Genomic DNA, 54,896 nt, shown 5'->3' on the forward strand with positions numbered 1-54,896 from the left:
ATCAGGAGCAGCACGGCCACGAAGAGCAGTGAGCCGCCGACGGTGGTGAGCACCTTGCTCGGCCGGCCGGAGGCCGCGCTGAGCACGCCGGCCAGCAGGATCCAGGCGACCGCGTCGTCGGTGGCACCGGACGCGAGCGACAGGGAGCCGAACCGGGTGCCGGCCAGGCCGCGTTCGGTGATGATGCGGGCCAGCATCGGGAACGCCGTGATGGCCAGGGCGACGCCGACGAACGCGGCGGTCACCCACACCGAGACGCCGGGGACGAAGATGTCCACCCGTCCGTGCGCCGCGAGCGCGAGGCCGACGCCGAGCGCCAGCGGGACGGTGACCCCGGCGGCCGACACGGCCACGGCGGTGCCGGCGAGTCCGCGGCTCGCGTGGGCCCGGAACTCGTGTCCGGCGTGGAACATCAGGGCGACGAGGCCGATCTGTCCGGCCACGTACAGCACCGGCTTCAGCTCGGCCGGGAAGAGGGCGGCGGACGCGGCGGGCGCGACGAGCCCGAACAGCGAGGGGCCGAGCAGCACTCCGGCGATCATCTCGCCGACGACCGGCGGCTGTCCGAACCGGCCGCAGACTGCGACGACCGCCCGGCAGGTCAGCAGGATGACGACGACGGCCGCGAAGAAGGCGGGCGCGAGTTCGACAGGTGTCATGGGTCGCTCCTTCTCAGCGGCCGTCTCAACGGCTGCCGACGACGGACGGGGACGGGCCGCCGGACGATTCGGCGAAGTAGCGGCGGCACAGGCCCTGGCGGCGGGCGTCCCACACCATGTAGGTGCCGAGCACCAGTTGGGTGAGGCTGCGCGGCACGTTCGCCCAGTGGTCGGCCAGGCGCATCGCCGCGAGCCGCAGCCGGGGCCTGCGCGGGTCCGTGCGCGGGACGAGCAGGCAGGGGCCGCGGTTGGGCAGCGAGCGGGTGTGCTCGACGGCGGACTCCAGGCGGAACCGCCGTAACACCTCCTCGGCCGCGACCCGCATGGTGAGCACGGCGAAACCGCGGGCCGGGCAGGGCCGGTTGGCGGTGACGCCGAACGGGATGGACGCGGTGGGGCGGGTGTCCTTCGACAACCAGCGGTCGGGGTCGAAGCGTTCGGCCTCGGTGGTGCCCGAGCGCTGGTACTCGGGGTAGTTGAACAGGAGCACGGAGCCCGAGGGGATGGCGGGCCGGCCCGCGCGCGGGATCTCCGCCGTGGTGATGCGGTGGGCCACGCCGAAGAGGGGGAAGTGCTGGAGGGTCTCGTCGACGACGTGGTCGAGGTAGTCGCCGTCCGTGGAGGTCAGCCGCTCCTGTACGTCCTGGTGTGTGGCGAGGGCGAGCAGCAGATGGGCCATGGCCTCCGACATCTGCACGACGGCCGTGTTGAAGAAGGTGCCCTGGAGGTAGTACGCCCGCTCCGGCTCGGTCAGCAGGGCGGGCAGGGGTACCGGCGGCGGGTCGTGGGCGAGGCGCTCGCGGAGGTACGCGGTGAGGCGGGTCCGGCGGTCCATGTGGCGCAGGCGGGTGCACTTGAGGGCGGAGACCACGTCGTCGGCGTTGCCGACGATCAGGTCGCGCACGGGGCGCGGACACGGCTCGCGGAAGACGACCTCGTGGTAGACCTCGGCCCACACCGGCATCATCAGGTCGCGCAGCCGCACGCGGTGGACGCGCTCGTCGCCGCCCAGTTCGTCCAGGACGCGCCCGGTGCAGCGGCCGACCAGCTCGGTCCACTCGGCGCGGGACGGGCCGGCGAGGATGTGCCGGGTGGTGCGGGCCACGTCGTCGTAGCGGGGGCCGGGCTCCAGATGCTCCTGGTGGACCTCGGGGCCGGGCGAGAGCCAGTACCAGAACAGGTCGGAAAGGGCGGCGCCCCGGCTGCGACCGTTCGCGGCCGGGTGGCCGTACACCTGCCTGAACTCCTCGGCGGGGACTTCCCGGCCGGGCGCGCTGATGCCCTCCTCGCCGTTGACGCGGGCGAAGATGCGCACGCGCAGCGCGACCACGGACTTCGGCAGCCAGTACGGCAGGCTCGCCACCAGCGCGACGGCGGCCGCGGCCAGCAGCCATCCGGGCGCGCTCATGAGACCGCTCCGCCGAACAGCGGCCCGGACCAGGCCGGACGGACCAGATCCGGGGTGAGTTCGTCGAGCCCGGCCGCCCCGCACAGGGCGAGCGCGTCCTCGATCTCCTCGCGCAGCAGCTCCAGCAGCCGCCGTACGCCCTTCTCGCCGTCGGCGGCCAGCGCCCACATCACCGGGCGGCCGATGCCGACCGCCCGCGCGCCGAGCGCGAGCGCCTTGACCGCGTCGGTGCCGCGGCGCACGCCGCCGTCCAGCAGCACCGGGATCCGGCCGGCCACCGCCGCGACGATCGCGGGCAGCGCCTCCAACGTGGCGGGAACGGTGTCGAGTTGACGGCCTCCGTGGTTCGACAGCAGCAGCCCGGACACGCCGTGCCGGACCGCGAGCCGGGCGTCCTCGGGGTGCAGGACGCCCTTGAGGAGGATCGGCAGTTCGGTGACGGAGCGCAGCCAGGTGATGTGCTCCCAGGAGAACTCCGGGGACATGGCGATCTGGCGGACGTGTCCGAACTCGCCGTCGCGCAGGTCGACGAGGTTCTCGCAGCGCAGGCCGGCGGGGAGGTCGTGGAAGCCGTTGCGCCGGTTGCGTTCGCTCGCGCCGAGGACCGGGGAGTCGACGGTGACGACCAGGGCGGTGCAGCCGGCGTCGGTGGCGCGGCGGACGAGAGCCTCGGTGATCTCCGGGTCGGGCTGGAGGTAGAGCTGGAACCACAGCGGTACGGTCTCGCCGGGCCCGGCGGCGGCGCGGGCCGCGTCGGCGATCTCACCGACGGCCACGGTCGACGCCATGCTCGCGATCATGACGGCTCCGGCGGCGGCCGCGGCCCGGGCGGTGGCCAACTCCCCTTCCGGGTCGACGAGTTTGTGGAAGGCGGTCGGCGAGAGCAGCACCGGCAGCCGGGCGTGGCCGCCGAGGAGGGTGACGTCCAGGCCGGGCACGGCACGGCCGCGCAGGACGCGGGGCAGCAGCCGCAGCCGGGCGAAGGCCTCCTCGTTGGCCCGTACGGTGATCTCGTCGCGGGCGCCGCCGGCGATGAAGTCGGCGTGCACGGGGTCGAGCTTCTCCCGTGCCGCCGCCTCGAAGTCCTTCACGCAGAACATCACGGCCGCCTCACCGCCCCGTGCCGGCGGGTTCCGATGCCGGCTCCCGGTTCAGCTCGCGGGCGAGGAAGGCGGCGAGCGGGGCGTGGTGGACGTCCGGGTGGTCCCACTCGTTCTCCAGGTTCTCGGCCAGGTGGTGGGTGGCGAGAAGCCCGCCGTCGCGGAAGTGGCGTATCACCGGGTGGAGATACGACGCGTCGAAGGCGTCGTCGACGGAGTTCTGCGCGGTGCGGCGCACGGTGATGTCGAAGGGGTCGACCTTGTCGTGGTCCGGGCCGTACTCCAGGGTGACGGTGAAGTAGTCGCGCTCGCGGGTGAGTTCGGACCCATGGGTGTAGTCGACGGGGACTTCCTCGTGGTAGCGGGCCGTCCCGTCGGGCTGCGTGACGATCAGGTCGCCGAGCACGCCGAACTGCTGCCACAGCGCCGAGCTCCGGTTGACGCGCTCCACCACGGCGTCCGCGAGCCGGGCCGGTTCGGCCGTGAGCGGGCGGTGGGGCCAGGGGCGGTCGTGGTGGCGTTCGTCGAGGATGCGGCTCAACGCCCGTACGGCGTAACGGAATCCGTGGATGAAGCCGCCGGTGGACTTCTTGAAGTCGCGTTGCTGCATCAGGGTGCCGGCGAAGTAGAGGCCGGGCACGTTGACGGACTCGTAGGCCGGGGTGAGCGCGGCGAAGCGGTCGTTGATGACGAGGTCGGGCCGGCAGTCCTCGTCGAAGGGCGAGGCGTCGAAGCGGAAGCCCGTGCACACGATCACCCGGTCGTAGACCAGCTCCTTCACCACCTCGTCGGCCCGGGAGAAGCCGAAGCGCACGCGATAGCGGGCGCCGTCCTTCTCGATGGACTGGACATGGCCGTCCAGCAGGGCGTTCTGGGACTTGAGCTGGTAGGTGTCGAGGAAGTTGTTGTTGACCGCGCGCAGATGGCCGACGAAGTGCGTGTTCCAGGCCAGTTTGATGCCGTGCGGTCCGGCCACGTGGATGACGGCGGCCGTCTCGACGAGGTTGTCGGCGGTCTCCAGTGCGGAGTTGCCCTTGCCGAGGATCAGGACCCGCAGGTCGGTGAACTCCTCGGGGTCGACGGAGACTTCGGGGTACTGCTCCGCCGTCTCGATGCCGGGGACATCGGGGATGTAGGGCCGGGTCACGCCGGTGGCCATGACCAGTCTGTGGGCGCGGTGCACGGTGCCGCGCTGGTCGGTGACGACGAACCCGTGCTCGTCGCGCGCGATGCGGACGGCCCGGGTGTCGTGGGCGATGTCCAGTTTGAACGCCTCGGCGAAGTCGGCGAGATAGCGCACGAGGTCGTCGGCGGCCGGGAAGTAGCGCTTGGTGTAGCGGGTGAAGAGCAGGTCGGGGTCGTCGGACAGCAGCGAGTTCCAGTCCATGCGGAGGTTGAGCTCGGGGTCCGAAGTGCCGTTGTGGACCTTGTTGATGGAGATGAGCTTGCGGTGGCGCGGGAACGTACGGAAGAAGGTGCCCGGCGTGCCGCCGCTCTCCAGGATGCGGTAGTCGTGTCCGGCCGCCTGGAGGAGCTGTCCGAGCTGGAGTCCGGCGGGACCGGCGCCTATGACGAGGTAGTCGAGCGATTCCTGGTGCACAGTGTCTGCCTTCCGTTGGAGGTGGGGGGTCCGGAAGCCGTTGTGCGGTGAGCCAGGGCAGCAGCCAAGTCCGCCGGGAGCCGAAGGGGAAGCCAACTGCCGTTCCTCGACAGGAAGTTGACAGCTTCGCTTGACCGGCCCCAGACCTGCCGGGTACGCACCTGTGTGCGGATGCGGCAGGATGAGCGGCTGCACATCCTGAGTTTTGGAGGTAACCGGTGAACCGAGCGCTCACCGCGGACGACCTGGTCATAGCCGGAATCGCGCTGGCCGCCGGCCTGCTCGCGGCCTTCCTGCTGCGGATTCTGATGCGCTGGCTGGGCAAGCACGCCGACCGTACCCGCTGGAGCGGTGACGACGTGATCGTGGACGCGTTGCGTACGGTGGTGCCGTGGGCGGCGTTCCTGGGCGGCGCGGCCTCCGCGGGCGCGGCGCTGCCGCTGACCAGGACGGTCCAGAACCACGTCAACCAGGCGCTGACCGTGGTGCTCATCTTCGTCGTCACGGTGACGGCGGCCCGGGTGATCGCCGGCCTGGTGCGGGCCGTCACCACCTCGCGCTCCGGGGTCGCCGGCTCGGCCACGATTTTCGTGAACATCACGCGGGTGCTGGTCCTGGCGATCGGCTTCCTGGTGGTGCTGCAGACGCTGGGCATCTCGATAGCCCCGATGCTCACCGCCCTGGGCGTCGGCGGCCTGGCCGTCGCGCTGGCCCTGCAGGACACCCTCGCGAACCTCTTCGCGGGCATCCACATCCTCGCGTCGAAGACCGTGCAGCCCGGCGACTACATCCGCCTCAGCAGCGGCGAGGAGGGTTACGTCGAGGACATCAACTGGCGCCAGACGACGGTCCGGGCGCTCTCCAACAACCTGGTCGTCATCCCCAACGGGCAGCTCGCCAAGACGAACATGACCAACTTCATGCGTCCCGAGCAGCAGTTGACGATCCTGGTGCAGGTCGGGGTCGCCTACGACAGCGACCTGGAGCAGGTCGAGCGGGTGACCATGGAGGTCATCGCGGAGGTGATGACGGAGGTCACCGGCGCTGTCCCGGACCACGAGCCGGCGATCCGCTTCCACACCTTCGGCGACTCCCGCATCGGCTTCACGGTCATCCTGGGCGTCGGCGAGTTCAGCGACCAGTTCCGCATCAAGCACGAGTTCATCAAGGCCCTGCACAAGCGCTACCGCGAGGAGGGCATCCGGATCCCGGCACCGGCGCGGACGGTGGCGCTGCAGCAGGGCTCGATCGCGATCCCGCAGCAGCGCACCGCGCACGAGGTGGGAGACGCGAGCGCCCCCCACCTCGACTGAGCTACAGGGTCGCGGAGTTGTCGTGGTACCCGCTCGTCCGCCGGTGCGGTGCGAGCGTGGCGCTCACCGGGGTGACCGTCCAGTCCGGGTGGCCGGGCATGCGGGGGGTCTTCGTGCCGTAGAGCCAGTCGCGCAGGAAACCGGACTGGTCCTGCCCCGACACGTCCGAGGCGACGGCGATGTAGTCCTCCGTCGTCGCCGAGGAGCCCCGGTGGCGGTCGAGGAAGGCGCGCTCGACGGCGTGGAAGGTGTCCTCGCCGACCAGCTCGCGGAAGGCGTACAGGACCAGTACGCCGCCCAGGTAGCGCTGGCTGTCGAAGAGGTTGGCCGCGTTCGGCGCGGCCACCGGGCCGGAGTCGTGGCGCCATTGGTCGCCGCGCGCGTAGGTGTCCTTCATGCGGGCTTCCATCGTGGTCAGGCCGAGGGAGTCGGCCCAGCCGCGCTCGTAGCGGTACAGCAGCCCGTAGAAGTCGGCGTGGCCCTCGTTGAGCCACAGGTCGGACCAGGTGGCGGGGCTGACCATGTTGCCGAACCAGGAATGGACCAGCTCGTGCATCATGTGCGAGCCGATCTTCTTCTCCTCCTGGAGCAGGAAGTTCGGCTTGTACAGGGTGAGGGTCTGCGTCTCCAGGCCGGTGAAGTCGAAGGCGTTCGGGTCGTCGGAGTTGCAGGGCAGCAGTCCGTACGTCTCGAACGGGAACGCCCCGAGCCGCTGCTCCAGCCAGTCGACGAGGCCGGGGGTCAGCGCGAGGGCGGGCTCCAGGGCGGTGGCCCGGGCGGCGGGGACGACGTCGCGCAGGGGCAGGCCGTGCGGGCCCTGGCGGTCCTTGACGACGTAGTCGCCGACGGTGATCTGCGCGAGCTCGGTGGCCATCGGCTCGCGGGAGCGGTACGAGTACGCCGTGCGGCCGTCGGCGAGGGTCTCGACGCCGGTGAGCAGGCCGTTCGCGACGCCGCGCAGGCCGGCCGGGACGGTGACGCGGAAGGTGAAGTCCGCCTTGTCCGACGGGTGGTCGTTGCACGGGAAGACGGTGTGCGCCGAGTTCGGCTGCGGGCAGATCGCGAAGCCGTCCGGGGTGACGACCCAGGCGGTGTGCGCGAGGGCGCGGCTCGGGTCGGCGCCGTACTCGACGCAGATCGTGACGCGCGCCTTCGCGGGCAGCGGGCGGGCCGGGGTGATGCGCAGCTTCTCGTCCGCCTGCTCGAAGGCGGCGGTGCGGCCGCCGACGCGGACGGTGCGTATGTCCAGGCCGAGGGCGTCCAGGGAGAGCCGGGTCAGGGCCTGGGTGGTGCGGATCTTCAGGGTCGCCTTCGCGTCGACCAGCCTCGTCGTCGCGTCGTAGGAGAGGTCGAGGTGGTAGGCGGCGACGCGGTAGCCATCGTTGCCGAGGCTCGGGAAAACGGGGTCGCCGAGGGTCTCGGGGCCGGGAGCCGCGGCGTCCTTCGGCGCGGCGTGCGCCGTACCCCCCACCGTCAGTGCCGCGGCCGTACCGATCAGGGCGGCCGCGGGGGCCGTCACTCTGCTGCGATATCTCATGGTCAGCTTTCGCTCGGACGGCCGGGTGGTCAGCTCCGGCCGTCGACGATCAGATGCACGATCTACATCCGAGACCACGAGATCCGATGTTTGGTTGCATCGCGGCGGCAGGCACGAAGCCCGCAACCACGTAAAAGCGGTGGGGACTTCGTCCTGCGGCCGGGCGGAGGCGGGGGTCAGACGTGCCGGACGACGTCGTAGAAGGTCTGCGAGGCCGGAGCCGGATGCGGTACGTCGTGCCAGCCGATCTCCGCGGCGCGCTGCTCGATGGCCGCCCGGGCCGCCGCGGCGGCGGCCTCGTCCTCGAAGAACGCGATGGAGAGTCCGTTGCCGGTGGCGGGGTCGATCAGGTGATACGCGCCATGGACGCCGGGAACGCCGGCCGAGGCCTCCAGGACCCAGTCCCGGTCGTCGGTCGGCATCGGTTCCCACACAGCCACTCGAGCGATCACGGCCGCCTCCTCATGTCCGTTTTGTAGACCGTACCCCTGTCGAGTCGGCCTCGGTCACGAGATATCTTGATGTCGAGCAATGTTGCAGACGTGGAGCGGAGCACCCGGTGACTGACTCGACCATCATCTATACGCACACTGACGAGGCCCCGGCCCTGGCGACGTATTCCTTCCTGCCGGTGGTCCAGGCGTACGCCTCGCAGGCGGGTGTCGCCGTGGCGACCCGTGACATCTCGCTGGCCGGGCGCATCATCGCCGTGTTCCCGGAGTACCTGACCGAGGACCAGCGCATCCCGGACGCGCTGAGCGAGCTCGGCGAGCTGGCGAAGACGCCCGCGGCCAACATCATCAAACTGCCGAACATCTCGGCGTCGATCCCGCAGCTCAAGGCCGCGATCGCCGAGCTGCAGGGCCAGGGCTACGCGCTGCCGAACTACCCGGACGACCCGAAGACCGACGAGGAGCGGGAGATCCAGGCCCGCTACGACAAGGTCAAGGGCTCCGCCGTGAACCCGGTCCTGCGCGAGGGCAACTCCGACCGCCGCGCCCCCGCCTCGGTCAAGAACTACGCCAAGACCCACCCGCACCGCATGGGCGCCTGGTCGGCCGAGTCCAAGACCAACGTCGCGACCATGGGTGAGAACGACTTCCGCTCCACCGAGAAGTCCGTGGTGATCTCCGAGGCCGGTTCGGTGCGGATCGAGCTGGTCGCCGAGGACGGCTCCACCACCGTGCTGCGCGAGTCCGTACCGGTCCTCGAGGGCGAGGTCGTCGACGCGTCCGTGCTGCACGTGGCCGCGCTGCGCGAGTTCCTCACCGCGCAGATCGCCGAGGCCAAGGCGCAGGGCGTGCTCTTCTCCGTGCACCTGAAGGCCACGATGATGAAGGTCTCCGACCCGATCATCTTCGGCCACGTGGTGCGCGCCTTCTTCCCGAAGACCTTCGAGCAGTACGGCGCCGTCCTCGCCGCCGCCGGCCTGTCCCCGAACAACGGTCTGGGCGGCATCCTGGGCGGCCTCGCCGCCCTGCCCGAGGGCGACGCGATCAAGGCGTCCATCGAGGCCGAGCTCGCCGAGGGCCCGGCCCTCGCGATGGTCGACTCCGACAAGGGCATCACCAACCTGCACGTGCCGTCCGACGTCATCGTCGACGCCTCGATGCCGGCCATGATCCGCACCTCCGGCCACATGTGGGGCCCGGACGGCCAGGAGGCCGACACCCTCGCGGTCCTGCCCGACTCGTCCTACTCGGGCGTCTACCAGGCCGTGATCGACGACTGCCGGGCCAACGGCGCCTACGACCCGTCCACCATGGGCTCGGTCCCGAACGTCGGCCTGATGGCGCAGAAGGCCGAGGAGTACGGCTCCCACGACAAGACCTTCGAGATCAAGGCGGCCGGCACGGTCCGTCTGGTCGACCAGGCCGGCAACGTCCTCATCGAGCAGCCGGTCGCCGAGGGCGACATCTTCCGCGCCTGCCAGACCAAGGACGCGCCGATCAAGGACTGGGTGAAGCTCGCCGTCACCCGCGCCCGCGCCACCGGCGACCCGGCCGTGTTCTGGCTGGACGAGACCCGCGCGCACGACGCCAACCTGATCGCCAAGGTCAACGCGTACCTGCCGGAGCACGACACCGAGGGCCTGGACATCCGCATCCTGGCTCCGGTCGAGGCCACCAAGCTGTCGGTGGAGCGCATCCGCCGCGGCGAGAACACCATCTCGGTGACCGGCAACGTGCTGCGTGACTACCTGACCGACCTCTTCCCGATCCTGGAGCTGGGCACCAGCGCCAAGATGCTGTCGGTCGTCCCGCTGATGGCGGGCGGCGGCCTGTTCGAGACGGGCGCCGGCGGCTCCGCGCCGAAGCACGTCCAGCAGCTGGTCAAGGAGAACTACCTGCGCTGGGACTCGCTCGGCGAGTTCTTCGCGCTGGTCCCGTCCCTGGAGCAGTACGCCACGGCCACGGACAACCCGAAGGCCAAGGTCCTCGCCGACACCCTCGACCGCGCCACGGCGACCTTCCTCAACGAGGACAAGTCCCCGACCCGTCGCGTCGGCGGCATCGACAACCGCGGCAGCCACTTCTACCTGTCCCTGTACTGGGCGCAGGAGCTCGCCGCGCAGACCGACGACGCCGACCTGGCGAAGGCCTTCGCCCCGCTGGCGGAGACCCTCTCGGCCAACGAGCAGAAGATCGTCGACGAGCTGCTCGCCGTCCAGGGCAAGCCGGCCGACATCGGCGGCTACTACCAGCCCGACCCGGCGAAGGCGGCCGCGGTGATGCGCCCGTCCGCCACGTGGAACGAGGCGCTGGCGTCCCTCAGCTGAACTCGGTGACCTGACGCCGGTGACCTGACGGTCCCCGAGTCGCCGCCCCGGCAGGGCATTCCGCCTGCCGGGGCGGCGGCGTTTCCGGCAGAGGGACTTCCTCCACGCAATTGCGTGAGCCAAATGTCTCGAACCAAGTCGGCACCGGTACAAGGCGGTTGGGCAGCGGGCACACTTGCATGAAGCAAGGCATCGGACTGTCGAGTGCGAGGGGTGAGGCGATGGCCACGGCCGGGGGCCCGACGGTACGGCGGCGCCAGCTCGGATCCGAACTGCGGCGCCTGCGGGAGCACGCCGGCATGCGGATCGAGGACGTGGCGACCCACCTGGAGTGCTCCATGTCCAAGATCAGCCGGGTGGAGACGGGCCAGGCCCCGATCAAGGCACGGGACGTACGGGACCTGCTCCAGTGGTACGGGGTCAGCGACCCGGTGCGCATCGAGACGGTCATGCAGATCCACAAGGACGCCCAGCAGCAGGGCTGGTGGACCCACTACGCGGAGGTGCTGCCCTCGGGCATGGCCACCTACGCGGGACTTGAGGCCGACGCCCGCGTCCTGCGCTCGTACGAGCCGACGTTCGTGCACGGCCTGCTGCAGACCGAGGAGTACGCCCGCGCCGTGATCGCGGCCGTACGGCCCAACGAACCGCAGGAAGTGGACCAGTTGGTGCGCTTCCGCAAGGAGCGGCAGGCGCTGCTGACCCGCGATCCGGACCCGCTGGAGCTGTGGGTGGTGATCGAGGAGAGCGCCCTGCGCCGGCCGGTCGGCGGCCGGGAGGTGATGGTGGCCCAGCTGGAGCACCTCATCGAGGCGACGCGCCTGCCGAACGTGACGATCCAGGTCATGCCGACGTCCAAGGGCGCGCATGCCGCGCTGGCGGGCACCTTCTCCCTGCTGGAGTTCGAACCCCGCACGCCCACCGTCGTCTACGTCAACTCCATCGCAGGCAACGTCTACCTGGAGAAGGAGCGCGACGTGCGCACCTTCATCCAGACCTTCGACCTGGTGCGGGCCGCCGCTCCGGACCCGCACGACACATCCGTGACCCTGGAGCGGATCGCAAGGGAGATGCACGCGTCATGAGCACGCACCACGTCCGCCAACCGTCGCAGGCCGAGCTGATATGCGCCGACTGGCGCAAGAGCAGCCGCAGTTCGGGCAATGGAGCATGCGTCGAGGTCGCCGTCGTCGGCGATGTCGTCGCCGTCCGGGACTCCAAGCACACCGACGGCGACGCCCTCGTGTTCTCGCCGCACGAATGGCGCAGGTTCCTCGACGCGGCGGGCGCGGGCCCCGTCCGCCGTCACTGAGCGGAGCAGCCCATGGACGCCCACGCCTCCGGCCCCTTCTACGCGACGGACACCTTCTGGGCCGCGGCCGGAGTGGTCGTCGCCGTCCTCGGGGGCTGGGGCGCGATCTGGGCGGCGTTCAGGGTCTCCCATCCCAGGCGGCGCCTGACCTACGCCGTGACCCATGCCCGGCTGGTGCGGCGGCGTATCGACGGCAGCCTGGAGATCCGGCGCAACGGCACCCTGCTGGCCGATCCGCACCTGGTCACGGTGGTGCTGACCAACCGGGGGCGGCGGGACATCGCCAGCAGCGCCTTCGACCGGGGCGAGCCGTTCCGGGTGAGCCTCGGTGTGCCGTACGCCGAGATCCTCGCCGGCGAGTGCCTGCCGAGCGCGGCGCTGGCCCCGCCGGCCCGGATCCACGGCACGGAGCTGAGGATCGGTCCCGGGCGGATCGGCAGCGGCACGACGATCACCTACCAGTTGCTGGTCGACAGGGAACCGTCGTACTCCTGCCGGCACTCCCTCCTGGACGTACGCGTGCAGTCCGCCCCCGCGCCGCCCCTTCAGTGGGGAAGGACCAGTTCCAGGTCGAGCCAGCGGGCCAGGTCCGCGATCTCCTGACCGACCTCGTGGCGCACGGCCGCTTCGAAGGGCACGTCCTCGTGGATCGCGTGCACCTCCAGCACCCCGGCCTTGCGGTCGGCGGTGGCGTCCAGCTTCCCGACCAGTCGGTCGCCGTGCAGGATCGGGAGCGCGAAGTAGCCCCAGCGGCGCTTGGCGGCGGGCTTGTACATCTCCAGCTGGTACTCGTACTCGAACAGCTGGGTGGTGCGTCTGCGGTCGTGGACGAGGCGGTCGAACGGGGACAGCAGGGCCGTACGACCCTCGAAGGGCCGCCCCAACTGGGCGGGATCCACGCGCCACTTGCCCCGCACGCCCTCGACGACGGCCTCCTCGCCCGCCTCGCCCACGTCGGCCGGTTCGACCTGGCACTCGGGTCCGCGGGCGCGGGCTATGCCGAGGGCGCGCAGGCGCCGTTCGTCGCGGATGCGCAGGGCCTCCTCGACCGGGACCGGCGGGGTGTCCGGATAGACCCGCTCGGCGAGGTCCCAGAGGCGGTCGCCGCCGCCACGGCCCGCGACGGCGACCTCGCCCCGCTGCACCATCAGCTCCAGGAGCTTGGTGACATTGCGGTTGTTCGTCCAGCCGCTCGACCTCCACGGCTCGGCGCAGGTGTCCGGCAGGGCGCGGGAGGGCAGCGGTCCCTCGGCGCCGAGGCGGGCGAGGACGTCCTTGCGGCAGGCGTCGTTGGCCGCCACCCAGGTGCGGTGGTACTCCCGCCACGAGGACGGCGTCCCCCGCTCCGGCCACTCGGCCATCTCGGCGCGGTACAGGGCGAGATCCTCGGCGGGCCGGATCATCGCCTGCAGCTCGAGCAGCGACCGCTTCTCCAGCGCGGCCGTCAACTCGTCCGGTTCGTACGTCGGTCCAAGTCTGCTCCAGGCCACCAGATCGGCGTTGGGGGCGACCGCCGCGGTCGGGTCGATCTGCAGCAGGGTCAGCCCGCGGACCACGGCGGGCAGCCCGTCCGGGCGCACGGCGTCCAGGAGCTGGGCACGGACGGCGATACGGCGGGCGTCGGTACGCGAGAGCTCGTGGACGGTCATGGTTCGAGACTAGGACCCGGGTCTGACAACGGCCCGTGCTCAGCCGTCATACTGTCGGCATGGGATTCGCCGTCTTCATGACCCTGCCGGGGCTGGTCATCCTGCTCACCGTCATCGCCTTCGCCGATCAGCTGCTGCTGCGGGCCGGACGGGCCGGGCTGCTGCCGTGGCGCGGCGGGCGGCAGGGGCAGGTGTCGGCGACCGGGTTCGAGCAGCTTCACGCGAGCTTCTCGCCGGGCAAGCAGAACGAGCTCAAGGAGCGGCAGTCGTCGCTGGTGATGCGGGACGACGAGGAGGACGGGGCACCGCCGCACCGGACGACCGTCGATCTGGACGGCGGTCTCGCGGTCGTACGGATATCCCGGGGCGACCGCTAGCCACCGGCTGGCAGGCTGTGGCCATGGAGTTCTTCTGTTACCACCGTGACCGGGTCGGGTCCCTCGCGCTGCGGGAAGAGCTGGCGGAAGCGCACTGGTCGTACATGGACCGGTTCGAGGCCGAGCTGATCGCACGTGGTCCGACCTTCGGTGGCGACGGTGAGACGCCCACCGGCAGTGTGCACGTCGTCGATCTCCCGGATCCCGCCGCCGCCCGCGCGTTCGCCTTCGACGAGCCCAACTACCAGGCCGGCGTGTACCGCGACGTGCTGCTGCGCCGGTGGCGCAATCTGCTGGGGCGCACCATGTGGGAGTTCCCGGGTGGCCGCAGCGGCGGCAACCGGTACCTGGTGCTCGGGTTCGGTTCAGGCGAGGCCGCCGATCTCGACGTACCGGCCGACGAGGACCTTGTCGCCTACGGTCCGCTGCTGTCGGACGACGGCGCCCGCTGGCTCGGCACCGCGGCGCTGGTCCGGGCGCCGGACCCGGACAAGGCGCGGGCCGTGCTGACCGCCGAGCGGTACGCCGACATCGAGGTGCACGAGTGGGAGTTCGGCGGGCGGCGATGACGGCACCCTCGTACGAGTTCCTGCCCGGCGCCGCCGACTCCCCCGTGATCCTGCACGTGCCGCACTCGGCGCGGGAGGTACCGGCCTCGGTGCGGGCCGGGATCGTGCTGGACGACGCCGCCCTGGCGCGGGAGTTGGACCACATCACCGACGCGCACACGGCCGAACTCGCCGAGGCCGCCGCCGAGTTGGCGGGACCGGCTCCCTGGCGGTTCGTGAACCGGCTGTCGCGGCTGGTCGTCGACCCGGAGCGCTTCCCCGACGAGCGGGAGGAGATGCTGTCCGTCGGGATGGGCGCCGTGTACACGCGGACGACCCACCGGGAGGTGCTGCGGCCCGGCGACGGCGACCCCCAGCCATTGATCGACCGCTACTTCCGGCCGTACGCGCAGGCCATGACGGAGGCGGTGGCGGACCGGCTGGCGGCGACCGGGCGGGCCGTCATCATCGACGTCCACTCCTATCCGAGCGCCGCGCTGCCCTACGAGCTGCACGGCGCGGGGCCGCGGCCGCCCGTCTGCCTGGGCACCGACCCCTTCCACACGCCGCCCGAACTGCTGGAGGCCGCACGAGAGGCCTTCGCCGGCTGCGGGGAGACGGGGCTGGACAGTCCGTTCAGCGGGACGTACGTACCCCTGGAGTTCTACGGCAAGGACGCGCGCGTGTCCGCTCTCATGGTGGAGATCCGGCGGGACACGTACATGACCGAGCCGAGTGGGCCCGCCGGGCCGGGGCTCGGGCGGCTCGCGGCGGCGCTGGCCGGGCTCGTCGACGCCGTGTCGGGCTGACCTCCGGCTGGAGCACTCCCGCGCGACAGGCGGGCGGGGGCCGGTGAGGGTGGGGGCATGACCGAGGATCCCACCCTGCTGACCGCCCAGGTCCCGCCGCCCGTGCGGGACTGGCCCGCGCTCGACCTGGCCGGCACCGAGTTCGACCCGGTGCTCGCGGACCTGATGCGCGAGGGCCCGCTGACCCGCGTCCGGCTGCCGCACGGCGAGGGCTGGGCCTGGCTGGCCACCCGCCACGCCGACGTGAAGGCGATCACCAACGACCCGCGGTTCGGCCGCGCCGAGGTCACCCGGCGCCAGGTGACCAGGCTGGCCCCGCACTTCAAGCCGCGGCCCGGTTCGCTGGCCTTCGCCGACCAGCCCGACCACAACCGGCTGCGCAAGCCGGTCGCGGGCGCCTTCACGGTGGGGGCGATGAAACGGCTGCGGCCCCGGGCGCAGGAGCTGCTCGACGAGCTGGTGGCGGGGGTGCTGCGGGACGGGCCGCCGGCCGACCTGGTCGAGCGGGTGCTGGAGCCCTTCCCGATCGCCGTGGTCAGCGAGGTGATGGGGGTGCCCGCCGAGGACCGGGAGCGGGTGCACGCCTGGACCCGGCAGATCATCTCCACCAGCGGTGGCGCCGAGGCCGCCGAGCAGGCCAAGCAGGGCATGTACGGGTGGATCACCGACACCGTCCGGGCTCGCGCGCACAGCACCGACGAGGACGTGTACTCGCTGCTCGGTGCCGCCGTCGCGCGCGGTGAGATCGGCGAGGAGGAGGCCGTCGGGCTCGCCGGGCCGCTGCAGATCGGCGGCGAGGCCGTCACCCACAACTGCGGCCAGATGCTGTTCCTGATGCTCACCCGGCCGGAGCTGATGGCCGACATGCGTTCGCGCGAGCCGTCGGCCCGGGGACCCGTGCTCGACGAGCTGCTGCGCTACATCCCGCACCGCACCTCGGTGGGCCTGGCCCGCATCGCCCTGGAGGACGTCGACCTGCACGGCCACCGCATCGCGGCGGGCGACCCGGTGTACGTCTCCTATCTGGCCGCCAACCGCGACCCGGACGTCTTCCCGGAACCGGACCGGATCGACACCGGCCGCGATCCCAACCCGCACCTGTCCTTCGGGAACGGCTCGCACTACTGCACGGGCGCCGTACTGGCCCGTATGCAGACCGAGTTGATCGTCGACACACTGCTGGAGCGGATGCCGGAGCTGCGGCTCGCGGTCCCCGCGGACCAGGTCGTGTGGCGGCGCCGGACGATGATCCGGGGGCCGCTGACCCTGCCCGTCACCTGGTGAGGGCGCGGGCAGGGGCGCGGGTCAGGCCGTCAGCCAGTCCGTGACGAGGACTCCCTCGCCGGTCCGCAGCCGCAGCGCGAAGGGACCGGCGGGGGGTTCGCCGTACGTGAACCGCCCCATGTCGTCGGTGGTCAGCGGGGCGCCCGCCTGCGGGCCGCGCAGCACCTCGATACGGGCCGACTGCGGGGGCAGCACCTGCCCCATCAGACCCTGCGCGGTCAGCTCCACGTCGACGGTGACGCCGCCCGCGTGGAACGTCAGCATCCGCGGTACGTCCACCGCTCCCCTCACGGGAATGGCGTCGACCACCGAGTCGAAGGTCAGCTCGGCGATACGGGCGTCCAGGTCGTGCAGGGCGAAGGCCTCCACGGCGATCTGCCGCAGTTCGGCCGGCACCGGGTCCAGGATGCCGGCGGCCTGGCGGAGTTCCTCCTCCAGCAGGTCGAAGCCGAGGTCGTCGGTGTCGTCCGGGTCCTCGATGTCGTCCGGATCCTCGCCGTTGATGTCACTCATGTCGTCCATGTCCCTCACGCCGCCCCCCGTGCTTCGAGTCGTGCCCGCAGGCGCCGCAGACAGCGCTGGCGCAGCGGTCCGATGCTGCCCACGGCGATACCGAGGGCCGCGGACACCTCCTGGTAACTGGGCGGCGGTGAGGCCATCAGGACGCGCAGCAGCAGTCTGCACCGCTCGCCCAGCTCCTCGAACTCCTGCCACAGGTGCCGGATGCGCTCGCGGTCGGCGGCCGCCTCCTCCAGGTCGAGGAACGACTGCTCGGGCGTACGGTCCTCGCTGATCCGGTCGAGGACCTGGGGATCGTCCGTGGGCGTGAGCCGCCTTAAGCTCTTGAGCACCTTCAGGCATTCGTGCCGCGCGGTGCTCGCGAGCCAGGACCCCGTCTTCTCCGGTTCGCGGATCCGCCCCAGATGCTGGGCGAAGCGGAACCACACGGTCTGGTACACCTCGTGCGCGTCGGCGTCGGAGAGCCGGTGCGCGCGCACGACGGACCACACCAGCGGGCTCAGCCCTTCCACGAGCGCCTTCCAGGCCGCCGCGTCGCCGTCGACGGCGGACTGGACCAACGCGCCGACATCTGCTCGGTCCACGGCCCCACCCCTCGTGTACGGCATGACATCGTACGCCGTGGAAGGGGCCGTTCCGCACCTCATGCCGGAGGAGCCAGCTGCGTGACCGGCGCCGGGCGCCAAGTCGGCGGGCGCAGCGCCGGTACGTGCGCCCCGCGCACCTCCGCGTACGCGCCGTTGGCGGCCAGGAGCTGGGTACGGGCGGCGCGCGCGTCGCCCATCTTGTTGGCGGTCATGTAGGCGGCGACCATGCCGGCGGCCACCGGGGTGGCGAACGAGGTGCCGCTCCAGTGCGCGTACCCCTCGAACATCACCTGGTCCGCCTTGACGGCGCTGGGCGTGCCGGCCGCGCTGAGCACGCCGGTGTGGCGCGGGTACTGGCAGGTGCAGGCGTAGGTGAAGCCGAAGCGGCACTCGTCGTAGGTGGTGTGCTGGTAGACGTACGGCACGGGCGCGTCGAAGCCGGTGAGGGCGCTGGTGAGGCGCTCGCCGGGGGCGTACACGTTGACCCATGCGCCGTGGTTGCTGAAGCAGGCGCCGTACTCGCCGTCGCCGCGCAGGGCGCCGACCGACAGCACGACGTCGGCGTAGTCGGGCAGGCTCGCGTAGGCGGCGGGCCAGAACGGGGTGGCGCTGGAGTTGTTGCCGGCGGCGGCGACCAGGAGGGTGCCCTGGGCGCGGAGTTCCTCCATGAAGGCGTCGAGGCCGATGAGGCCTTCGGTGCTGCCGTTGGCGGTTCCGGCGGACAGGCTGATGACGTCCGGCCAGCCGTGCTCGTCCACGGCGTCGAACAGGCGCTGTCCGAGCTCGGACTCCAGGATGGCGCCCGCGTCGTTCAGGGTGTTGCGGACGGTGACGTTCGTGTTGGGGGCGACGGCGGCCAGGAGGCCGGCGATGAACGTGCCGTGGCCGACGTACTGGAGCAGGTTGCCGTTCGCGTCGGTCTCGGTGCCGTGCAGGTCGCCCTGGACGTGGGCGAGGAGCGGGACGGCGGAGTAGTCGTGGGTGAGGCCGTTGTCGATGACCAGCACGCTCACCGCGGTGTCCGCGTCGTGACCGGCCGAGGCGGCGGCCGGGTTGGTGCCCCCGGTGAGCGGGGCGGGCACGGGCTCGTCCCCGGGACAGGAGTTGACCGGCGCGATCGAGACGACGTGGTTGCGGCTGATCAGCCGGCGCTGCTGACGTCCCTCATGCTCGCGCATGGCGCGCAGGGCGTGGGCGACGGCGCGGTCGGAGTGCCGGTCGCCGTGGCCGGGGTCGCCGACCTGGATGCGGGTGATGCCCGAGCGGTTGGTCTCCGGGCTCGCCCGGCGCACATGGTCGGCGGTCAGCCCGGTCGCCTCGGTGAAGTGGGTGCGCACGCTGTCCTCGACGAGCCGCGCCTCCTCACCGTCCCGGGCCAGGACCACGCCCTTCTCATAGATGAACTCCGCCGCGTCGTCGGGCCCCATCGCCAGGGGGACGTCGGGCATGGAGCGCTGGATCTGTTCGAACTGCTCGTGGAATCGCTGTGGTGCCATGGCGTGTCCTCCCACTGAGGCGACAGTCGTCAATCAGAGTCGCGGGCCCGTTGATTGATACAGCGACAAACCGGTGTGGGTCGTGACCAGGGCCACTACCATCCTTTGGGTGACAGCGGGAAGCGACTCGGTTCTCGAACTGCTGCCGATGGTGTTCGCCGCCCCGAACGAGGCTCTGGCGCGGGCCCAGGGCGTGCTTGCGTCCGATCCGTCGCCCTGGCATGCCTCCGTGGCGCACCAGGTGATCGGGATCTGGCAGCGGGACTGGGGCGACATCAAACTGGCGCTGCACCATCTGCGCCGGGCCCGGGACCTGGCGGCGCGCGCCCAGGACGCCGACCGCGAGGGGGACGTCCTGGCCACGCTCGGTGTGGCCCTCGTCCACTCCGGCCGCACCCGGCAGGGCTTGGAGGCGCTGGAGCGGGGTGTCGTCGTCAGCAGCGGGCACACACGCGCGCGTGTGCTGTACCGGCGGGCGTACGCCTCCTGGGTGCTGGGCCGGCACCGGGAGTCGCTGGAGGACGTACGGCGGGCGATTCCCGTGCTGCGGCAGGCCGAGGACGTCATCTGGACGGCGCGGGCGCTGACCCTGCGGGCCACCGTGCATCTCGCGCTCGGCGCGGTGGACCGGGCGGACGCCGACTTCGCGGCCGCCGAGGCGATGTGGGACACCACCGGTCAGGAGCACGAGAAGGCGGACATCGTGGAGAGCCGGGGCCTGGCCGCCTTCCAGCAGGGGGACGTTCCCGTCGCGTTGCGGCTCCTCGACGAGGCCGAGGAGCAGTACGCCAAGCTGGGCACGCCGTCCTTCATGCTCTACATCCGGCGCTGCGAGGTCCTGATGGCGGCCGGCCTCGCCGCGGAGGCGCTCGCCGAGGCGGACTCGGCCATCGGTGTGCTGGACGGGATCGGCGGGCAGTCCACGCGCAAGGCGGAGCTGCTGCTGGTCGCGGCCCGGGCGGCCCGGCTCGCGAACGACCCGCACACCGCGATCGCGCGGGCGGCACTGGCGGTGCGGCTGTTCGCGGGGCAGCGGCGGCCCTGGTGGGAGACGCACGCCCGGCTGGTGCTGATCGAGGCGCGGCTCGCCGCGGGGCGAGGTTCCGGGCGGTTGGTCGCGGACGCCGCCGCGGTCGCCGAGCGGCTCGCCTCCTTCGGCGCGCCGGCCGCACCGGAGGCCTCGCTGCTGGCGGGCCGGATCGCGCTGGGCCTGGGCTGGACGGCGGACGCCGAGCGGCATCTGGCGGTGGCCGCGCGCAGCCGGCGCAGCGGACCGCCGCTGGCGCGGATGACGGGCTGGGCCGCGCAGGCGCTGCGGGCCCGCGCCGCCGGTTCCGGGCGGGGGGTGCTGGAGGCGTGCCGGCGCGGGCTCGACGTGCTCGACGACCATCGGATGACGCTGGGCGCCTCGGAGTTGCGTGCCCGTGCGACCGCGCGGGGCGCGGAGCTCGCGGCGTTGGCCCAGCAGGCCAGTCTGGACTCCGGTGGGCCGCGGCGGCTGCTGGTGTGGAGCGAGCGCTGGCGGGCCACGGTGCTGTCCGCACCGCCGACCCGGCCGCCCGCCGACGCGGCGTTGCTCGGCACTCTGACCGCGTTCCGGGAGATCGCGGCCCGTGCGGCCGAGGCGCGCAGCGACGGCCGGCCGATCCCCGCCCTGGAGCGTGAACAGCGGCGCCTGGAGCGGGAGATCCGTTCCCGTACCCTGCACATCCGCGGCGGCGCGTCCGGCGCCGAGGACCGTTTCGACGTGGGCCGGCTGCTGGCGAGTCTCGGCGAGGTCCGGCTGGTGGAGCTCGCGGTGCTGGACGGGCGGGTGCAGGTGCTGCTGTGCGGGGGCGGACGGGTGCGGCGGTTCGAGGCGGGGCTGCTCGCGGACGCCGAGATCGAGGCGGATCACGTGCAGGCCGGGCTGCGGCGGCTGGCCCACCCCGGGGCGGAGGCGCGGCTGCCGCTGGTGGAGGCGATGGGGCGCCGGCTGGAGGAGCTGCTGCTCGGACCGGCCGCCGCGCATCTGGGCTCGGGGCCCGTGGTCGTCGTACCGCCGGGTCGGCTGCACCGCGTGCCGTGGGCGCTGCTGCCGTCGCTGCGGGACCGGGTGCTCAGCGTGTCGCCGTCGGCGAGCAGCTGGCTGCGGGCGCGGGAGACCGAGCCGCCGCCCGGCAACCGGCATGTGCTGGTGCGCGGTCCGGGACTGGCCACCGGGGGTGCGGAGGTGCCCGAGCTGGCCGGGCTGTACGGCGGGCCGGCCGTGCCGACGCTGCTGGAGCACGAGGACGCGCGCGTGCCGCGGGTGCTGGAGGAGATCGACGGGGCCACGCTGGCGCACATCGCCGCGCACGGCACGTTCCGGGCCGACAGCCCGTTGTTCTCCTCGCTCCGCATGGCCGACGGGCCGCTGATCGTGCACGACTTCGAGCGGCTGGACCGCAGCCCGTACCGGATCATCCTGTCCAGCTGCGACACTGCCCGGCTCGCCTCGGTCGGTGCGGACGAGCTGCTCGGGCTGGTCACCGCGCTGCTGCCGCTGGGTACGGCGGGGGTGGTGGCGAGCAGCGCGCCGGTCAACGACCACGCGGTGGTCCCGCTGATGCTGGCGCTGCACAAGGGGCTGAGCGCGGGTCTCTCGCTGGCCGAGGCGCTGCGCGACGCGCGGACGGCGCTGCCGGGCGACGCGCTGCACCAGGCGACGGGGTGGGCGTTCACGGCGTTCGGGGCGGCCTGAGCCGGGGCACCATGATCGTGTGACATACGCGGTGACTGTGGACGTGCAACTCCCGGCGGGCTCCCCGGAGCTCGACGCGCTGCAGCGGGAGGGCGTCGCCTTCCTGCTGCGCAAGGGCCTCGACTCGGTCGAGGCGATCGAGGGGCCCGACGGGATGGAGGTCGGCCTCACGGACGACCTCATCGCCGTCCATCCCGGCGGAGCGATCCTGAAGCTCTTCGTCGACGCGCCCGCGCTGGAGTTCGCCGAGGAGGCGGCCGGTGAGGTGGTGGCGGAGCTGCTGGAGCGCAGCGAGTTGCTGGGCGAGTGGGACATCACCCGGTGCGAGGTGGATCTCCACCCCGACCTGCTGCAGGAGAGCCTGGACGCGGCGGACGGTCCGGACGCGCCGCCGGCCGACCCGGCGGAGCGGGCGCGGCGCCATCGGGCAGGGGCGCCGCCGGTCGCGCCGCACCGTCTGGACCACTCCGAGGTCGAGGCGATGCGCGACCGGCTGCGCTCGCTGGCGCCGGCGTTGAAGGCGTTCCCGCTGGAGGCGTTCGGTCACTCGGCGACTGACGGGACCGTCGGCCGGGAGGCGGCCGAGGTGGCGGCCGGGGCGGTCGTCCACTCCATCGACCTCTTGGTCGACGGGCTCTTCACGGATCTGGCCGGGCTGGAGGAGGACGGGCCCACGGTCGCCGACAGCGACGCGGCGTTCATGATCCTCGACGACCTGCCGCCGCAGTTCGCGGTGCACTACACGGCCCTGTTCGCGCGGCGCCTCACGGCCACGGCGGTGACGATGACGGGCCGCCTCACCCAGCCGCACTTCGGCGGCCTGAGCTGCGTCGCGGAGGAACTCCTCATGCGCTTCCTCCTGGCCCAGGCCGAGGTCACCACGGACCTGTACGGCCTCCTGACGGAGGAGGTCGGCACGGCCCTGGAGACCTTCGCGAACGGCCTGTACTCGTACGAGGACACGGACCCCGAGTCGAAGACAGAGGACTGGTTCACGCCCTTCGACGCGGGGCGGTATGTGCATCCCTATGCGGCGAACGACGACTAGTGCCGTGATCGCGAAGGTTCACCGGGTTGGCGGCGGAAGCGGTTGGATGGGCGTGACGTCCGATCCGACCGCTGGAGGTGCGGTGGCGGAGCCGGTCCGTGTACGCCGATTGACAGACCAGGAGGGGCAACGGCTGCAGCAGATCGAGCGTCGCGGCAGTACGAGTTCCGTGCGCTACCGGCGTGCGATGATGCTGCTGGCCTCGGCCTGCGGGAATCGGGTGCCGGTAATCGCGCAGCTGGTCCAGGCCGACGAGGACAACGTCCGGGACGCCATCCACCGGTTCAACGAGATCGGCCTGGCCTGTCTGGACCCTCGATGGGCGGCAGGCCGTCCCCGCCGACTCAGCTCTGACGACGAGGACTTCGTCGTGGCGACGGCCACCACCCGCCCGACCAAGCTCGGCCAGCCATTCACCCGCTGGTCGCTGCGCAAACTCGTCGCCTACCTGCGGAAAGTCCACGTCCGGATGATCCGCATCAGCCGTGAAGCGTTACGCGGTCTGCTCGCCCGCCGCGGCGTGACCTTCCAGCGCACCAAGACCTGGAAGGGATCCCCCGACCCGGACCGTGAGGCGAAGCTGGACCGGATCGAGGAGGTCGTGGACCGCTTGACCGGGTGTTCGCCTTCGATGAGTTCGGTCCGCTCGGCATCCGGCCCACCCATGGCTCGGGCTGGGCCGAACGCAATCATCCCGACCGGGTGCCCGCTACCTATCACCGCACTCACGGGGTCCGGTACTTCCACGGCTGCTACTCGGTCGGCGATGACCGCCTGTGGGGCGTCAACCACCGTAAGAAAGGTGCCGCGAATACGCTGGCCGCGCTGAAGTCGATCCGCGCTGCCCGGCCTGATGGCGCACCGATATACGTGATCCTGGACAACTTGTCCGCCCACAAAGGCGCCGACATCCGCCGCTGGGCGAAGAAGAACAAGGTCGAGTTGTGCTTCACCCCGACCTACGCCTCGTGGGCGAACCCGATCGAGGCGCACTTCGGACCGCTGAGGCAGTTCACCATCGCCAACTCCAACCACCCCAACCACACCGTGCAGACCCGGGCCCTGCACGCCTACCTGCGCTGGCGCAACGCCAACGCTCGCCATCCCGACGTGCTGGCCGCTCAGCGCCGCGAGCGAGCCCGTGTCCGCAGCGAGAAGGGCATCCGCTGGGGAGTGCGGCCACTCGTCCGGGCGGTCTGATCCGTGCCGCAGCAGACCGTGCATCATTCGGTCGGCGAATCGCCAGACGGAATGGGCAACGTGGTCACTCCAGGTGCTCAACCGAAGCGATGTCCACGACGGACAGGTCATCCAGCGTGGTGATCGCACAGGAGGGGACACCGTGCTGCATCAATGTGACCGGCACCGCATCGTCACCGATCAAGGTACGCAGCAGGTCCACGGTGACCCCGCCATGCGTCACCAGGACGACGGGGCCCGGCTCTTTGGCCAAGTCGACCAGGCAGGACCGAAATCGCTCTGCGGCGTCGCAGGAGGAGTCACCGGAGGCAGGAACGAAGTCCCGGTCCTTCACCGATGCGGCCCAATCCGCCAGAAAGTCTTCCATGGGCTGGGATCCGTCCCAGTTCATCCTCTCGCGCAGGCGGGAGTCCTCTCGAACATGCAGGCCGGTCCTGGAAGCTATAGACCACGCGGTCTCGCGAGCGCGCCGCAGGGGACTGCTGAACACCGCGTGCACGCCGGCGTGCTCCACCCAGTCGGCAGTCCTGTCTGCCTGTCGTCGTCCCAGTTCGGTCAACCCCGGGTCACCGAGCTGACGTTCCTTCTCAGCGTGCTGCACCAGATAGAAGACGGTCATGCGCGCAGGGTGCCGGTTCGGCACGACAACAGGCCACTGAAATACCCGCGACCGAGCCCACACCGTCGCGGCCACAACCCCAGGAGCGAACAATCAGCAACCGGCGAACCTTCACGGTCAGAGCACTAGGGGGTGCGGGCGGCCTGACCCCTCCCCCGAATACTGGGGGTCAGACCGCCGGTTCTTGGGTGGCTCAGGCCGGTTGGGCCGTCGGGGGTTCCATGAGCCACGGGAGGGCCGCGCGGTCGCTTGCGCCGAGGCGGGCGTACGCGCTGTACAGGTGGTTGCCGACCGTGCGGATGGAGAGCGTCAGCCGCTCGGCGATCTGCCGGTTGCTCAGGCCCGCGGCGGCCAGCGTGACGATCTGGCGCTGGCGGGCGGTGAGTTCGCCCAGGACCAGGCCGGCGAGGGCCGGGGTGCGGGCGCCCTGGCAGCGGCGGGCGAGGGCCACGGCACGCGTGCGTGACGTGCGGGCGGCGTGCGGGTCGCGGTGCGCCCGTACCGCCTGCGCGTGCGCCTCCGCGGCGAAGAGCAGGAACCCCTGCTCCTCCAGCGCCTCGGCCGCCCGGTCCAGCCCCGGACCGTCCGACCGGGCGAGCGCGTCGGCGTGGCGGGCGAAGACGCCCCCGGCGGGCAGCAGCCCGGCGACCTTCTCGGGCGCCCCGAGGCGTACGGCGTCGTAGAGCGCGTACGTCCCCGCCCCCTCGAACGCCTCCAGGATCGCCCCCTCCACGTCCCCACGCACGACCGCCAGCCAGACGGCGACTTCACCGGAAAGCGCCGCCCTCGCGTCGACCGCTCCCGCATCACCCGCACGCACATCGGCGAGCGCCTCCCCCGCCACAGCGGCTCCACCGGCACCTTCGCCCGAGGGCATCTCGCCGGCCACCGACGCTCCCGCAGCACCGGCGGCCACACCGGACGGCGCACCGCGGCGCATCCCACCCGCGCCGTCGCCGGAGCGCCCCTCCCCCGCCAGGGTCGCTCCTCCCGCACCGGCGCCCTCGGCGGAAGGCGTCCTGCGCACCCCAGCCGCTCCCCCGACAGCGGTGCCCCCATCGGCGAGCACCGCCCCCGCCACAATCCCCTCCACAGTGGCCGTGTCCCCCGACTGTGCGGCGGCCAGGGCGAGTTCGGTGCGGCAGGTCGCGTCCCCCGGCGCGTGCCGCAAGCCCTCCCTCGCCCAGGCCGCCGCCTCCCGCAGCTCCCCCCGAAGCCGCGAGTAGCGGGCCCGCGCTGCCGCGTATCCGGCCGGCAGCGGAGCCCCTTCGCGTACCGGCCACTCCCCCGCGGGAGCCGGCAGCGCACGTACGTCGGTGTGTTCGATCCGCGCGGTCAGTTCGGCCGCCTCCGCCGCGAGCGCCGCCTCCTGCTGGTCCGGCGTGCGCGCCAGCCGCCGCGCCCTGAGCCGGCCGGCCGCGGCCCGCAGCACCGGGCCGTGCAGGGGGTGGGAGAGGCGGACGGCGCCGTCGTCGTCGATGCGGATCAGGTCGTCGGTCTCCAGGCCTTCGAGGACATGCAGGTCCAGGCCGTCCATGTGCAGCGGCAGGGGTTCGGAGAAGGCGAGGCGTTCCAAGGTCGTCCGCTCCTCTCGGTGGGGGCGGTCGAGGGCCTCGGCGGCACGGTCGCGGATCGCCGGGGCCATCGGGACCGGGCCGCGCCAGGCCCACGCGTCCGTGTCCCGGTCCCGCGTCAGCAGCCCGCGCTCGCGCACCGCGTCCACCAGGTCGCGCAGCAGGCGCAGATCGCCGCGCGAGAGGTGCAGCAGGCGGTTCAGGGTGAGGGGCTCGACAGGGCCGCCGACCGCGGTGGCGAGCAGTTGTTCGGTGTCCTCGCGCGGCAGCGGCTCCAGGGCCAGGCGCGGGAGGAGTTCCCCGGTCCAGAGGCGGGAGACCGCGCCGGGGACGGCGGCGCCGTCGGCCGCGACGACGATCAGGCGGGTACGGCCGTGCACCGCGAGCTGGTGGACGAGGGCGGCCGAGGCGTCGTCGAGCAGCTGGGCGTCGTCGATCAGCAGCAGCCGTACGCCCGAGAGGAGTTGGACCGCCCGGTGCAGGGAGACCGTCTCGGGCAGCAGGTGGGTGAACGCGGCGAAGGGGATGTGACGGGTCTCCGGCGTGCCGGCCGCGCGGGCGCGGTCGCCGCCGCGGACCGCTTCCGTGGCGAGCCGGGTCTTGCCGCAGCCCTCCGGGCCGGTGACCACGATGCCGTGGTGGCCGGCGGTGAGGGACCGGCGGATCAGTTCGAGCTCGTCCTCACGTCCGGTGAACGGCCAGGGCAGTTCAAGGGTCTTCGCGTCGCGTTCGAAGGTCGTCACGGGAGTATGAGTGCGAGTACTCACTCCTGATACAGGGTGACTTGAGTAGACCCCGACTCAGGCGCCTGTGACCCTGCTCACGGCAGTCTGTTCGCATGACCGGACGCTACTGCAGCCTCGCGCAGCAGTCGGCCCCCGCATTCGCACCGGGGCTGACCGCCGAACGGCTCAGTGCGCTCGTCTCGGGAAACCGGATGTGGGTCAACGGCACGGTCCTGCACTACCACTTCCTCGACCGCGACACCGACGCGTCGGTCATCCCCGTACCGGGGACCGGCTCGTTGCGCAGGGTGTCGTGGGTCGGTGCAAAGGAGCAGCGCGACGTGGTGCGCGAGTGCTTCCAGGAGTGGCAAGACCTCGGGATCGGAGTCAGGTTCGTCGAGGTCGGCGACCGTTCGGAGGCCGAACTGCGGATCGGCTTCCAGCTCGGCGGCGGCTCCTGGTCGGCGGTGGGCCGGGACGCGCTGCGGTCCGGGCAGCACGAACGCACCATGAACTTCGGCTGGGACCTGACCGCGCCGGGGGAACGCGGGACGGCCCTGCACGAGATCGGGCACGCGCTCGGCATGCTGCACGAGCACCAGAACCCGTTCGCCGGCATCCACTGGGACGACGAGGCCGTGTACGCCGACCTGGCGGGCCCGCCGAACTTCTGGAGCAGGGACACGACCTTCTACAACATCCTGCGCAAGCTGGACGAGGACGAGGTCAACGGCTCGGTCTGGGACCCGCAGTCGATCATGGAGTACGCCTTCCCGGGCGGGCTCGTCCTGGAGCCGGAGCAGTTCCGCGGCGGTCTCAACCCGCCGGGCACGCTGTCGCCGGCCGACAAGGAGTTCGTGCTGCGCTGGTACCCGCCGGTCGAGCTACCGCGACCACCGGGGCTCGTCCCCTTCCGGTCCGTGCCGCTGGGTCTCGGCCCGGGCGAGCAGGCCGACTTCGTCGTCGACCCGCCGGAGACCCGTGAGTACACCATCGGGACCTTCGGCGCGAGCGACACCGTCCTGGTGGTCTTCGAGGAGCGGGACGGGGAGCCGCGCTACCTCGCCGGCCGGGACGACGGGGGACAACCGCACAACGCCACCATGAGAGCCAGGCTCGTCAAGGGCCGCCGCTACTACGTCCGCGTACGTCTGTACTCCGCGTGGGGTCCGGGGGAAACAGCGGTCATGTGCTGGTGACGGCACACGACCGCCCCACGCGGTCGGCTGGACCACAGTCCGGCGCCGGGGGAAGGGCGAGGACGGTCACCTTCGGGGGAGGGAGACCGTCCTCGCCCCATGCCACGTCAACCGTAGAGCGCTGCCGTGCGCCGGGCCGTCTCCGCCAACTCCGCTCGTACGTCCGCCGGTTCGAGGACCTCGACGTCCGGGCCGAAGGCCAGCAGGCGGCGGCAGGCGGCGGTCGGTGAGTCGAAGTGGAGGGTCAGGCGGTGCCGGCCGTCGGGGTCCGGGGTTGCTCTGGCGGACGCCGTCGGGTCGCCCAGGACCGCGGGGAGGGCGGCCAGGCCTGCCGGTGACAGGCTTACCGTCACCGGGAGTTGGTCCAGGCTCGCCTCGAACTCCGTTGTCCAGGTGGTCCAGAACGCCGTCAGGTCGAAGTCTGGTGGGCGGGTGAAGGCGGTGGGGAGCGATTCGGCCTGGGTGATGCGGGACGCGCGGTGGGCGCGGGTGTCGGGGCCGCTTCGGGCCACCAGGTACCAGACGCCCGCCTTCGCGACCAGGCCGAGCGGGTCGACGGTCCTGGTGGTGGTACGGCCGTCCCGGCGGCGGTGTGTGACGCGCAGGCGTCTGTCCCGCCGTACCGCGTCCACCAACTCCGCGAGGCACGGCACCGGTTCGGGCGGCTTGAACCAGGCCTCCGTGTCGATGTGGAAGCGGGCGGCCGCCGCGCGCGTACGGTCGCGGCCGGCCGGTGGGAGGGCCGCCAGGAGTTTCAGACGGGCCTGCGACAGGGCGTCTCCCAGCGCGATCCGCTCCAGCGGGCCGCCCGCCGACACCGCCAGCAGTGCCGTCGCCTCCTCCGCGCTGATCCCGAGCAGCGGGCTGCGCCAGCCCTCCAGCAGCCGGCAGCCCCCGCCGGGGCCGCCGCTCGCCACGACCGGCACCCCGGCCGCGCCCAGCGCCTCCAGGTCCCGGTAGACGGTACGGACCGACACCTCCAGCTCGTCAGCTAGTTGACGGGCCGTCAGCTGCCCACGGGACTGAAGGCACAGCAGCAACGACAGCAACCGGTCCGCTCGCATCGGGCGGTCACCTCCTCACCGTATGACTGACACAGGATGTCAGCCATGCGCTCGTAGTGTCGGCGCATGATCAGTGGATACGTCATCGGTGAAAGCCTGCGCCCCGGCGCCGAGTTCGGGCCCGGAGGGCTGCGGCTGCGGCTTCGCAAGGTCGGGCGGGTCGACGTCTCGGGCAGTGCCACCGCCGAGCAGCCGTCGTACTGGACGCTCGTGGAGTGGGAGGCCGACGGGGACGATGTCGACGGGCTCGCGCGGGCGTTGGCCGAGGTGCTCGAGCCGGCGAACGGCTGGTACGCCGACTTCGTCGCCGGGGAGGAACGTGTCGTGGTGTTCGCCGGGAAGGTGTTCCGGTATCGGCGGGGGGACGCTGCGGGGCGGGCCGAGGCGCAGGCGTACGGGCGGGCCGTGGGTACGCCCGAGCATCAGTTGGACTGGGCGGAGTGAGGGGCCCTGCCGGGCTTCAGCCGGTCGGGCGTTGTTGTCGGATGCGCTGGGCGACCTCGCTGTTCTCGGTCTCCCACCACGGCCGTACGAGATCCGGCGACTCGGCGGCGCCTTCCGCGGGCGGCGCCGGGACCAGTTCCGTGGCCAGGCGGCGGTCCAGTACGACCGTCTCCGCGCGCTCCGTGCGGGCCCACTGGACCAGGATCGCGAGGAGGAAGGGCAGCGCCACCAGCTCCGCGATCCCGATCATCGCGCCGCCACCGAGCTGCTGGTCGTGCCGGACGTCGTTCGACCAGGTGGGGTGGTGGTGCAGGTACCAGGCACTGGCGATGAGAGTGCCGTGGGTCATGACGACGATGCCGGGTACGGCGTCGATGATGCCGTCGAGGAACACCAGCGCGGCCCGGACCGGGTGGGTGCACCAGCGCGGGAGCGTCTCCTCGCGGGTGAGTACCGGCACCACGAACAGGCTTCCGGCCAGCAGCAGATGGAGATACATCAGCTCGTGCAGCCAGCCCACGCGCAGGGCGGTCCCGAAGTACGGCGTGAAGTAGATCGTCAGTTCGGTTGCGAGGACCAGGGCCGTGCTGACCAGGGGAAAGGTGAGCAGGCGTACGACGCGGCCGGTCATCGCCCGCTGCACGCGCCCGGCTGACCGCTCCGGCAGGGCGCGGGCGGCCAGGCGCAGTGGGTCGCCCAGGGCCAGGCCGAGCGGTGCGATCAGGTCGAGCAGGATGTTCTGCACCGCGGCCGGCCAGAACAGGACGTGGTCGTAGACGGCGAGGGCGGACATGGTCGCCACGACGATCGAACCGAGGCCGAGCAGGGCGAAGGCCGCGGTGCGAGGCACGGGCCAGTGCTCGCCCCGGCGCCTCAGCCGTCGCACGCCACAGCCGTACAGGGCACCGAGCAGGGCGACCAGGAGCAGCGCCGGTACGTCCGGCTGCCAGGAGGAGAACAGTCGCTCCACCGTGAACTCCGGCGGACCCGACATCACGCACTCCCTCCACCACACCTGACCGGACGTGCGGCCACCGCCGACCGGGCCGGCCACGGCCAGGCACTCTACGCCGCGGGCAACCGTCCGGACGCCGCTCCACCCGGCGATCGCGCCCGGTCACACCGATCTCATGCCGAACCCTTACCGTGACCGACGGACTGATCGTTTCCGACCGGTGATCGGCTACGCTGACGGCCGATCTCAGGGGGAAGCATGTCCATGGCACGTCAGCTGCTCGTCGCCGGTCTGGTGGCCGTCCTCGTGGCGGGACTGGGCGCGTGCGGCGGGGGCGGGGACGACAGCTCGGGACACGACACCACCGCCGCCGCCGGAGAGACCCGGCCCGGTCCGGAGACCGTCTCCGGGCTACGGGACACCGTCCGCCACGTCTCCCGGAAGACCGTCTCCGACACCCGAGCCCACCTGGTGCGCAAGTGCGCCCCCGCCACCAGGCGGGTCAGGCACACGAGCCGTTCGGGCACCGGCAGCCACCGGACGACCCGCGTCTGGTACTCCACCGAGCACTACCGGAGCTGCAAGAAGGTCCGGCAGGGCACGGAGAGGTACCAGCGGGTCGTCCGCCCCGAGCGGTGGTGCGTGAGCCTCGACGACGTGAACGGCGTCGGGTCGCGGGACGACGTCTGGTACCGGGTCACGCGCGAGACGTACGGCGACGTCCTCCAGGCCGGCGAGCACGCGCGCGTGGAGTTCGTTCCGGCCGGCGCCGGCTGCTGAGCGTCAGCGTCGGCTCCATTCCTCCGCCAGGAGTTCGTACGAGCGCACCCGGTCCGCGTGGTCGTGGGTGATGGTCGTGATGAGGAGTTCGTCCGCGCCCGTCGCCTCCTGGAGCTGTGCCAGCCGGTCGGCGACCCGGGCCGGGGAACCGACGAACTGGGTGTCGAGGCGGTCCTGGACCAGTGCGCGGTCCTCCTCGGTCCAGGTGTGGGCGCGGGCCTCCTGCGGGGTCGGGAACTCGATCGCGCCCTCGGCGGTGCGGATGCTGCGCACCCACGGGCCGTAGCCGGTGGCGAGTTCCCGGGCCGTCTCGTCGTCCTCGGCGACCACGACGTCCGCCGAGACGCTGACGTACGGCTTGTCGAGGTCGTCGGAGGGCTCGAAGCGGGCGCGGTAGCCGTCCACCGCTTCGAGGACCGTGGCCGGGCTGACGTGGTAGTTCGCCGCGAACCGCAGGCCTCTGGCCCCCGCGGCCTCGGCGCTCTGGCCGCCGCTGCTGCCGAGGATCCACACCTGCAGATCCGCGCCCTCGCCCGGCACGACATGCGCCTCCACGCCCTCCGGGGAGCGGTAGGTGCCGGCCAGCAGGGCGAGGATGTCGTCGATCTGCTCGGCGTAGTCCTGGGACTCGGCGCCCGGGAGGAGTAGCAGTTTGCGTTGCAGGGCGATGCGCGGTGAGCCGAGGAGGTGTTCGAAGGAGAAGCGGGGCGGGATGAGCAGGCCGTTCGGGGCCCGGCCGTCGACGACCGGGGTCGCTGTCGGGCCGGGTGCCTTCTCGCCCGGGGGGCGGCCGCCGGAGCGGCCCAGGCCCAGGTCGAAGCGGCCGGGGTGCAGGGCGTCCAGCAGGCCGAACTCCTCCACCGTGGACAGCGCGGTGCGGTGGCCGAGCTGTACGGCACCCGAGCCGAGGCGGATGGTGGAGGTGGCCGAGGCCGTGAGGGCCAGGACGACCGCGGGGGACGTACCCGCGACGCCCGGGTTGAGGTGGTGCTCCGCGAACCAGTAACGGGCATAGCCGAAACGCTCCGTCTGCCGGGCCAGGTCGATGGAGTTGCGCAGGGCGTCGGCGGCCGTCGAGCCGGAGGAGATCGGGACCAGGTCCAGGACGCCGAGGGGGATGTCAGACATGGGCCGCCGCCTCCCCGGCCGGCCGCACCGGGCCCCAGTCGAAGGGCGGGTCCGGGATGTCCTTGCGCAGGACCGGGGCGACCGCCGACTGGAAGAGTTCCAGGGAGTCGCGGTGCTGGGCGTCGGTGAGGCCGCCCGCGTCCGCGTGCAGGTGGACCACCGTGTGGCCGAACCGCTCGTGGTAGCGGTGCACCTTGTCGACGACCTGCTGCGGGCTGCCGATCAGCGCCGAGCTGCGCTCGACGAAGTCCTCCAGCGTCTCGAAGACGACCGGAAGGTCCGCCTGTTTGAAGAAGGCCAGGTTCGAGTCGAAGATCGGGCGGTACGCGGCCAGCGCCTCCTGGGTGGTGGGGGCGACGCAGATGCCCGCCGTGCCCGCGCCGACGGCGATGTCGGCCGGGTCGTGGCCGTGGAATTCCCAGCGCTCTCGGTAGTACCGGATCAACTCGGCATACGGCTCGATGGGGTTGGTGACGTTCGCCGAGAAGAGCGGGTCGCCGTAGCGGGCGGCCAGGTCGACCGACTCCTTGCTGGTGGCGCTGCCGTGCCAGACCCGGACCGGCCGCTGGTACGGCCGCGGCCACACCTCCGCCTCCGTCAGCGGCGGCCGGAAGCGGGTGTCCGCGGTGACCTTCTCCTCGCGCCAGAGCTGCCGGAACACCTCGTAGCTCTCGGCGTTGCGGTCCCACTGGTCCTCGGGCGTGACATGGAACAAGTCGCGCTGGGCGGCGCCGTTGCCCTTGCCGATGATCAGGTCGAGGCGGCCGTTCGAGAGGTGGTCGAGGGTGGCGTAGTCCTCGTAGGCGCGGACCGGGTCCAGGAGGCTGAGGGTGGTGACGGCGGTGAAGAGCCGTATCCGCCTGGTCAGGGCGGCGACATGGCTGAGTACGACGGTGGGGGACGAGGAGATGAACGGGCGCTCGTGCCGCTCCCCCACGCCGAAGCCGTCGAAGCCCAACTCCTCGGCGAGCACGGCGTTTTCGAGGACCTCACGGAACCGCTCGTGGGTGGATTTCCGCACCCCCGTGACCGGGTCCGGCCGGTGCACGATCAGGGTGATCGCGAGGAACTTCACGACGCCACCCGCTGCTCGGGCGCCTCGTCCGGGTGGGCGAGGCCCAGGTGGTCGCGGAGGGTCGGGCCCTCGTAGTCGGTGCGGAAGACGCCCTGTTCCTGCAGGAGCGGGACGACCTTGTCGGCGAAGACGTCGAGGCCGCCGGGCGTGATGTGCGGGACGAGGATGAAGCCGTCGCTCGCGTCGGCCTGGACGTACTCGTTGATGGTCTTCGCGACGGTCTGCGGGGAGCCGACGAAGGTCTGGCGGTTGCCGGTGTTGATGACCAGGTCGCGGATGGACCAGTTGTTCGCGGCGGCCAGCTCGCGCCACTCGCGGGCGGTGGCCAACGGGTCACGGTACATGCGGACTTGGGCGCGGCCCTTGGAGATGTGGTTCTCACTGACGTCCGGGTCGATGTCGGGCAGCGGGCCCTCGGGGTCGTACGAGGACAGGTCGCGGTTCCAGACGAACTCCAGGTGCTTGATCGCGGTGGCGCCGCTGACCTGCTGTCGGCGTACCTCGCGGGCGAGTTCCTCGGCCTCGGCGTCGGTGTCGCCGAGGGCGAAGCTCGCGGCGGGGAGGATCAGCAACTGGTCGTGCCTGCGGCCGTACTTGGCGAGGCGGTTCTTGACGTCCGTGTAGAACGCCTGCCCCTCCTCCAGGGCGGCGTACCGGCTGAAGATGGCGTCGGCGGACGAGGCGGCGAACTCGCGGCCCTCGTCGGAGTCGCCGGCCTGGAAGATCACCGGGCGGCCCTGCGGGGAGCGCGGGACGTTGAACTGGCCCTGGATGTCGAAGTGTTGTCCCTGGTGGACGAAGGCGCCGGCTTTCGCGTCGCGCAGGAAGACGCCCGTGGCCTGGTCGGCCACGATCTCGTCGCCGCGCCAGGAGTCGAAGAGCTCCTGCGTGGTGGCGAGGAACTCCTTGGCGCGGGAGTAGCGCTCGTCCTGCGGGAGGAAGCCGCCGCGGCGGAAGTTCTCGCCGGTAAAGGCGTCCCAGGAGGTGACGACGTTCCAGGCGGAGCGGCCGCCGGAGAGGTGGTCGAGGCTGGCGAACTGGCGGGCCACCTCGTAGGGCTCGTTGAAGGTGGAGTTGATGGTGCCGGTCAGGCCGAGGTGGTCGGTGACGGCGGCGAGCGCGGCGAGGACCGTGAAGGTGTCGGGGCGGCCGACGACGTCCAAGTCGTATATCTTTCCGCCCTGTTCGCGCAGCCTGAGTCCCTCGGCGAGGAACAGGAAGTCGAACTTGGCGCGTTCGGCGGTCTGCGCGAAGTGCACGAAGGAGCTGAACTCGATGTGGCTGCCGGCCTGCGGGTCGCTCCACACGGTGGTGTTGTTGACGCCGGGGAAGTGCGCGGCCAGGTGGATCTGCTTCAGCGGCTTGCTCATGTCGGTGCGGTCCTTCCGGCTCAGGCGGCGGTGGCGGCGTAGCGGTTGGCGGGGCGGGGCAGGCCCAGCAGACCGCGCAGGGTGTCGGCTTCGTAGGCGGTGCGGAAGGCGCCCCGGCGCTGGAGTTCGGGGACCAGGCCGCGGGAGATCGCCGGGAGGTCGTGCCCGGTGACGGCGGGCCGCAGCCGGAAGCCGCTCAGGCCTTCGGCCGCCAACTCCTGGAGCAGGTCGGCCAGTTGGGCGGGCGTGCCGGCGAAGACGCGGGCGTCGCTGGTGTACGGCTCCCCCGCGAGGGCGTCGAGGCGTGCGCGTCGGTCCTCGGCCGCGGCTCGGTCGTCGTCGAGGAAGACCACCAAGTCGCCGAAGACGTGCAGGAGTTCACCCGCGCGTCCGGCCGCTTCCTGTTCGGCGCGGATCTCGGCGACGATCGCGCGGGCCTGGTCGGGGTCTTGCGGGGTGACGTACCCGACGTCGGTCTGGCGGGCGATCAGCCGGTACGGGACGGTCTGGTGTCCGAGGGAGGTGACGAGCGGCTGGCCCTGCGGCGGGCGCGGGGTGATGGAGGGGCCCTTGACGCTGAAGTGCCGGCCCTCGAAGTCGATGTAGTGCAGCTTGTCGCGGTCGATGAAGCGGCCGGTGGCGACGTCCCGGATCTCTGCGTCGTCCTCCCAGCTGTCCCACAGGCGGCGTACGACCTCCACGTAGTCGGCGGCCTCGTCGAAGAGGTCGCTCACCACCGGGCTGTCGTAGGTGTCGAGCGGTGGAAGGGTGCGGCGGCCGAAGTGGGCCGCCTCGTGCGGGCGGGCGCTGATCTGCACGCGCAGTCCCGCGCGGCCGGTGCTGACGTAGTCGAGGGTGGCGATCGCCTTGGAGATGTGGAACGGCTCGGTGTGGGTGGCGATCACGGTCGGGACCAGGCCGATATGGCGGGTGAGGGGTGCGATGCGGGCCGCGATCAGTACGGCGTCCAGGCGTCCGCGTACCTGGTCGGTGCGGCCGTCCAGCTCGCCGTAGTGCGAGGACTGGAGGCCGAGCCCGTCCTCGAAGGTGACGAAGTCGAGCAGTCCGCGCTCGGCCTCGGCGACCTGGTCGGCCCAGTATCCGGCGGTGAACAGGTCCCGGGGGCGGGCGACTTGCTCGCGCCAGGAGGCGGGGTGCCAGCCGGTGCCGTCCAGGGCGACGGCAAGGTGCAGAGGGGAAACGGGGGTTGAGGACACGAGGGTGCCTTTCCTGGAGGTCCGTACGAGATCACGCCGGCCCGTGGAAATGGGCGTACGGCGGCGGGGAAACCGGTCAGGAACAACAGAGGGCGCCGGCCACGCGCAGAAGGTCGATGTGGGGCCGGGAGTGCAGACGGACGCGGCGGCCGAGGACACGGGTCATCTACCGCACCTCCGCAGGCTCGCGCGAACAATCGCCTTCGACAGGGACAACGGCACGGCTATGCCGTTTCTTCCAGGACGGCGGCACCGATTCGCCGTACGAGCGCGAAGACGGTGCGACGGCGCAGGGTGAAGCCGATCGACTCGTACAGCCGGATCGCGTTCGTGTTGCCTGCCGCGGCGTGCAGGAAGGGGTGCTCGCCGCGTTCCCTGATGCCGGCCGCGACCGCGCGGACCAGGCGGGTGGCCAGGCCCCGGCCGCGGTACGCCGGGTCGGTGCACACGGCGCTGATCTCGGTCCAGCCGGGCGGGTGGAGGCGTTCCCCGGCCAGCGCGACGAGCCGGCCGTGGTGGCGGATGCCGAGGTAGGTGCCCATGTCGACGGTGCGGGGCAGGTAGGGGCCGGGCTCGGTGCGGGCGATCAGGTCGAGGATCTCCGGGACGTCGGCGGGGCCGAGGCGCACGGCCTCGGGGGCGGGTTCGGCGTGCAGGGCGGTGTCGACGAGCTGGACGCCGTGGCCGGTGCGCACGACCTCCCAGCCAGGCGGCGGCTCGGTGACGCCCCGGACGGAGGCGGTGCCGCCGGGGCCGACGAGGGTGGCCAGGTCGGCCCAGGCGCGCGGGTCGTCGAGGTCGGCGACGGCGTGGAAGGGGGCCACGTCGGCCGGGTAGCGGGCCGCGCGGCCCACGCGCTCGGCGAAGTGGGCGTGCGGGCCGGTGAGTGCGGCCCAGGCGGGGTTGTCGAGGATGTGGGCAGCGGTGGCTTCGATGCTGGCGGTGGACATCGTGACGGTCTCCAGGGTGGGGCCCCGCCGCGGGGAGGCGGCGGAGCCCCGGCACGTGACGGCGGGTCAGGAGTTGTCGAGCGGCAGGCCGGGTGGGTTGATCTCCGACTTGGCGACGGCGTCGTTGGAGAGGTTCCAGGCCTTGAGCCACTGGGCGTACTGGCCGTGCTCGATCAGGTAGTTGATCGCCTCGGAGAGGGGCTTGGCGAGGCCGCTGCCCTTCTTCGCGGTCGCGGCGATCAGGCCCTGAAGGTCGGCACCCGCGCCGGAGTACTGGCCCGCGATCTTCGTCGGGTTGGGTGTGCTCGCGGTCTGGGTGACGTGGTAGGAGAGGTTGGGGCTGGGGCCCAGGTAGGCGTCGATCTTGCCGCTGTTGAGGGCCAGGTAGATGCTCGGGCTGTCCTGGAAGTACTTGACGGTGAGCTTCTTGCCCTCCTTCGCCAGCTTGGACTTCCACTCCAGGAGGATGCGCTCCTGGTTGGTGCCGGCGCCGACCGAGACGGTCTTGCCGGCGAGGGCCTCGTAGTCCCCGTCGAAGCTGAACTTGGAGCTCTTGAGGGTCTCGAAGGCGAGGTCGTCCTTGCGGTAGGAGGCGAACTCGTACTTCTGCTTGCGCTCCTCGGTGTCGGTGATGTTCGAGAAGCCGACGTCCACCTTGCCGCTGTCGATGCCGACGAAGAGGTTCTCCCAGGTGAACCGCTTGACCTCGGGCTTCAGGCCGAACACGGCGGCGACCAGGCGGGCCAGGTCGGACTCGGAGCCGGTGAGCGTCTTCTGGTCGCTGCCGATGAAACCGAGCGGCGGGGAGCCGGAGGGCAGGGTGCCGGAGCCGATGACCAGCTTGCCGCTCCTTCTGATCGCGGCGGGCAGCTGGGCGCTGATGGACTTGACCTCGGAGACCTTGAGGGTGGTCTCCTTGGCGGCGCCGTTGGAGACGAGACCGACGGTGACCGTACCGGTGGCGTCGGACGTCTTGGTCGCGGCGTCGCTGTCCCCACCGCAGGCGGCGAGCCCGGTGGCGAGGGTGGCGACGGCGGTCGCCGCGGTGATGCCGCGTATCAGGCTGCGTCGGGAGATGTGGGTGGGCATGGCTGTCCTTAGAGATGAGAGAAACGGTTGTGCAGGGGAAGGAAGTTGACGGAGGGTCAGAGGACTTTGCTCAGGAAGTCCCTGGTCCGCTCGTGCCGCGGCTTGTCGAGGACCTCGGAGGGCGGGCCCTGCTCGACGATGCGGCCGTCGTCGATGAAGACGACCCGGTCGGCGATCTCGCGGGCGAAGCCGATCTCGTGGGTGACGATGACGAGGGTGGTGCCGCTGGTCGCCAAGTCCTTGATGACGGAGAGGACTTCACCGACGAGCTCGGGGTCGAGGGCGGAGGTCGGCTCGTCGAAGAGGATGACGCCGGGCCGCAGGGCGAGGGCCCGGGCGATGGCCACGCGCTGCTGCTGGCCGCCCGACAACTGCCGTGGATAGGCAGCGGCCTTGTCGGCGAGGCCGACCCGGCCCAGCAGTTCGCGGGCGAGCTCCAGGGCCTCGGGCTTGGCGAGCTTCCCGGTGGCGACCGGGGCGGCGGCCACGTTGTCGAGGACGGTCAGGTGCGGGAAGAGGTTGAAGTTCTGGAAGACGAACCCGATCCGGCTGCGCTGCGCCAGGATGGCCCGCTCGCTCAGCTCCTTGAGGCGGTCGCCCTGCCGGCGTACGCCGATCAGCTCGCCGTTGAGGCTGACGTGGCCGATCTCGGGCTTCTCCAGGTGGTTGACGACCCGCAGCAGGGTGGACTTGCCGGAGCCGGAGGGGCCGAGGATCACGGTGACCTCGCCGGGGCGGACGGTCAGGTCCACGCCGTTGAGGACGCGGTGGGCGCCGTACCACTTGTGTACGTCGCGCACTTCGACGGTGGCGGCCGCGGTGTCGAGCGCGGTGCTGGTCATACGGCGGCCTCCCGGCGGATGCGGGCGCGCAGGTCGGCGAGGCCGGCCCGCAGCTTCTGGAGCGGGGTCGGCGGCAGGGAGCGCGTGGCACCCCGGGCGTAGTACCGCTCGACGTAGAACTGGACGACGGAGACGACGCTGGTGAGGATCAGGTACCAGACGGTGACGACAAGCAGCAGCGGTACGACGTCGCCGGGGTAGGTGGCGCCCATCGACTGGGCGACGCCGAACAGGTCGAGGAGCGAGACGTAGAAGACCAGCGAGCTGCTCTTGATCAGGCCGATCAGCTGGTTGACGTAGTTCGGGGTGATCGAGCGCAGCGCCTGCGGGAACACGATCTTGCGGAACTGGTAGCCCTTGGGCAGGCCGAGGGCCGCGGCCGCCTCGTGCTGGCCCTGGTCGACGGAGAGGATGCCGCCGCGGACCACCTCGGCCGCGTAGGCCGCCTCGTTGAGGCTGAGGCCGATGACGGCGATGACCATGTCGGTGGCGAGCTTCGACTCGTCGAAGGAGAAGAAGGCCGGCCCGAAGGGCACGCCGACGCTCAACGTCTTGTACAGGGCCGAGAAGTTGTAGAGGAAGAGCAGGACGACGATGAGCGGGATGGAGCGCAGCGCCCAGACGTAGGTCCAGCTGACCGCGCGCAGCACCGGGCTGCGGGAGAGCCGGGCCAGGGCGAGCAGGATGCCGCCGAGGAGGCCCAACACGGCGCTGTAGGCGGTGACTTCGAGGGTGATGAGCAGACCGTCGAGGATGGTCGGCCGCAGGAACCAGTAGCCGAAGCGGTCCCACTGGTAGAAGGGGTTGGTCGCCAGGCCGTGCACGAACTGGGCCGCCAGGACCAGGACGACGGCGGTGGCGATCCACCGCCCGGGCCGCCTGAGCGGAAGAACTCGCTGTGCGGTGAGGGGCTTTGACGGTACGTCGGTGGGTGGCGGCGGCTCGGTCAGGGACACGGCGGTGCCTGGGGGTTCGGTCATGGAGGGCTCCGGCAGGGTCGGTTCACCCCCGGACACGGCGAAGCAGGCGTACTACGAGTGCAGGACGCGACGCACGGGCACCGGGAGCTGGGCGGACAACGGCACACCGCGGGCGCGGTGTTCGTCAGGAACGCGGCGGCTGGGAGGAGCGGGGCTGGAAGGAGACGTCAGCCCCGACAGCGGGCACGGCCCGGTGCGGTACACAGTGCGCTGCTGACCCGGAGCAGATCGACGCTCCGGTCGGCGACGAGCACCTGCGCGTACGGCTGTACGCAGCCCGGGGCGCGGCGCGTAGCCGTCCTGGAGGCTGCGTACATGTCCGTCACCGTGCTCTTCCGGCCCTGGGGCCACTCGCGCTTACCGAAACGTCATCCGGTCCGGTCGTCACCTGGGGCACCCCACCGCGTGCGAGGGTTGCCGGTCAGCAAGCCAGGGCTTGTCGCTGACACTCATGACCGTTCTGGGTCGCAGTGAAGCCAATCGCCCGAACGTATGTCAATGGCTGTCCACTTGATGGACAGGCTCAGGGCCGGTCGACCTGGGGTCCGGCGCCTTTGCCGTCCCCTGCGTGAGCGGCCCAGTCCAGGATCTGGACAGCGGCACCGGCGGCCTCCAGGCCCTGGCAGCGGGCGTGGTGGCGGCGCTCGATGCCGTCGAGGTCGAGGTGCCCGCCGAAGGCCGGGTGGGCGGTGAGCCGGCGGGCGTAGGCCCACAGGGCGGGGTGGTCGGCGATGCGCTGCACCGCGGCGGCGTCGAGATGGTTGCGGTGCACGGTGTCGAGCTGGACCAGCGCGACCCACAACTCCACGTCGGCGGCGGTGATTTCGTCGCGGATCATGTAGGTGCGGCCGTCCAGCCAGCGGTCGAGGGCGCCGAGGGTTTCCAGCAGCGTGCCCAGTGCTATGTCACATACCACTGGCTCCCCGCCGGCCGACCCGGCCCGCTGCGCCGCCTCCTCGACCCCCTCCCCGCACATCCGCTCCACGGCCTCGATCTCCGACTCCGCCCCGCACGGGTACAGCGAGAGGCGGTCGCCCCCGAACCGTCGGGCCAGGTCGCGCATGATGTCCGGTGCGTGCGTGCTGACGATCCGGCCGGACCAGCCGTCGCTGAGCACCGGCCCGACGGCCGGCCCGGCGTACCGGTGAGCGCTGGCCTCGTACAGCGGGCGCAGGACGGAGTGGCCGCCCTCCGGACAGTCGGGGACGGCGGGCAGGAAGGTGGCCGGACAGACGGTGTCCAGGCCGAGCAGGGCGTGGGTGACGGCGATGCGCAGGCCGTCGGGACACGCGGTGGACAGATGGAGCCGGTAGCGGCCCGGCACGGCGTAGTGGCCGCTGCGCGCGTCCCGGCCGATGCGGCCGCGGAAGGCGGGCGCGGGCCGGTCGGACGCGTGGGCGGCCAGTGGTGTGACGGTCATGACTCTCCCCGGGAGCGGGCGCGGACGTACGCGCGGCGGTAGCGACGTCGGACGAGGGAGCAGGGCTCACCCTTGCGGGCCGGACGGGACGACACCCTCGTGAGGCGTCCGTCGGCACGGGATGGGCGCGGCTCAGCCCTGGAGGTCGATCGCGCTGCAGACGCGCTGCAGATCGATGTGACGGCGGGAGGTCAGAAGAGGCGAACGGCTCACTGGGACGGTGACCGGCTCAAGGCGCCTCATGTTTCCCTACCTATTCACTAGGATTCCTCTCTGGGAGTGTCGATCGAGGTCGGGGCGGCGTCAAGAGGGCCGTCCCGCATCGCGGACAGTCGCATGGACACAGGGCGGGTGCCGTACGCCGGCAGAAGGCGCACCCTCGTAGGAACGCCCTTGCACGACAAGCGACTTCACGAACGGAGCTCGTATGACCCCCGTCCCCGAACGCTTCGCCGGCAAGACCGTCCTCGTCACCGGGGCCGGTACCGGTTACGGAGCCGAGATCGCCGTGCGGGCGGCGCAGGAGGGTGCCGATGTCGCCGTCCACTACCGCAGTTCACGGAAGGGCGCGGAGGCGACGGCCGAACGGATCACGGCGCTGGGCCGCGAGTCCGTGCTCGTCCAGGGCGACATCTCCGTCCACCAGGACGTCATCCGCATGGCCGAGGAGGTGTTCGGCCACTTCGGGGCGCTCGACGTGCTGGTCAACAACGTGGGCGATGTCGCGGGCGACCAGATGTCCTGGCGGGACCTCACCGAGGAGTCGATCGACCATGTGCTCGCCGTGGACGTCAAGGGAACCATGCTGTGCGTCCACGAGTTCGGGTCCCGGATGCTGGACCAGGGGCACGGCGCGATCGTCAACATCGGCTCGACGGTGATCGTGCGCGGCAGCGCGCGAGCGCCCCAGTACGCCGCCGCGAAGTACGGCATCCTCGGCATCACCAAGTCCTATGCGCAGGCGTTCGCGCCCGTGGTGCGGGTCAACACGTTCGCGCCCGGGTTCATCGAGACGGAGACCCTGCTGAACCGGGCCGACTGGAAGTCCGGGCGCCGGGAGGACATGATCTCCAAGACCCCGATGGGCCGGATCCCGGGACCGTCCGAGGTCGCCGGCACGGCCCTCTTCCTCGCCACGGACGACGCCGCCCACATGACGGGGGTGTACCTCAACGCCGACGGCGGCTTCAACATGATCGGGGCGTAGCCGCTGTCAAAGCGGGCCGGCGGCCCGTCCGCGCGGCCGGTCACCGGATCGGAATCGCCAGGTACTGGTACTCCAGGAACTCGTCGATCCCCAGCCGGCCGCCCTCCCTCCCCAGCCCCGACTGCTTGACGCCGCCGAAGGGAGCGGCGGGGTTGGAGACCAGGCCCGTGTTGAGGCCGACCATGCCCACCTCCATGCGTTCGCTGACCCGCAGGGCCCGGTCCAGGTTCTGGGTGAACAGGTAGCCGACCAGGCCCCAGTGGGTGTCGTTGGCCCGGGCCAGGACCTCGTCCTCCTCCTCGAAGGTGAGGATCGCGGCCACGGGGCCGAAGATCTCGGTGCCCGTCAACCGGCTGTCCGGGGACACGTCCGTCAGGACCGTCGGCGGATAGAAGCAGCCGGGGCCCTCGGGCGTGCGGCCGCCGACCAGCACCCGGGCGCCCCGGGCGACCGCGTCCTCGACCAGTTGCTCCACCTTCGCGCGGCCCGCAGCGTCGATCAGCGGGCCGACGTCGACGCCGTCCCGCGTTCCCGGGCCCACGACCAGCGCGCCCATGCGCTCGGCCAGCCGCCCCGCGAACTCCTCCGCGACCGAGCGGTGGACGAAGAAGCGGTTGGCGGCCGTGCACGCCTCCCCCATGTTGCGCATCTTGGCGGTCATCGCGCCGTCCACGGCCACGTCCAGGTCGGCGTCGTCGAAGACGATGAAGGGGGCGTTGCCGCCGAGCTCCATGGAGGTCCGTACGACCGTCTCGGCGCACTGGGCGAGCAGGAGCCGGCCGACGGCCGTGGAGCCGGTGAAGGAGAGCTTGCGGATACGGCCGCCGCGCAGGAGCGGTTCGCAGACCTCGCCGGCGCGGGAGGTGGTGACGACGTTCAGGACGCCGTCGGGCAGGCCCGCCTCCTTGAGGATCGCGGCCAGGGCGAGCACGGACAGCGGGGTCTGCGGGGCCGGTTTGAGGACCATCGTGCAGCCCGCCGCGATCGCCGGGCCGATCTTCCGCGTCCCCATCGCGAGGGGGAAGTTCCAGGGGGTGACGAGGAGGCAGGGGCCCACCGGGCGGCGGGAGAGGAGCATGCGGTTGCGGCCGTCGGGGAGGGTGCCGTAGTCGCCGCCGACCCGGACCGCCTCCTCCGAGAACCAGCGGAAGAACTCGGCGGCGTACGCCACTTCGCCCCGCGCCTCGGCGAGCGGCTTGCCCATCTCGGACGTCATCAGGAGGGCGAGTTCCTCGGTGCGGGCGAGGAGGATCTCGTAGGCGCGGCGCAGGATCTCGCTGCGCGCGCGGGGTGCCGTACGGGCCCACTCCGGCTGTGCCGCGACGGCCGCGTCCTCCGCGAGCCGGGCGTCCTTGGGGCCCGCGTCGGCGACATGGCAGAGGATCTCGCCGGTCGCCGGGTCGTCGACGGGCATGGTGGTGCCGTCCGCGGCGTCCTGCCACATGCCGCCGATGAACAGTTGCTTGGGTACGTCGCTCAGGGATGTCATGCCCGTTCTCCTTCCCCGGAAGTGCCGTTCTCCACCGCGGCGGCCCAGGCCGCGAGGCCGGCGTCCACGCCCGCCTCGTCGATCACCAGCGCCGGGATCATCCGCACGACCTGGTTCCAGGCCCCGCACAGCAGCAGGAGCAGTCCCTCGTCGACGGCGGCGCGCTGCACACGGGCGGCGGTCGCGGGGTCCGGGTCGCCGTCCTCGGTGACGAACTCGCTGGCCAGCATCAGCCCGAGGCCGCGGACGTCCCCGATGGCCGGTGTCCGCTCCGCCACCGCCCGCAGGCCTGCCCGCAGCCGGGCGCCCATCGCGTCGGCGTTCTCGACGAGCTTCTCGTCGCGTACGACGTCCAGGGTGGCGCAGGCCGCCGCGCAGGCCACGGCGTTGGCGCCGTACGTACCGCCCTGCGAACCCGGCCACGCCCTGCTCATCAGCTCCTCGGGGGCGGCGATGCCGGACAGCGGGAAGCCGCTGGCCAGGCCCTTGGCGGTGACGAGGATGTCCGGGGTGACGCCGAAGTGGTCGTGACCCCAGAAGCGGCCGGTGCGGCCGACGCCGGTCTGCACCTCGTCGAGGACGAGCAGGAAGCCGTGCCGGTCGGCCCGTTCGCGCAGGCCCTCCAGGAAGGCGCGGGTGGCGGGGACGTAGCCGCCCTCGCCGAGGACGGGTTCGACGACGATCGCGGCGGTATCGGCGGGCGAGGAGACGGTCTGGAGGGTGTAGTCGAGTTCCTGGAGGGCGAAGCGGGTGGCGGTGTCCTCGTCCCAGCCGTAGCGGAAGGCCGTCGGGAAGGGGGTGACGACGACTCCGCCCATCAGCGGCGAGAAGCCTGAGCGGAAGCGGACGCCGGAGGTCGTCATGGAGGCGGCGGCGACGGTACGGCCGTGGAAACCGCCGTGGCAGACAAGGACGTTGGGGCGGCCGGTGGCCTGACGCGCCAGCCGCAGGGCGGCCTCGACGGCCTCGCTGCCGGAGTTGGTGAAGAAGAGGCTGTCCAGGCCGGGCGGGAGGACCTCGCCGAGCTTGTCGACGAGCCGCTGGAGCGGCTGGTGCATGACCGTCGTGTACTGGCCGTGGATCAGTGTGCCGGCCTGCTCCCGGGCGGCCTCCACCACCCTCGGATGGCAGTGCCCGGTGCTGGTGACGCCGATTCCGGCGGTGAAGTCCAGATAGCGGCGGCCGTCCTCGCCGTAGAGGTGGACGCCCTCGCCCCGGACCGCCACGACGGGGGTGGCCTGGCGGAGGTGCGGCGACAGTGCGGTCATGGTCGTCTCCCGGCACGTGGGGGCCTGTTCCTCGTACGAGCGTCCGGGGGCGGCGCGGGCGGCGGCAACGGCCGAACTGTCCGGCCGGGACACGGTGTTCGGACGTTGTGTCAACCGGGTCGGCGGGGGCAGGGGTCCGCCATGAGCGACACCGCGGGCGCACCCCTGACCGTCGCCGACGTGCTGGCCCTGCCGGTCCTGGCCGCCGGCCGGCCACAGGTCCTCACCGGGCTGACCCGCCTCGACCGCCCGGTCCGCTGGGTCCACATCACCGAACTCACCGACCCCGCCTCCTTCCTCAAGGGCGGCGAACTCGTCCTGACCACCGGCATGCCCCTGCCCGAGGACCCGGCGGGCGTGCGCCGTTACGTCGACGAGCTGGCCGAGGTCGATGCGGCGGCCCTGGTCATCGAGCTGGTACGGCGCTACCACCGCCCGCCCGACGCCCTCGTGCACGCCTGCCGTGCCCGCGACCTGCCGCTGATCACCCTGGCCCGGGACGTCAACTTCCTGGAGGTCACCCAGGTCGTCCACGCGCTGCTGCTCGGCAACCAGGCGGACGCGATGCGCCGCACCCAGCGCATCCACGAGGCCTTCACCGCGCTGACGCTGCGCGGCGCCGGGCCACAGGAAGTGGTCCGCGCGGCAGCGGGGATGAGCGGCCGTACCGTCGTACTGGAGAACCTGGTGCATCAGGCGCTGATCTGCGAGGCCTCCGGCGCCACGGTCGAGGAGGCGCTCACCGGCTGGGAAGCGCGCTCCCGGGCCGTCCCCGCCTCCGGTGAGGTGGGCGGGCCGGAGGGGTGGCTGGTCGCGCCGGTGGAGTACCAGGGCGAGCGGTGGGGCAGGGTGGCCATGCTGCCGACGAGCGCCGGCTTCACCTCCGAGGACGTCACCGTCCTGGAGCGCACGGCGATGGCCCTGACGATCGCCCGTCTCATCCACACCACGCCCTGGGAACGCGCCGCACACCGCGGCGCCCTGCACGACCTGGCCGAACAACGCCACCACTCCCCCGCGGACGCCCGGGCCCGCTGTGCCGCACTGGGCCTGCCGACGGAGGGGGTCGGATTCCTCGCCGTACTACTGGACGTCGAGGCCCAGGCGGCGGAGACCACCGTCGCGGAGGAACTCCGCACGGCCGGGATCGCGGCGCTCGTCGGCACCCTCACGCCCACCCGGCTCGGTGTGCTCCTCGCGCTGCGCCCGTCCCAGTCCTGGCGTCCGGCCGTCGAACGGCTGAGCCGCAGCGCGCTCGCCCTCGACCCCGAAGCGGTCGTCAGCGTCGGCTCGGAGGTCGACGACCTGTCCGCGACCGCCCGCTCCTTCCGCGAGGCGGCCCGGGTGGCCGAGGCTGCCCTGCCGTCGCCCGACGGCCGTGCCTTTCACGAGCTGTCGGACATCGGTCTGCGCCAACTCCTGTACTCCCTGCGGGAGGACACCCGCGTCCAGGAGTACGCGGAACGGCAACTTGGCCGACTGCTGGACCACGACACCCGGCACGGCACGGACCTGCTGACGACCCTGCGCCACTACCTCGACTCGGCCGGCAACAAGACCACCACCGCCCGCCGCGGCAACCTCTCCCGGGAGACCGTCTACCAGCGCCTGCGCACCGTCGAACGGCTCCTGGACCGCGACCTCGAATCGGGCGAGCAGCGGACCGAACTGCACGTGGCGCTGGCGGTGTTGGACGTCCTGCGCCCGCGCTGAGGTCAAGGCCGGCTCAGGTCGTCAGCGCGGCACGCCGTCCGCCCGGTCGGTGCCCGGCTGCCGGGTGGTCCACGAGGTGAGGATGCGCAGGGCGTCGTACGAAGGGCTGCCGGGTTCGGCGGTCAGGACCATCAGCCGCTGCCCGGAGCCGTCGGGGCTGCTCCAGGTGTCGCAGTCGAGGGTGAGGTCGCCCACCAGGTGGTGGCGGTAGTGCTTGGTGCCGTAACTGGCGCTGTTGACGCGGTGTTCGGCCCACCAGGTGCGGAAGTCCGGGTCCTGGAGGGAGAGTTCGCCGACGAGCCGGGCGAGGTCGGGATCGTCCGGGTCGCCCGCGGCCTCCATGCGCAGCGCGGCGACGGCGTCCCGGGCGTCCTGGGCCCAGTCCCGGTGCAGTTGCCGGACCGTCGGGTCGGTGAACAGCAGCCGCAGGTAGTTGCGCCGGTCCGCCGGGAGGGCGGCGAAGTCGGTGTAGAGGGCCCTGGCGGTGGGGTTCCAGGCGAGGATGTCGAGGCGTTTGCCGAGGACGAGTGCGGGGGTCTCGGTGAGCTGGTCGAGCAGGCGGCGCATGGCCGGGCGCAGGCGCTCGGCGGGCCGGCGGCGGCGCGGCCGGGCGTCGGACCGGCCGGCGAGTTCGTAGAGGTACCTCTGCTGGTCGTCGTCGAGGCGCAGGGCCCGGGCCAGAGTGGTCAGCACGGGTGCGGAGGCGCGGACACGGCCCTGTTCCAGCCGGGTGTAGTAGTCCACGCTGATGGCGGCGATGCGGGCGACCTCCTCGCGGCGCAGTCCGGCGACCTTGCGGGCGGAGTCCGTGTCGGGAAGGCCGCACTCCCGCGGCGTCAGCTGGGCCCGGCGGGCCTTGAGGAAGGCCCCCAGCGCACGCGGGTCGGAGTCTGGAGTCATGCCCTCCAGTCTCCCGCCACCGCGACGACCACGGCGTACGGCTGAGGGGGCAGATCCTTTCCCAGGCAGATCCTTGCCCAGGCAGAAACCTGGCTCTCCCGCCCTTGCCGAGGGTGTCGGAACGTTGCTGTGTGCCCGGCGTGGCGCGGGCTTCGAGTCCGCCGCCGGTGCGCTCACCTCACGTCGTTTCCGTCCAAGGGAGTTGTTCTCATGACCAGGACCACCGTCACCTTCGACAGCGCCGGCATCCCGCTCGCCGGGCACCTCTACACCCCCGACACTCCGGCCGCCGGTCCGCTTCCGGCACTGGTGGTCGGGCATCCCGGTACCGGGGTGAAGGAGCAGACGTCCGGCACGTATGCGCGTCTGATGGCCGAGCGGGGGTTCGTGACCCTGGCCTTCGACGCCGCCCACCAGGGTGAGTCCGGTGGTCTGCCGCGCGGTCTGGAGGACCCCGCCCAGCGGGTCGAGGACTTCAAGGCCGCCGTCTCCTTCCTCACCACCCGGCCCGAGGCGGACGCCGACCGGATCGGCCTGCTGGGCATCTGCGCCTCCGGCGGCTATTCGCTTGCCGCGACCGGCGGCGATCCCCGGGTCCGGGCCGTGGCGACGGTGTGCACCGCCGAACCCGCCCGGCAGTTCCGGTACGGCGCCGACGGCACCCAGGACCCTGCCGTGTTCCGCTCCCTGCTGGACGCCTCCGCCCGGGCCCGCACGGCCGCCGCGAACGGCGAGGACCCCGGGGTGATGACCATGTTCCCGGCGACCGCCGCGGAGGCCGGCGCGCTCGGCGGCGAGCACGGCGTCGAGGGCTGGGAGTACTACTGCGGTCCCCGTGGCCACCACGAGCGCTCGGCGAAGTTCCTCACCTGGGAGAGCGTCGACAAGATGGCCTCCAGCGACGTCTTCCACGCCGTTCCGCTGATCGGCCCGCGCCCGATCCTGCAGATCCTCGGCGAGCGCGCCGTCACCGCGTGGATGGGCCTGGAGGCCCACCGGCACGCCACCGGCCCGGCGGAGATCCACTGGATCAAGGGTGCGAGCCACGTCGACCTCTACGACAAGCGCGAGTACATCGACCCCGCCGTGGACCGGCTCGCCGACTTCTTCACCAGCAACCTCGACAAGTGACGGGGCCGGGGGAGCCGGGATCCCGGCCCCGTATCCTGCGGCCGTGACCGAGACCGAGCCGATGCAGCTCCCCGGGATGCCGCTGCACGATCCCTTCGTCGTGGCCGACGAGGAGACCCGCACCTACCACCTCTACACGTCCAACGAGCCGTCCGTGTCGGGCGTGGAGGGCGTCGGCACGATGGTCTACCGCAGCCGGGACCTGCGCGAGTGGACGCGCCCGGTCGTGGTGTTCCTGGCCGCCGACCAGCCGGGAATCTGGGCGGGCGACGGGGGTTGGGCGCCGGAGGTGCACAAGTGGCGTGGCAGGTACTACCTGTTCACCACCCTGCACGCCGAGGACAGGCCGCTCCCGGTGCCGCCGGCCGGCCGCTGGGGCACGCCGTTCCAGGTGCCGAACCACATGCGCGGCACGATCACCGCGGTGTCCGACTCCCTGCTCGGCCCCTTCACCGCCGTGGACCCGGCCCGGCCCACCCCGCCCGAGCACCTCATGACCCTCGACGGCACGCTGTACGTCGACCGCGCCGGACAACCGTGGATGGTGTACGCGCACGAGTGGCTGCAGACCGTCGACGGAACGATGGAGGCGATCCGGCTCACCCCCGACCTGACCGGCACGACCGGCGCCCCGGTCCTCCTCTTCAAGGCCTCCGACGCGCCCTGGCTCACCGAGCAGATCCCGGCCGGCGTACCGCACCAGCTCGCCCCGTACATCACCGACGGCCCCCAGTTGTACGACACCCCCGACGGGTCGCTCCTCATGCTGTGGTCGACGTACGAGAAGAACGTGGCCGACAGGGACGGATCGATCAGCGGCGGCTATGTGCAGACCTACGCGGTCGCCAAGTCCGGTGACATCAGGGGGCCTTGGGAACAGCGGCGGCCCCTGGTCCGGGACGACAGCGGTCACGGCATGATGTTCCGCACCTTCGACGGCGACCTGATGCTGATCCTCCACCGCCCGTTCGAGAACGCCCGCGGCAAGCTGTACGAGATGCGGCTCGACGGCCACGAGCTGCGGGTGCTCCGCCGCCGCGACGACCTCGACGGCGGCGGGTGACGAGTCGGGCTATCTCTGTGCGCCCGCGCCGGTCGTGAGCGCTCGTCGTATCGTTGACTCCCGACCCGAGGGGGACGCATGGCAACCGTTGTCGACACGGACTCCCCCGACGACGGGACGAAGGCGTTCATCGCGGCGCGGCCCCAGCTCTTCGGCATCGCGTACCGCGTGCTCGGCAGCACGGCGGAGGCCGAGGACGTCGTACAGGAGGCGTGGCTGCGGTGGCAGCACGCCGACCGCGACGCCGTGCGCGAACCGTCCGCCTTCCTCGCCACGGTCACCGCCCGGCTGGCGATCAACGTCGCCCAGTCCGCCCGGGTGCGGCGCGAGTCGTACATCGGTCCCTGGATCCCGGAGCCGGTCGACACGCGGGCGGATCCGCAGCTGGGCGCGGAGCGGGCCGAGGCACTCGACCTGGCGCTGCTCTTCCTGCTGGAGAAGCTGAATCCGGTGGAGCGGGCCGCGTACGTGCTGCGGGAGGCCTTCGACTACCCGTACCAGCAGATCGCCGAGATGCTGGAGACCAGCGAGGCCAACACGCGCCAGCTGGTGAGCCGCGCCCGCAAGCGCCTCTCGTCGGACCGCCGGCAGCCCGTCGGCCCCGATGCGCACCGGCGGCTGATGGAGGTGTTCCTGGCCGCGGCGCAGGGTGGCGATCTGGCCGTACTGGAGGACGTCCTCACCGAGGACGTGGTCAGCTACACCGACGGCGGAGGAATCCGCGGCGCGTCGAGGATCCCGGTCGTCGGACGGCTGCACGTCTCCAAGTACCTCGCCGCGTTCGCCCCGCGGTTCTGGCCCGGCAAGTCCGTCCGGTGGGTGGAGGCGAACGGCGGACCGGCCGCCCTCGTACTGGACGGCGCCCAGGCCGTGGCGCTGCTCACCGCCGAGACCTCGGAGCACGGCATCGAACGGCTCCTGTGGATCATGAATCCGCAGAAACTGGCACCTTACGTCGCCTCGCTGGACGCCTCGTCCGACGACTGAGCCCCGGCACCAGCACGCGACGGATCGGCGCCGGAATCTCGTCGAAGGAATCCGTGTCACAAGCGCGACCCCTGTCCGGTCTCTTCTACGGAAGGCGCAAGAAGATCCTGAAAGGAATTCCGTCATGAAGGTCGTAGTGATCGGTGGTACCGGGCTCATCGGCTCGAAGGTGGTGGCAGGGCTCCGCGAACACGGGCACGAGGCGGTCGCGGCCTCGCCCAACACCGGCGTCAACACGCTGACGGGCGAGGGACTGGCCGAGGTCCTGCAGGGCGCGCAGGTCGTGGTCGACGTGTCCAACTCGCCCTCGTTCGCGGACGACGACGTCATGGAGTTCTTCCGCACCTCCACCACCAACCTGCTCAAGGCCGAGGCCGAGGCCGGTGTGGCGCACCACGTGGCGCTGTCCGTGGTCGGCACCGACCGGCTCCAGGGCAGCGGGTACTTCCGGGCCAAGCAGGTCCAGGAGGACCTGATCACCGGGTCCGGCCTGCCCTACACCATCGTCCACGCCACCCAGTTCTTCGAGTTCGCGAAGGGGCTCGCGGACGGGGTCACCCAGGGCGACACCGTGCACCTGCCCGACGCGAAGATCCAGCCCATCGTCTCCGACGACGTGGCCGCGGCGGTCGCCCGCGCGGCGGTCGGCGCACCGGTCGACGGGACGGTCGAGGTCGCCGGCCCCGAGGCGTTCCAGCTGGAGGAGTTCATCCGCATGGGGCTCTCCGCGACGGACGACCCCCGCAAGATCGTCACGGACCCGGAGGCCACGTACTGGGGCGCCCCGCTGGAGGAGAACACGCTCCTTCCGGGCCCGGACGCGCACATCGCGGAAACCAGGTTCGCGGACTGGCTGGCACAGCAGAGGTAATTCCCTCCTCGCCGGGTGGCCCGCTCCTTTCGGATGTCTCCGGAAAGGAGCGGGCCACCGGTTGTACGGGCGCGGAGAAATTCTTCAGCCCGTCGACGCGAGGACCACCACGACGCACGCGACCATCGCCAGGGTGACGAGGACCATCGCGGTGAGGGTTCCGCGCATCCACTGCCGGATCCGGGCGTGGTGTCGCTGTTCCACCGTGTTGATGCTGTCGGCGATGTGGTCGGTGACCATGCGGGCGACGTATTGCTGCTCGTCGAGGTACCACTGCTCTATTTCGAGCTTCTGCTCCGGGCTGAGCTCCCGTGCCCGTGCGGTGAAATCCGCCACGCGCCGACGTGCCGCCTCCAGATGAGCGTTCCGGTACAGGAAACCCTCGATGTCGATCAGGCCGCGGGCGGCCTCGTCACGTGCGTCCATGGCGTACTCCCGATGCTCCCGATGCGAACGAGAACCCCACCTACGCCTTTAAGACTGCCCAGGGGCGTGGAATGTGACATACGGGGACGGCGGATCCATGGGAAAAGGCCCCCGCGGACTCTCGCCCGCGAAGGCCCTTCGCACCGTCGGGACGACAGGATTTGAACCTGCGACCCCTTGACCCCCAGTCAAGTGCGCTACCAAGCTGCGCCACGTCCCGGTGCGTCCCGCGCGGTGGACCGCGCGATCGTGCAGGTCAACCTTACCGTACGGGTACGGGTGTTCCCGCGGGGTCGGGGGGACGCGGCCCCCCGACCGTCAGCCGCGCGTGCCGGACGTGATCACTTCCGGCTCGCTCCCGGCCACCGGCGCCGTACCGGCGAGCCGTCCCGTCCGCGCCACCGGCACCAGCAGCGCCGCGAGCGCGGCGGCCAGGCAGAGCACCGCCAGGAGCGTGAAGCCGTGGGTGTAGCCGGAGGCATACGGCAGGCCCGAGGGCTGGAGCCGGCCGGTGACCAGGACGCTGGTCACGGCGGCGCCTATGGAGCCGCCGATGGTGCGGATGTTGGCGTTCATGCCGGTCGCGGCGCCGGTCTGGGAGGCCGGGACGCTGCCGACGATGAGGTTGGCCATGGAGGCGAAGGCGAGTCCGATGCCGAGGCCGAACACCCCGGAGACCAGGGCGACCTGCCACTGCGCGGAGTGCCAGGCGGCGAGCAGCCCCAGCGCGACGGCGCCGAGCGCGGCCCCCGTGGTCAGCAGGGACTTGGCGCCCACGACGGGCTCCAGCCGGCCGCTGAGGATGCCGGAGAAGAACATCGCCACCAGCATGGGCAGCATCAGCAGCCCGGAGGCGGTGACGCTCGCGCCGAAGCCGTATCCCGCGGAGCCGGGCGTCTGCACGAAGCCGGGCAGGAAGGACCAGAGCGCGTACATGCCCGCGCCGAAGAGCAGGGCCACGGTGTTGGTGGTCCACACGGCGGGCAGCCGCATGACGCGCAGGTCGATCAGCGGGGTCCGGGACCGGGCCTCCGTCAGCATCCACAGGACGAACAGGGCGGCCGCGGCGGCGAACAGGCCGATCACCTTGGCCGAGCCCCAGCCCCACGCGCTCGCCTGGCTCAGCGGCAGCAGCAGCGCCACCAGCCAGGCCGACAGCAGGACGGCACCGAGCCAACTGACGTTGCCCTCGGCCCTGTTGGGCGACTCGGGCACATAGCGCAGGGCGATGAAGACGGTGGCCGCGACGACGGCGACCGGGATCCAGAACAGCCAGCGGTAGTCGAGGGCCGACACGATCGGGCCGGCCGCGACGATGCCGACGCCGCCGCCCGCGGCGATCACGGCGGACAGGTTGCTGATGCTGCCGGGGACCCGGGACGGGTCGAACTCGTCCCGGATGATGCCGAAGGAGAGCGGGAAGAGCGCGCCGCCGACGCCCTGCACGACCCGGGCGACGATCAGTACGCCGATGTTCGGGGCGAGCGCGGCGAGCAGACAGCCGGCCAGCACGACGAGCAGGACGGCGACGAGGGTGCGCTTCTTGCCGACCAGGTCGCCGACGCGGCCGAGGATCGGGGTGAAGACGGAGGCGGACAGCAGATAGGCCGTCATCACCCAGGTCGCGGTGGACTGGGAGGTGTGCAGCGCGTGCTGGACCGTCGGCAGGGCCGGTGCGATCAGCGACTGCAGCATGGCGAACACACCAGCGCCGGTCGCGAGGACGGCGAAGGTGAGACGGGTGGACTTGCGGGGCATGGAAGGCCTCTCCGAACGAACGGGGTGCGGCCGAGGTTCTCGGGCCACGGTCGTACGGGCCCTGAGCGCGGGGGCGTGCACACCCACACTGCTAAAGTGGAGGTACGCCTCCACTGTAGCGGAGGCACACCTCCGGTTTCAACCGAGTCCTGTCCGGGAGGCAGCAGTGACGGCCCAGCAGTACCCCGTCCGGGAACTCGTCGCGTCCCGGCGCCCGCACCGCAAGGACGCCGCGCGCAACTACGACGCCCTGCTGGCGGCGGCGCGGGAGGCGTTCGCCGAGCACGGGGCGGAGGCGTCGCTGGAGGACATCGCGAAGCGTGCGGGGGTGGGCATCGGCACGCTGTACCGGAACTTCCCGTCGCGGCGCGAGCTGTTCGAGAGCGTGTACGCGGACGAGGTGAACGAGCTCGTGCGGGTGGCCGAGGAGGTCGCCGAGCGGGAGCCGTGGGAGGCGCTGACCTCGTGGCTCACGCGCTTCACCGACTACATGGTGACCAAGCGGGCCGTCCGGGAGGCGCTGGACGACGAGTCCGAGATCTTCGACGCGTGCCGGGAGTCCATGTATGCCGCGGGGGGTCCGTTGTTCGTGCGGGCCCAGGAGGCGGGGGTGGCCCGGCGGGACATGGACTTCGGGGATCTGCTGCGGATGGTCGCGGGGATCACGGCGACGGTGTTCGTCGACGAGGCCCAGCGGGACCGGGT

51 protein-coding genes, 1 tRNA gene, 1 pseudogene and 1 riboswitch (2 of these 54 running past the window's edge) are annotated in these 54,896 nt (G+C 71.7%); of the genes and pseudogenes, 22 read left to right on the forward strand and 31 right to left on the reverse strand.

From position 1 onward, the window contains the following. The 4 genes in view from MQP27_RS44145 to MQP27_RS44160 are tightly spaced (at most 25 nt apart) and all read right to left on the reverse strand, a layout consistent with a single transcriptional unit that may run on beyond the window. On the reverse strand, positions 1-659 hold the 5' portion of the coding sequence (locus MQP27_RS44145) for a cation:proton antiporter (RefSeq protein ID WP_242776359.1). The gene continues 616 nt to the left of window position 1, outside the view; 659 of the gene's 1,275 nt are visible here — the first part of the coding sequence; the start codon lies at positions 657-659; its stop codon lies off the left edge, out of view. A gap of 25 nt (positions 660-684) precedes the next feature. Then, a complete protein-coding gene (locus tag MQP27_RS44150) occupies positions 685-2,067 on the reverse strand; it encodes a cytochrome P450 (protein WP_242776361.1) in 1,383 nt (460 codons plus the stop codon). Beyond that, positions 2,064-3,167 carry an alpha-hydroxy acid oxidase gene (locus MQP27_RS44155; protein ID WP_242776363.1) on the reverse strand — a complete coding sequence of 368 codons (1,104 nt, stop codon included), beginning with the start codon at positions 3,165-3,167 and terminating at the stop codon, positions 2,064-2,066. The genes MQP27_RS44150 and MQP27_RS44155 overlap by 4 nt, the downstream gene beginning before the upstream one ends. A gap of 10 nt (positions 3,168-3,177) precedes the next feature. Continuing rightward, positions 3,178-4,767, reverse strand: a complete 1,590-nt coding sequence (locus MQP27_RS44160) for an NAD(P)-binding domain-containing protein (protein WP_242776365.1) — start codon at positions 4,765-4,767, stop codon at positions 3,178-3,180. 218 nt (positions 4,768-4,985) lie between these two features. Here MQP27_RS44160 and MQP27_RS44165 point away from each other — a divergent pair, with 218 nt between their 5' ends. Next, the gene (locus MQP27_RS44165) at positions 4,986-6,080 is read left to right on the forward strand and encodes a mechanosensitive ion channel family protein (protein ID WP_242776367.1); all 1,095 of its coding nucleotides are present in this window, start codon (positions 4,986-4,988) and stop codon (positions 6,078-6,080) included. 1 nt (position 6,081) lies between these two features. On the opposite strand, the gene MQP27_RS44170 is transcribed toward MQP27_RS44165, so the two are convergent. Together MQP27_RS44170 and MQP27_RS44175 are read right to left on the reverse strand one after the other, a co-directional pair. Beyond that, the gene (locus tag MQP27_RS44170; protein WP_242776369.1) at positions 6,082-7,617 is read right to left on the reverse strand and encodes a M1 family metallopeptidase; all 1,536 of its coding nucleotides are present in this window, start codon (positions 7,615-7,617) and stop codon (positions 6,082-6,084) included. Positions 7,618-7,793: 176 nt separating this feature from the next. Beyond that, positions 7,794-8,069, reverse strand: a complete 276-nt coding sequence (locus MQP27_RS44175; protein ID WP_242776371.1) for a hypothetical protein — start codon at positions 8,067-8,069, stop codon at positions 7,794-7,796. Positions 8,070-8,176: 107 nt separating this feature from the next. Here MQP27_RS44175 and MQP27_RS44180 point away from each other — a divergent pair, with 107 nt between their 5' ends. The 4 genes from MQP27_RS44180 (at position 8,177) to MQP27_RS44195 (ending at position 12,311) form a co-directional block, all read left to right on the forward strand. Continuing rightward, positions 8,177-10,396 carry an NADP-dependent isocitrate dehydrogenase gene (locus MQP27_RS44180; protein WP_242776373.1) on the forward strand — a complete coding sequence of 740 codons (2,220 nt, stop codon included), beginning with the start codon at positions 8,177-8,179 and terminating at the stop codon, positions 10,394-10,396. 221 nt (positions 10,397-10,617) lie between these two features. Beyond that, positions 10,618-11,481 carry a helix-turn-helix domain-containing protein gene (locus MQP27_RS44185; RefSeq protein ID WP_242776375.1) on the forward strand — a complete coding sequence of 288 codons (864 nt, stop codon included), beginning with the start codon at positions 10,618-10,620 and terminating at the stop codon, positions 11,479-11,481. Then, positions 11,478-11,708 (forward strand): DUF397 domain-containing protein, encoded by a 231-nt coding sequence (locus MQP27_RS44190; RefSeq protein ID WP_242776377.1) that lies wholly within the window; start codon positions 11,478-11,480, stop codon positions 11,706-11,708. The genes MQP27_RS44185 and MQP27_RS44190 overlap by 4 nt, the downstream gene beginning before the upstream one ends. Positions 11,709-11,720: 12 nt before the next feature. Then, positions 11,721-12,311: a hypothetical protein gene (locus MQP27_RS44195; RefSeq protein WP_242776379.1), complete on the forward strand. Its 591-nt coding sequence runs from the start codon at positions 11,721-11,723 to the stop codon at positions 12,309-12,311. Here MQP27_RS44195 and MQP27_RS44200 read toward each other — a convergent pair. Continuing rightward, positions 12,254-13,357, reverse strand: a complete 1,104-nt coding sequence (locus MQP27_RS44200; RefSeq protein WP_242776381.1) for a DNA glycosylase AlkZ-like family protein — start codon at positions 13,355-13,357, stop codon at positions 12,254-12,256. The two genes, MQP27_RS44195 and MQP27_RS44200, sit on opposite strands and share 58 nt — an antisense overlap. 59 nt (positions 13,358-13,416) lie before the next feature. On the opposite strand from MQP27_RS44200, the gene MQP27_RS44205 reads away from it, so the two are divergent. Genes MQP27_RS44205 through MQP27_RS44220 form a run of 4 tightly spaced genes read left to right on the forward strand, consistent with a single transcriptional unit; the run spans position 13,417 to position 16,375 of the window. Next, the gene (locus MQP27_RS44205; protein ID WP_242776383.1) at positions 13,417-13,734 is read left to right on the forward strand and encodes a DUF6191 domain-containing protein; all 318 of its coding nucleotides are present in this window, start codon (positions 13,417-13,419) and stop codon (positions 13,732-13,734) included. A 23-nt stretch (positions 13,735-13,757) separates the two neighbouring features. After that, entirely contained in the window at positions 13,758-14,303 is a 546-nt protein-coding gene (locus MQP27_RS44210) for a YciI family protein (protein ID WP_242776385.1), read from the forward strand. Then, a complete protein-coding gene (locus MQP27_RS44215; protein WP_242776387.1) occupies positions 14,300-15,091 on the forward strand; it encodes an N-formylglutamate amidohydrolase in 792 nt (263 codons plus the stop codon). Before MQP27_RS44210 ends, MQP27_RS44215 begins: the two co-directional genes overlap by 4 nt. 57 nt (positions 15,092-15,148) lie before the next feature. After that, the gene (locus MQP27_RS44220; protein WP_242776389.1) at positions 15,149-16,375 is read left to right on the forward strand and encodes a cytochrome P450; all 1,227 of its coding nucleotides are present in this window, start codon (positions 15,149-15,151) and stop codon (positions 16,373-16,375) included. A 21-nt stretch (positions 16,376-16,396) separates the two neighbouring features. On the opposite strand, the gene MQP27_RS44225 is transcribed toward MQP27_RS44220, so the two are convergent. Genes MQP27_RS44225 through MQP27_RS44235 form a run of 3 tightly spaced genes read right to left on the reverse strand, consistent with a single transcriptional unit; the run spans position 16,397 to position 18,977 of the window. Continuing rightward, entirely contained in the window at positions 16,397-16,888 is a 492-nt protein-coding gene (locus tag MQP27_RS44225; RefSeq protein WP_242776391.1) for a hypothetical protein, read from the reverse strand. 14 nt (positions 16,889-16,902) lie between these two features. Then, positions 16,903-17,502 (reverse strand): RNA polymerase sigma factor, encoded by a 600-nt coding sequence (locus MQP27_RS44230; RefSeq protein ID WP_278197249.1) that lies wholly within the window; start codon positions 17,500-17,502, stop codon positions 16,903-16,905. Between the two features lie 35 nt (positions 17,503-17,537). Further along, positions 17,538-18,977 carry a S8/S53 family peptidase gene (locus MQP27_RS44235; RefSeq protein ID WP_242776395.1) on the reverse strand — a complete coding sequence of 480 codons (1,440 nt, stop codon included), beginning with the start codon at positions 18,975-18,977 and terminating at the stop codon, positions 17,538-17,540. 148 nt (positions 18,978-19,125) lie between these two features. Here MQP27_RS44235 and MQP27_RS44240 point away from each other — a divergent pair, with 148 nt between their 5' ends. The 3 genes and pseudogenes from MQP27_RS44240 (at position 19,126) to MQP27_RS44250 (ending at position 23,947) form a co-directional block, all read left to right on the forward strand. Beyond that, positions 19,126-21,699: a CHAT domain-containing protein gene (locus MQP27_RS44240; protein WP_242776502.1), complete on the forward strand. Its 2,574-nt coding sequence runs from the start codon at positions 19,126-19,128 to the stop codon at positions 21,697-21,699. Positions 21,700-21,718: 19 nt separating this feature from the next. Then, positions 21,719-22,747, forward strand: a complete 1,029-nt coding sequence (locus tag MQP27_RS44245) for a hypothetical protein (protein ID WP_242776397.1) — start codon at positions 21,719-21,721, stop codon at positions 22,745-22,747. A gap of 82 nt (positions 22,748-22,829) precedes the next feature. Further along, a pseudogene (locus MQP27_RS44250) lies at positions 22,830-23,947 on the forward strand (IS630 family transposase). Between the two features lie 64 nt (positions 23,948-24,011). Here the strand turns inward: MQP27_RS44250 and MQP27_RS44255 are convergent. Further along, positions 24,012-24,566 (reverse strand): histidine phosphatase family protein, encoded by a 555-nt coding sequence (locus tag MQP27_RS44255; protein ID WP_242776399.1) that lies wholly within the window; start codon positions 24,564-24,566, stop codon positions 24,012-24,014. A gap of 193 nt (positions 24,567-24,759) precedes the next feature. Further along, positions 24,760-26,883: a helix-turn-helix transcriptional regulator gene (locus MQP27_RS44260; protein WP_242776401.1), complete on the reverse strand. Its 2,124-nt coding sequence runs from the start codon at positions 26,881-26,883 to the stop codon at positions 24,760-24,762. A gap of 95 nt (positions 26,884-26,978) precedes the next feature. On the opposite strand from MQP27_RS44260, the gene absR1 reads away from it, so the two are divergent. After that, positions 26,979-28,064 carry a beta-glucuronidase AbsR1 gene (gene absR1 / locus MQP27_RS44265; protein ID WP_242776403.1) on the forward strand — a complete coding sequence of 362 codons (1,086 nt, stop codon included), beginning with the start codon at positions 26,979-26,981 and terminating at the stop codon, positions 28,062-28,064. 107 nt (positions 28,065-28,171) lie between these two features. On the opposite strand, the gene MQP27_RS44270 is transcribed toward absR1, so the two are convergent. Further along, positions 28,172-29,128 (reverse strand): helix-turn-helix transcriptional regulator, encoded by a 957-nt coding sequence (locus tag MQP27_RS44270; RefSeq protein ID WP_242776405.1) that lies wholly within the window; start codon positions 29,126-29,128, stop codon positions 28,172-28,174. A 66-nt stretch (positions 29,129-29,194) separates the two neighbouring features. Between MQP27_RS44270 and MQP27_RS44275 the strand changes: the two genes are divergently transcribed. Continuing rightward, positions 29,195-29,572, forward strand: a complete 378-nt coding sequence (locus MQP27_RS44275; RefSeq protein ID WP_242776407.1) for a hypothetical protein — start codon at positions 29,195-29,197, stop codon at positions 29,570-29,572. Positions 29,573-29,588: 16 nt separating this feature from the next. Here MQP27_RS44275 and MQP27_RS44280 read toward each other — a convergent pair whose 3' ends face one another. Next, positions 29,589-30,566 carry a cytochrome c oxidase assembly protein gene (locus MQP27_RS44280; RefSeq protein ID WP_242776410.1) on the reverse strand — a complete coding sequence of 326 codons (978 nt, stop codon included), beginning with the start codon at positions 30,564-30,566 and terminating at the stop codon, positions 29,589-29,591. 219 nt (positions 30,567-30,785) lie between these two features. Here MQP27_RS44280 and MQP27_RS44285 point away from each other — a divergent pair, with 219 nt between their 5' ends. After that, a complete protein-coding gene (locus MQP27_RS44285) occupies positions 30,786-31,307 on the forward strand; it encodes a hypothetical protein (protein ID WP_242776412.1) in 522 nt (173 codons plus the stop codon). 3 nt (positions 31,308-31,310) lie between these two features. On the opposite strand, the gene MQP27_RS44290 is transcribed toward MQP27_RS44285, so the two are convergent. The 11 genes from MQP27_RS44290 to MQP27_RS51830 all read right to left on the reverse strand — a co-directional run bounded on the left by MQP27_RS44290 (position 31,311) and on the right by MQP27_RS51830 (position 41,621). Beyond that, positions 31,311-32,435, reverse strand: a complete 1,125-nt coding sequence (locus MQP27_RS44290; protein ID WP_242776414.1) for an LLM class flavin-dependent oxidoreductase — start codon at positions 32,433-32,435, stop codon at positions 31,311-31,313. Beyond that, the gene (locus tag MQP27_RS44295; RefSeq protein WP_242776415.1) at positions 32,428-33,510 is read right to left on the reverse strand and encodes an LLM class flavin-dependent oxidoreductase; all 1,083 of its coding nucleotides are present in this window, start codon (positions 33,508-33,510) and stop codon (positions 32,428-32,430) included. The genes MQP27_RS44290 and MQP27_RS44295 overlap by 8 nt, the downstream gene beginning before the upstream one ends. Then, positions 33,507-34,880 (reverse strand): NtaA/DmoA family FMN-dependent monooxygenase, encoded by a 1,374-nt coding sequence (locus MQP27_RS44300; RefSeq protein WP_242776417.1) that lies wholly within the window; start codon positions 34,878-34,880, stop codon positions 33,507-33,509. Before MQP27_RS44300 ends, MQP27_RS44295 begins: the two co-directional genes overlap by 4 nt. A 20-nt stretch (positions 34,881-34,900) precedes the next feature. After that, a complete protein-coding gene (locus MQP27_RS44305; protein WP_242776418.1) occupies positions 34,901-36,097 on the reverse strand; it encodes an LLM class flavin-dependent oxidoreductase in 1,197 nt (398 codons plus the stop codon). Between the two features lie 76 nt (positions 36,098-36,173). Continuing rightward, entirely contained in the window at positions 36,174-36,263 is a 90-nt protein-coding gene (locus tag MQP27_RS51825) for a putative leader peptide (RefSeq protein WP_360831901.1), read from the reverse strand. Between the two features lie 58 nt (positions 36,264-36,321). Continuing rightward, on the reverse strand, positions 36,322-37,047 hold the full coding sequence (locus MQP27_RS44310) for a GNAT family N-acetyltransferase (RefSeq protein ID WP_242776420.1): 726 nt from the start codon (positions 37,045-37,047) through the stop codon (positions 36,322-36,324). 66 nt (positions 37,048-37,113) lie between these two features. Continuing rightward, complete coding sequence (locus MQP27_RS44315) at positions 37,114-38,136, reverse strand: transporter substrate-binding domain-containing protein (RefSeq protein ID WP_242776422.1); 1,023 nt, start codon at positions 38,134-38,136, stop codon at positions 37,114-37,116. A gap of 56 nt (positions 38,137-38,192) precedes the next feature. After that, positions 38,193-38,978 carry an amino acid ABC transporter ATP-binding protein gene (locus MQP27_RS44320; protein WP_242776424.1) on the reverse strand — a complete coding sequence of 262 codons (786 nt, stop codon included), beginning with the start codon at positions 38,976-38,978 and terminating at the stop codon, positions 38,193-38,195. Continuing rightward, positions 38,975-39,958, reverse strand: coding sequence for an amino acid ABC transporter permease (locus tag MQP27_RS44325; protein WP_242776426.1), 984 nt, complete (start codon positions 39,956-39,958; stop codon positions 38,975-38,977). Before MQP27_RS44325 ends, MQP27_RS44320 begins: the two co-directional genes overlap by 4 nt. A gap of 348 nt (positions 39,959-40,306) precedes the next feature. Further along, positions 40,307-40,415, reverse strand: a riboswitch (SAM riboswitch). A gap of 66 nt (positions 40,416-40,481) precedes the next feature. Further along, positions 40,482-41,378 carry a glutathione S-transferase C-terminal domain-containing protein gene (locus MQP27_RS44330; protein ID WP_242776428.1) on the reverse strand — a complete coding sequence of 299 codons (897 nt, stop codon included), beginning with the start codon at positions 41,376-41,378 and terminating at the stop codon, positions 40,482-40,484. Between the two features lie 132 nt (positions 41,379-41,510). Then, positions 41,511-41,621, reverse strand: coding sequence for a putative leader peptide (locus tag MQP27_RS51830; RefSeq protein WP_372511446.1), 111 nt, complete (start codon positions 41,619-41,621; stop codon positions 41,511-41,513). A 184-nt stretch (positions 41,622-41,805) separates the two neighbouring features. On the opposite strand from MQP27_RS51830, the gene MQP27_RS44335 reads away from it, so the two are divergent. Continuing rightward, positions 41,806-42,585, forward strand: coding sequence for an SDR family NAD(P)-dependent oxidoreductase (locus MQP27_RS44335; RefSeq protein ID WP_242776430.1), 780 nt, complete (start codon positions 41,806-41,808; stop codon positions 42,583-42,585). Between the two features lie 40 nt (positions 42,586-42,625). On the opposite strand, the gene MQP27_RS44340 is transcribed toward MQP27_RS44335, so the two are convergent. Beyond that, a complete protein-coding gene (locus MQP27_RS44340) occupies positions 42,626-44,065 on the reverse strand; it encodes an NAD-dependent succinate-semialdehyde dehydrogenase (protein WP_242776505.1) in 1,440 nt (479 codons plus the stop codon). A gap of 5 nt (positions 44,066-44,070) precedes the next feature. Continuing rightward, positions 44,071-45,342 carry an aspartate aminotransferase family protein gene (locus tag MQP27_RS44345; RefSeq protein ID WP_242776431.1) on the reverse strand — a complete coding sequence of 424 codons (1,272 nt, stop codon included), beginning with the start codon at positions 45,340-45,342 and terminating at the stop codon, positions 44,071-44,073. 141 nt (positions 45,343-45,483) lie between these two features. Here MQP27_RS44345 and MQP27_RS44350 point away from each other — a divergent pair, with 141 nt between their 5' ends. Next, a complete protein-coding gene (locus MQP27_RS44350) occupies positions 45,484-47,055 on the forward strand; it encodes a PucR family transcriptional regulator (RefSeq protein WP_242776433.1) in 1,572 nt (523 codons plus the stop codon). Between the two features lie 21 nt (positions 47,056-47,076). On the opposite strand, the gene MQP27_RS44355 is transcribed toward MQP27_RS44350, so the two are convergent. Beyond that, positions 47,077-47,955: a helix-turn-helix domain-containing protein gene (locus MQP27_RS44355; RefSeq protein ID WP_242776435.1), complete on the reverse strand. Its 879-nt coding sequence runs from the start codon at positions 47,953-47,955 to the stop codon at positions 47,077-47,079. Between the two features lie 210 nt (positions 47,956-48,165). On the opposite strand from MQP27_RS44355, the gene MQP27_RS44360 reads away from it, so the two are divergent. The 4 genes from MQP27_RS44360 (at position 48,166) to MQP27_RS44375 (ending at position 52,007) form a co-directional block, all read left to right on the forward strand. Then, complete coding sequence (locus MQP27_RS44360; RefSeq protein WP_242776437.1) at positions 48,166-49,086, forward strand: alpha/beta hydrolase; 921 nt, start codon at positions 48,166-48,168, stop codon at positions 49,084-49,086. Positions 49,087-49,147: 61 nt separating this feature from the next. Further along, entirely contained in the window at positions 49,148-50,149 is a 1,002-nt protein-coding gene (locus MQP27_RS44365) for a glycoside hydrolase family 43 protein (protein ID WP_242776506.1), read from the forward strand. A 78-nt stretch (positions 50,150-50,227) separates the two neighbouring features. Beyond that, positions 50,228-51,136: an RNA polymerase sigma-70 factor gene (locus MQP27_RS44370; protein WP_242776439.1), complete on the forward strand. Its 909-nt coding sequence runs from the start codon at positions 50,228-50,230 to the stop codon at positions 51,134-51,136. Positions 51,137-51,260: 124 nt separating this feature from the next. Next, complete coding sequence (locus MQP27_RS44375) at positions 51,261-52,007, forward strand: SDR family oxidoreductase (protein WP_242776441.1); 747 nt, start codon at positions 51,261-51,263, stop codon at positions 52,005-52,007. A gap of 84 nt (positions 52,008-52,091) precedes the next feature. On the opposite strand, the gene MQP27_RS44380 is transcribed toward MQP27_RS44375, so the two are convergent. The 3 genes from MQP27_RS44380 to MQP27_RS44390 form a co-directional block, all read right to left on the reverse strand. Continuing rightward, positions 52,092-52,433: a hypothetical protein gene (locus MQP27_RS44380; RefSeq protein ID WP_242776443.1), complete on the reverse strand. Its 342-nt coding sequence runs from the start codon at positions 52,431-52,433 to the stop codon at positions 52,092-52,094. Between the two features lie 146 nt (positions 52,434-52,579). Beyond that, positions 52,580-52,653, reverse strand: a tRNA-Pro gene (locus tag MQP27_RS44385). Positions 52,654-52,751: 98 nt separating this feature from the next. Continuing rightward, complete coding sequence (locus tag MQP27_RS44390) at positions 52,752-54,191, reverse strand: MFS transporter (RefSeq protein WP_242776445.1); 1,440 nt, start codon at positions 54,189-54,191, stop codon at positions 52,752-52,754. A gap of 166 nt (positions 54,192-54,357) precedes the next feature. Here MQP27_RS44390 and MQP27_RS44395 point away from each other — a divergent pair, with 166 nt between their 5' ends. Continuing rightward, positions 54,358-54,896, forward strand: the 5' portion of a protein-coding gene (locus MQP27_RS44395) for a TetR/AcrR family transcriptional regulator (protein WP_242776447.1). The gene runs 40 nt beyond the window's last position; 539 of the gene's 579 nt are visible here — the first part of the coding sequence; the start codon lies at positions 54,358-54,360; its stop codon lies off the right edge, out of view.

Origin of the sequence: Streptomyces cylindrosporus (genome assembly GCF_022698165.1) — a bacterium.
GTDB classification, from domain to species: domain Bacteria; phylum Actinomycetota; class Actinomycetes; order Streptomycetales; family Streptomycetaceae; genus Streptomyces; species Streptomyces cylindrosporus.

What these genes read in the sequence shown, in the direction of transcription:
- MQP27_RS44150 (WP_242776361.1), bottom strand. Translation starts at nt 2,067, where the DNA reads ATGAGCGCGCCCGGATGGCTGCTGGCCGCGGCCGCCGTCGCGCTGGTG.
- MQP27_RS44155 (WP_242776363.1), bottom strand. Translation starts at nt 3,167, where the DNA reads ATGTTCTGCGTGAAGGACTTCGAGGCGGCGGCACGGGAGAAGCTCGAC.
- MQP27_RS44170 (WP_242776369.1), bottom strand. Translation starts at nt 7,617, where the DNA reads ATGAGATATCGCAGCAGAGTGACGGCCCCCGCGGCCGCCCTGATCGGT.
- MQP27_RS44185 (WP_242776375.1), top strand. Translation starts at nt 10,618, where the DNA reads ATGGCCACGGCCGGGGGCCCGACGGTACGGCGGCGCCAGCTCGGATCC.
- MQP27_RS44190 (WP_242776377.1), top strand. Translation starts at nt 11,478, where the DNA reads ATGAGCACGCACCACGTCCGCCAACCGTCGCAGGCCGAGCTGATATGC.
- MQP27_RS44195 (WP_242776379.1), top strand. Translation starts at nt 11,721, where the DNA reads ATGGACGCCCACGCCTCCGGCCCCTTCTACGCGACGGACACCTTCTGG.
- MQP27_RS44200 (WP_242776381.1), bottom strand. Translation starts at nt 13,357, where the DNA reads ATGACCGTCCACGAGCTCTCGCGTACCGACGCCCGCCGTATCGCCGTC.
- MQP27_RS44205 (WP_242776383.1), top strand. Translation starts at nt 13,417, where the DNA reads ATGGGATTCGCCGTCTTCATGACCCTGCCGGGGCTGGTCATCCTGCTC.
- MQP27_RS44210 (WP_242776385.1), top strand. Translation starts at nt 13,758, where the DNA reads ATGGAGTTCTTCTGTTACCACCGTGACCGGGTCGGGTCCCTCGCGCTG.
- MQP27_RS44215 (WP_242776387.1), top strand. Translation starts at nt 14,300, where the DNA reads ATGACGGCACCCTCGTACGAGTTCCTGCCCGGCGCCGCCGACTCCCCC.
- MQP27_RS44220 (WP_242776389.1), top strand. Translation starts at nt 15,149, where the DNA reads ATGACCGAGGATCCCACCCTGCTGACCGCCCAGGTCCCGCCGCCCGTG.
- MQP27_RS44225 (WP_242776391.1), bottom strand. Translation starts at nt 16,888, where the DNA reads ATGAGTGACATCAACGGCGAGGATCCGGACGACATCGAGGACCCGGAC.
- MQP27_RS44230 (WP_278197249.1), bottom strand. Translation starts at nt 17,502, where the DNA reads ATGCCGTACACGAGGGGTGGGGCCGTGGACCGAGCAGATGTCGGCGCG.
- MQP27_RS44235 (WP_242776395.1), bottom strand. Translation starts at nt 18,977, where the DNA reads ATGGCACCACAGCGATTCCACGAGCAGTTCGAACAGATCCAGCGCTCC.
- MQP27_RS44240 (WP_242776502.1), top strand. Translation starts at nt 19,126, where the DNA reads ATGGTGTTCGCCGCCCCGAACGAGGCTCTGGCGCGGGCCCAGGGCGTG.
- MQP27_RS44255 (WP_242776399.1), bottom strand. Translation starts at nt 24,566, where the DNA reads ATGACCGTCTTCTATCTGGTGCAGCACGCTGAGAAGGAACGTCAGCTC.
- absR1 (WP_242776403.1), top strand. Translation starts at nt 26,979, where the DNA reads ATGACCGGACGCTACTGCAGCCTCGCGCAGCAGTCGGCCCCCGCATTC.
- MQP27_RS44270 (WP_242776405.1), bottom strand. Translation starts at nt 29,128, where the DNA reads ATGCGAGCGGACCGGTTGCTGTCGTTGCTGCTGTGCCTTCAGTCCCGT.
- MQP27_RS44275 (WP_242776407.1), top strand. Translation starts at nt 29,195, where the DNA reads ATGATCAGTGGATACGTCATCGGTGAAAGCCTGCGCCCCGGCGCCGAG.
- MQP27_RS44280 (WP_242776410.1), bottom strand. Translation starts at nt 30,566, where the DNA reads ATGTCGGGTCCGCCGGAGTTCACGGTGGAGCGACTGTTCTCCTCCTGG.
- MQP27_RS44285 (WP_242776412.1), top strand. Translation starts at nt 30,786, where the DNA reads ATGTCCATGGCACGTCAGCTGCTCGTCGCCGGTCTGGTGGCCGTCCTC.
- MQP27_RS44290 (WP_242776414.1), bottom strand. Translation starts at nt 32,435, where the DNA reads ATGTCTGACATCCCCCTCGGCGTCCTGGACCTGGTCCCGATCTCCTCC.
- MQP27_RS44300 (WP_242776417.1), bottom strand. Translation starts at nt 34,880, where the DNA reads ATGAGCAAGCCGCTGAAGCAGATCCACCTGGCCGCGCACTTCCCCGGC.
- MQP27_RS51825 (WP_360831901.1), bottom strand. Translation starts at nt 36,263, where the DNA reads ATGACCCGTGTCCTCGGCCGCCGCGTCCGTCTGCACTCCCGGCCCCAC.
- MQP27_RS44310 (WP_242776420.1), bottom strand. Translation starts at nt 37,047, where the DNA reads ATGTCCACCGCCAGCATCGAAGCCACCGCTGCCCACATCCTCGACAAC.
- MQP27_RS44315 (WP_242776422.1), bottom strand. Translation starts at nt 38,136, where the DNA reads ATGCCCACCCACATCTCCCGACGCAGCCTGATACGCGGCATCACCGCG.
- MQP27_RS44320 (WP_242776424.1), bottom strand. Translation starts at nt 38,978, where the DNA reads ATGACCAGCACCGCGCTCGACACCGCGGCCGCCACCGTCGAAGTGCGC.
- MQP27_RS44325 (WP_242776426.1), bottom strand. Translation starts at nt 39,958, where the DNA reads ATGACCGAACCCCCAGGCACCGCCGTGTCCCTGACCGAGCCGCCGCCA.
- MQP27_RS44330 (WP_242776428.1), bottom strand. Translation starts at nt 41,378, where the DNA reads ATGACCGTCACACCACTGGCCGCCCACGCGTCCGACCGGCCCGCGCCC.
- MQP27_RS51830 (WP_372511446.1), bottom strand. Translation starts at nt 41,621, where the DNA reads ATGAGGCGCCTTGAGCCGGTCACCGTCCCAGTGAGCCGTTCGCCTCTT.
- MQP27_RS44335 (WP_242776430.1), top strand. Translation starts at nt 41,806, where the DNA reads ATGACCCCCGTCCCCGAACGCTTCGCCGGCAAGACCGTCCTCGTCACC.
- MQP27_RS44345 (WP_242776431.1), bottom strand. Translation starts at nt 45,342, where the DNA reads ATGACCGCACTGTCGCCGCACCTCCGCCAGGCCACCCCCGTCGTGGCG.
- MQP27_RS44350 (WP_242776433.1), top strand. Translation starts at nt 45,484, where the DNA reads ATGAGCGACACCGCGGGCGCACCCCTGACCGTCGCCGACGTGCTGGCC.
- MQP27_RS44355 (WP_242776435.1), bottom strand. Translation starts at nt 47,955, where the DNA reads ATGACTCCAGACTCCGACCCGCGTGCGCTGGGGGCCTTCCTCAAGGCC.
- MQP27_RS44360 (WP_242776437.1), top strand. Translation starts at nt 48,166, where the DNA reads ATGACCAGGACCACCGTCACCTTCGACAGCGCCGGCATCCCGCTCGCC.
- MQP27_RS44365 (WP_242776506.1), top strand. Translation starts at nt 49,148, where the DNA reads ATGCAGCTCCCCGGGATGCCGCTGCACGATCCCTTCGTCGTGGCCGAC.
- MQP27_RS44370 (WP_242776439.1), top strand. Translation starts at nt 50,228, where the DNA reads ATGGCAACCGTTGTCGACACGGACTCCCCCGACGACGGGACGAAGGCG.
- MQP27_RS44375 (WP_242776441.1), top strand. Translation starts at nt 51,261, where the DNA reads ATGAAGGTCGTAGTGATCGGTGGTACCGGGCTCATCGGCTCGAAGGTG.
- MQP27_RS44380 (WP_242776443.1), bottom strand. Translation starts at nt 52,433, where the DNA reads ATGGACGCACGTGACGAGGCCGCCCGCGGCCTGATCGACATCGAGGGT.
- MQP27_RS44390 (WP_242776445.1), bottom strand. Translation starts at nt 54,191, where the DNA reads ATGCCCCGCAAGTCCACCCGTCTCACCTTCGCCGTCCTCGCGACCGGC.